Genomic DNA, 44,923 nt, shown 5'->3' with positions numbered 1-44,923 from the left:
CAAGGTGTTCACCGACACCCACCTGAACCGGATGGAGGAGATCATGCGGGACGTGTGCGCCGACTTCGAGACCGAGCTGCGCGAGTTCAACGGCGGGAACAATCACGTCCACCTGCTGGTGAACTTCCCGCCCAAGATCGCCCTGTCCAGACTCGTCAACTCGTTGAAGGGCGTTTCCTCACGAAGGATGCGCCAGGAGTTCCCGAGCTGGCCCGTCACTATTACCGGGCGACCAAGCTGTGGTCGGGCTCGTACTTCGCCGGGTCGGTGGGCGGCGCACCGATCAGCGTCCTGCGCCAGTACATCGAGCAGCAAAACCGTCCCGGTTAAGGCACGTTCAGGCCCCAGAGGGCCTTCCTGCGCGGGCCTTCACCCCCGGCCTGAAGTGAAGGCCGGAGCACTGGCCCGCATTCCGGTAGCCACGGTCGATCTCGTGCTCGTGCCGAGCGCGGGTCCGCTCGGCGCCGTCGGGGGTCGTCCACCACAGGCCGCCGTCGAACCGCAGCCACTCCAGGGCCGGGTCGGCGGCGAACCGCGTGCGGTAGCGGTCGATGCCGAGCAGGCGCAGGAGATGGTACGGGCCGGACCGCGCGCCCGCCGAGTTGAGCCAGGACAACGAGCGGCCCGACGCCCCACTGGCCAGCTCCGCCTCGGTGACCAGGACGACCTCGGCGCCCGCCGTGAGCTCCCCACGAACCTCCTGGCCGAGCGGAAGTGACCGCTACATCGTCGCCTCCGACACCGAGCGGCGGACCGACCCCTTGTCGTCGGAGGTGACGCCCAACCGCATGATCATCTGCGGGTACTCGTCCGAGCAGAGCTCGTGGCGCAGGAACTCGCGCAGCAGATCCATCTCCAGCGCCTGCGTGTGGAAGGCGGCGCTGACACCGTAGGCGGCGGCCTCCAGCAGGACGTGCTGCAGCGCCTGCCCGGCGTCGATCCACTCCTGGCGGCCGTCGCCCCGCGTGGTGAGCAGCGCCACGACTCCGGCACACGTCTCGGTCCGCTGGTCGGCCTGGCTGCCCCAGTCGTGCCCCCAGGAGTAGTCGCGCTGGGGGAAGTCCGGGTCCGTGCGTACCGCCTGGCGGGGGTAGCCCTCGGCGGGCACCCCGTCCTTGCGGCTGCTGCCCGGCGGCCGGGCCCAGCGGACCACCTCCAGGCCGAAGCGGCGGTCCTGCGCCTGGATGCCCTGCGCGGCCTGGGTGAGGGCGGCGATGACCCTGACCGCGTCCGGGGAGCGGACGGGGGTCAGCCTGGCGCCCTCCTCCATGGCGGCGCGGGTCAGCCGTTCGATCAGCCTGTCGGGCACCGGCACGTCGGCGAAGCCGGCGCGGTGGGTGCGGCGCCGTTCGATCTCCTTGCCCAGAGTCTTGAGGGACTCGTCGGGGGCCATTTCGGCGCCCGGCCGGAGCCTGGCGAGCAGCGAGGGGCGGTCCGGGTCCGGCAGCGTACGCACCACGGGCTCCCAGCCTTCGCAGCGCATGGCCGTACGGAGGGTGTAGAGCGCCGCGCCGCAGCTGATCAACAGCTCGCGGCCGGAGGTGTCGCTGACGCGCAGTTTTCTGTCCGGGTCCGCCCGCAGGCTGATCTCCTCCCCCGAGGTCGTGAAGATCCAGGGCTGCGTGTTGTGTATGGACGGCGCCCAGCGCGCGGCCTCCAGCGCGGTGTCGATCGCGTGCTTCGCCGATAGGACAGCCATGGCTTCCACCTCCGTCGGGCCCTCTGTCCAGCCCATCACACCCTCCACTTCCGGGTCAGGGCCGAAGGTCCCCGGCCGCCAGGGCCGTCAGGCCCTCTATCGGCGGTAATGAAGGGACTTTCGCCTCTAACGCGAAGGTGGCACCAAAAGGGAGGTTGAGGGTATGCAGCTCGATTCGTCCGGACTTCAGGTGCTCTCCCGCGAGGAGTGTCTCGGCCTGCTGTCCACGACCCCCATCGGCCGGATCGTGTTCACCGAACATGCCCTGCCGGCCGTGCAGCCGGTCAACTTCCACCTCGACGGCCGCTCCATCGTGATCCGGACCTCGATCGGGTCGAAACTGGCGGCCGCCACGCGGCACGCCGTGGTGGCCTTCGAGGCCGACGAGTTCGATTCCGAGCTGCGTACGGGCTGGTCCGTCACCGCGGTCGGGCAGGCGCGGGCCGTGACGGACCCGGACGAGATCCACCGGCTGGCGGCGCTGCCGTTGACCACCTGGGTGCCGGGGAACCGGGACCACTACATCGTGGTCGACGCCCAGGAGGTGTCCGGCCGGCGCATCACCCCCTGAGGGCGCTTGAGGGCGCTGCTGTTCGCGGCGTTTGACGAATCCAGGAAAAAGCGCGGGATTCATAGCAAGCCATCAGGCAACAGTAATAGCAACATCACTGTCTGTAATCGGGGTGAAGCAATGCGCAAAGTGATCATTCTGACTGTGGCCGTGGCCGCCGCTGCCGCGCTGACGATGGCGGGCCTGGCGGTCCTTCGAGGCGACTCGCGTTCGGCCAAAGCCCGCTAGGCGGACCTGGGGCCAGGACCCCGAAGTCCCGCAGTTCGCGTCGCGGGCTGCGGGAAGGTCGCGAGCTGTGGGAAGGTCGCGGGCTGCGGGAAGGTCGCGGGCTGTGGGAAGGTCGTCACTTCCGCATCCCGCACGGCATGCTCCAGCCCTTGAACCAGTGGGCCAGGTACCGCTGCATCCGGAACATCTCGGCATGCCGGGCGTCGCGCATCCTGACGGCGAAGCGGGCGGTCTCGGCGTGCGTTGCCCGCCCGGACATCAGCAGTTGCTGGGACATCGACACCGCGGCCATGTGATGCGGAATCATGTCGAGCAGGAACGCGTTGTCCAGCGCGTCGCCCGACAGCTCGGACAGATCGCGGATCATCGGCTGGTAGCCGGTCGCCATCCTCGAACGCCCTGGGTACCACTTGTCCAGCCAGGCTCTCATCGTGGCGATGTCGGCGCTCTGCCGGGCGATGATCGAGGCTCCGAGAGCGCGCATCTGCGGCCGGTCCGAGCGCCGTAGTTGCCGGGCCGCCGTCACGGCTTCTTGATCGTGAGCCACCATGCGGGCCAGATAGCCGGCCTCGTCGGTGACGTTCATGCTGCGCGTCGACCCGTACGGTCCGGTCAGGCTCCGCTCCGTCGGCGTGGCGTTGCGCTGCTCGACGATGGCCTGCTGGGCGATGCCGGTGGCCGTTGCGGCAAGGCCGGTAACCGCGACGGCCGCCAGCGCGGAACCGGCCGCGATCCCCGCCACTGCCGAACGTTTCATCTCGGCTCCCCGTGTTCGACTCCCCTTCCTGTCCATGCTCCGGGGTGGCTCACCGCGTCCGACAGGGCCTTACGCCCCATACGATCAGGACCAACGTCCTTCCAGCGGAGCCGATCTCACAGGGGGATCCGCCAGCACAGCCGCGTCCCGCCCGCTTCGGGCGTCGTGAGCTCCGCGCCGCCGCCCAGCCGGGTGGCGCGTTCCTCGATGTTGCGCAGGCCGCTCCGGCGTCCCGTCTCCCCCAGGCCGACGCCGTTGTCCGTGACCACGAGCACGAGCCCGCCGCCCGCGGCCTCGACGAGGACGTCGACGCTCGTCGCGCGGGAGTGGCGGACCACGTTGGACAGGGCCTCGCGCAACACGGCCAGCAGATGATCGGCGACCGGCTCGGGCACCAGCGCGTCGATCTGACCTTCCATGCGCAGGCCCGGCATGAAACCCAGATGGCCCGCGACGCCCTCCACCAGCTCCACGATCCGGCCCCGCAGGCTGGGAACGGGCTGCTCGCCGGAGCCCTGCAGCGCGAAGATGGACGAGCGGATCTGCCGGATCGTCCCGTCCAGCTCGTCGATCGCGTGCTGGACCCGCTTGGCCGCCTCCGGCCGCTCCACCAGCCGGATCGTGCTCATCAACGTCATCGCGGTGGCGAACAACCGCTGGATGACCACATCGTGCAGATCTTTGGCGATGCGATCGCGATCTTCCAGGAGGCCGAGCCGCTCGGCGTCCCTGCGCGCCTCGGCCAGCTCCAGCGCGATCGCCGCCTGACCGGCGAACGCCTGCAGCATCTGCTCGTCCGCCCCGGTGAACGGCAACCGCCCGCTCCGCTTGGCCAGTACCAGCACCCCGCGCACGTTCGGCGCGCTGCCGAACGGCACCATCATCACCGGCCCGTAACCCAGCCGCCGCAGCGGCGAGCCGGGACGCGGGCCGCTCTGCATGTCCGGGTCGGACATCGCCTCGCCCTGGACGAACACGTCCCCGGCGAGCGTCTCCGACACCACGAAGACGGCCCCCAGCAGCTCCTGCGCGCCCTCGCCCTCCGCGACCTCCACGAGCAGCGACTCCCTCGACGGCTCCGGCAGGAGCACCTCGACCAGGTCCGCATCGGTCATCGCGAGGGCGGAGTCGGCCACCAGGCTCAGCACCTGACGCGGGTCGGCGCCGGACAGCAGGCGCGTGGTCACCTCGGCCGACGCCTGCAGCCAGGTCTCCCGCCGCCGGGACACCGCGTACATGCGGGCGTTGTCCACGGCGACGCCGGCCGCGGTGGCCAGCGCCACGACGATGGCCTCGTCCTCCTCGTCGAACTCTTCGCCGCCGCGCTTCTCGGTCAGGTAAAGGTTTCCGAAAACTTCCTCGCGCACCCGGATCGGGACGCCGAGGAAGGTGCCCATCGGCGGATGCCCCTGGGGGAAGCCGTACGACTCCGGGTGGTCGGCGATGCGGCCCAGCCTGAGCGGCCGCGCGTCCTTGATCAGCAGGCCCAGCAGGCCCAGGCCGTGCGGCCAGTGCTCGATCCTGGCGATCTCCTCCTCGGTCAGCCCCACCGGGATGAACTGGATGAGCGTGCTCTCGTGGCCGATCACGCCCAGCGCGCCGTAGCTGGCGTCCACGAGCTTGGTCGCGGTCTCCACGATGCGGCGCAGCACAGTCTCCAGATCGAGCTCGCTGCCCACCGACACCACGGCCTCGAGCAGTACGTGCACCCGATCCCGGGTGGCCAGCACGGTATTGAGCCGTACCTGCAGCTCGGCCAGCAGCTCGTCGAGCCGCACGTGCGGCATCACCGGATGATGCTCGCTCTCCACATCTTCAAGTGTCGCACCAGGCCGGCCGGTGTCTCTCGCGGTGCTCCCGGCATCGGATAGCGTCGTATATGTGATTCGTGTGTTCCTCGTCGACGATCATGAGGTCGTCCGGCGGGGCGTCGCCGCGTTGCTGGGATCCGAGGACGACATCGAGGTCATCGGGGAGGCCGGCACGGCCGAGTCCGCGATCGCCCGCATCGCCGCGCTGAAGCCCGACGTGGCGGTGCTGGACGTACGGCTGCCGGACGGCAGCGGCGTGGACGTGTGCCGCGAGGTGCGCTCGAGGGTGCCGGGGCTGGCGTGCCTGATGTTGACGTCGTTCGCCGATGACGACGCGCTGTTCGAGGCGGTGATGGCCGGGGCGGCCGGCTACGTGCTCAAGCAAATTCACGGCTCCGACCTGGTCGGCGCGGTCCGCACGGTCGCCGCGGGGCAATCGCTGCTCGACCCGCAGACCACCGCCGCCATGCTGCAGCGCCTGCGCGACCAGGCCGCCAGGAAGGATCCCCTTGCCGCGCTGTCGGACCAGGAACGGCACATTCTTGACCTCATCGGTGAAGGGCTGACCAACCGGCAGATCGGCGAGCAGTTGTTCCTGGCCGAGAAGACGGTCAAGAACTACGTGTCCAACCTGCTGGCCAAGCTCAACATGCAGCGCCGCACCCAGGCCGCCGCGCTGGCGGCGCGCCTGCGGGACTCCCGTCCCGAGTAACCCGCCGGCGGCCGGGGGGACAGCGTTCAGGGCGCGTCTCCCACGGTGGAGGCCGGGGGAAGGACGGGTTCGAGGTGGAACATCCCGGTGACCACCTCATGGGACCCTTCGGCCGGGCGGAGACGTCCGGCGACGGCCAGCAGCACGTCATGAGCCGTGACCAGGCCGATCAGCCCGCCCCCGTCGACCACCGGCACGGCGTCGCACCCGGCGTCCAGCATCGCCGCCGCGACCCGGGTCAGCGGGGTGTCCGGGCGGACCACCGGCCTGCGCTCGCACCCGAGCAACATCCGTACCTGACGGCTGGACTGCTCCTCCGGACCGCCCGACCAGGACACCGCCACCTGCTCACGCGTCAGGATGCCGAACACGTGCCGCCCCTCGACGACCGGCAGGTGGTGAACGTCGGCGCGGCGCATCAGCTCCCAGGCCATCAACGGCGACTCGTCCGGCTTGACCGCCACCAGGACCCGGCTCATCACCTGCTCGGCGGCCAGCATTTCGACGGTCATGACCCCTCCTTTCTCCCACTTCCACCTTCGCGACGGCGAGCCCGCCGCGCCCGGGGACGAAGTCCCGAATGGGGGTGACATTGGTCCCCATCTCGCCTGGTTCAGGGGAGTGTCGCGTCGGCGAGCAGCTGGGCGAATCGACGGGGAGTGCCGGCCTGGGACCACATCGTCCGCTGCCGGGCCGCACCCGTCCCCCGGCGGGCCAGCCGGTGGAGCAGCAGGGCGATCGGTTCGGGCTCGGGCAGGCGCGGCAGGAGGAGCTCCAGCAGGTCGCGGTGGGTCAGGGCCCGCGACGTGTACGGATCGAGGGCTGGCGCGTCCAGGCCGAGCCGGGCGGCGGCGGCCAGCTCGGCGACGATCTGCCGGTCACTCAGCGCCTTGATCGGCACATTTCTCGTCATGTCGGCGATGGCCAGGGCGACGAGCGCCCGCGCCATGGCGGCCAGCAGCACGGTGTCCTCGACCGAGAGGCAGGTGTCCATGACCCGCAGCTCCACGGTCGGGTAGCGCGGTGACAGCCGGGCGTGGAAGTACACGCTCCGTTCGTCCAGGGCCCGGCCGCGGCGGATCAGGTGGCACACGGTGGCGTCGTAGTCGGCCGCCGACCGCCACGCCAGGGGAGGCGCCGCCGTCGGCCAGCGGCTCCACTGCCGGTAGCGGCGGCTGGCCCAGCCCGTGTCCCCGCCGCCGGCGATCGGAGAGTTGGCGCTGAGCGCCAGCAGCGTGGCCAGATAGGGCCGGAGCCGGGTCAGGATCTGCACGCCCAGTTCGCGGGAGGAGATGCCGACGTGTACGTGGCAGCCGCAGGTGCCCGAGCCCGCGACCAGGGCTCCATGGCGGGCCGCCAGCGCCCGATAACGGTCGTCGGCCGTGAGAGCGGACAACCCGGGCATGTTTCGCGGGGGAATCCCGCACGCGACGAGATGGCAGCCCAGTTCCCGCGCCGCGCGTGCGGCGAGCGTCCGGTGGCGGGACAGTTCCTCGGCCACCTGCGCCAGGTCCGTGCACACGCCGGTGACCGTTTCGAGCTGGTAGCGCATGGCCTCGGCTTTGACGTGCGGATCGCCGCCGAGCAGCGCCAGGACCGCCGGCGCGGCCAGGGCCGGGCCGCCTTCGGCATGATCCAGCAGCAGGAACTCCTCCTCCACCCCCACCGTCAGCGTCCGAACCACAGGGGTGGCGGTGCCATCCGCTCTCATCGCAGCCTCCCCGGAAGCAACCTGCGTACGGGGCGATCGATCCCTTCCCTACCGCACCACGGCGACGGCGCAGCGGGCGTGGTGGAGCATCGCGTGGCTGACCGAGCCCAGCAGCGCCGAGCGGATGACTCCGCGCCCGTGCGAGCCGACCACCACCAGCGCGGCCTGGGCCGAAGCGGTCACCAGAGCGTCGACCGGGTGGGCGCGCCGCACGTCCTCGACCACCTCCACCCCCGGGTACGCCTCCCGGAATCGGGCGATCCGGGCGGCGACGACCTGGTTGGCGGCCGCGGTGACGTCGTCGGGGTCGTAGTTGACCTGTGGGGCGTACAACTGCACCGGCGGCTGCCAGGCGTGGAGCGCGCGCAGCGGGCTGCCGCGCAGCTCGGCCTGGCGGAAGGCGAACTCGAGCGCGGGCTCGCACTCCGGCGAGTCGTCGACGCCGACCACCACCTCACCGCGTACGGACTCCTGCTCGGGCCGCACCACGACCACCGGGCAGTGCGCCTGACCGGCCACGTGCAAGCTCACCGAGCCGAGCAGGGCCCCCTCGAACCCGCCCAGCCCCCGGCTGCCGATGACGATCTCGGTCGCGTCCTTGGCCTGCTCCCGCAGGGCCACCGCCGCGGGCCCCTCGACGACCTCGGTCGACACCTCGACGTCCAGCTGGCGCTCCCCCGCCAGCTCGGCCGCCTCGGTCACCATCGTCTGCGCCATGCGGTCGAGCACGTCCGGCTCGGGAGCGGCGTGGAACCTCGAAAACCGGTACGAATCGCGGTTCACGGCGTGCACGACGCGCAGCGGCTCGTGCCTGCGCTTCGCGTCATCCACCGCCCAGGCCACCGCCGCGCACGACGCCCGCGATCCGTCGACACCTGCAATGATCATGTTGGTCCCCCCTCTCCCCCCATCGCACCGCACGCGACCTCGCCGCCCCAGGGCCATAAGTCCCTCATGAACAGGGCCAACGACCCGGCGTCCGACGGCCGTGAAAGGGCTCGTCAAGGGGCCTTTCAGGGGCCTGGCGCGCTGCCGGCCGGCTCGCGCGCGAAGAGCCCGCCGAGAGCGGCGGCGAGGACGGGCAGCGCGACGACCACGGCCGCGATCGTCGGCCTCGTACGGACCAGGCCGGCGATCGGAGCGCGCCGATGGGCGGCGTGATCGCTGATCACGCCGCCCATCGCCGGTCAGGTGAGGAAGCTGCCGTAGGGGCCGTTCAGCATGGCGTTCTTCTGTGTCTGGTTGAAGATGCAGTTCGGGTAGGAGTAGAAGGTCGCCGACATGCACGTCCCGTCGGTGGAGGTGGCGTCGGGCAGGCCGAACGCGTGCCCCAGCTCGTGCACCATTCCGCCGTACCACCGGTTCATCGCGCCGTTGATCCCCGCGGCGCCGTCGGCGTCGTGTCCGCTGAGGATCACCCAACCGTTGCCACCGCCGCCACCGGCGCCGTCGCCTTCGGCGCTGATCTCGCCGACGTTGACCCAGCGGTTGTCCGGCGCGCCGAGACCGAGCTTACGGCGCAGCTCGGCCTGCATGTTGCACACCGTCCACCAGTACTTCTCGCCGCAGTTCGGGGTGTTCTCGTACCAGGTCCGCGGCTGGTCGCCGTTGACGACCTCGACGACCGGGTTGTTCAGCGTGAACGTCTTGCCCAGCTGCTGCTTGAAGAAGCGCTGCGCCTCCTGCATGACCTTCGCGATGCCGTCCGGGTAGCGCTGGTCGTAGGCCACGTCCGAAGGCTTGAGCCAGTAGACCCGCACGGTCCGCGACGGCGGCGGGCCCGACGTCGGGGTCACGGTCGGGGTCACTGTGGGAGTCACTGTGGGAGTCACCGTGGGAGTCACGGTGGGGGTGGGGGTCACGGTGCCCGTGCAGGTGACGCCGTTGAGGGTGAAACTGGCCGGCACCGGATTGGTGGAGTTGTTCCACGTGCCGTTGAACCCGAACGAGGCGCTGCCGTTCGTCGGCAGGGAGCCGTTCCAGCCGGCGTTGGCGGCGGTCACCGCGCTGCCGCTCTGCGTCACGACGGCGTTCCAGGCCTGGCTGACCGTCTGCGAGGCGGCGAAGCTCCAGCGCAGGGTCCAGCTCGTGAGTGGATCACCGAGGTTCTTGATCGCGACGTTGGCGCTGAAGCCGCCGGCCCACTGCGAGCCCAGGGTGTAGGTGACCTGGCAGCCGGCCGCGGCCGCGTGCGCCGTGATCGTGCTCGCCACCGCGGCGCCGGCCATGCAGACGGCCAGGGCCCCGGCGATGAGGCCCCTGCGTAATCCTCGTAAGTGCATCCGCTTTCTCCGTGTGAGGGGGGAGCCCGAAAAATGTGAACCTTAACAACGAGTACGGTGATGATCCATACCGAGCCTGTCAATAAACGTCGGCGGAAGGCTGCTACGGACGTGGGGAAATGCTTTTGGGACTCTGAAAGTTTCAGGCCGACAGATGCTCGCGGAGCAGCGCGAAGAACGTGTCGCCGCGGACGATCTCGAACGGATCCCCCAGGAGCCCCGCGAGCTCGGCGATGTCGGCCGGCGTCCAGTTCCAGGCGTTGACCGCGCCGGCGATGAACAGCGGCGCTCCCCCGTCCCATCCCCCGATCCGCCGCACCAGCGTGTCCCGGTACTCCTGCGCCTTGCCCTGCGGCGAGAAGTTCCCGATCACGGGCAGGCCCGCCGGGTGGATCAGCAGGTCGCCGGTCTCCCACGACTGGATGATGCCGCGCACCGGGGTGTCGCGCCGGTAGGCGGCGACGATGCGCTCGTCGAAGGCCACCCAGCCGTCGCCCTCGGGCTTGCGGTGGTTGTAGGCGTAGACGAGATCCATACCGGTACGGCGCAGGAATCGGCCGGTGAGCCGCGTGTACGCGGCCAGCGCCGCCGCCGGTCAGGACCCCGGGTAGGTGTAGCCGGCGCCGGACGGGCCGGCCACGAGCAGGTCGTTGGCGGTGGCCGTGCGCTGGTAGTACGCCAGCAGCGCGGGCCCGATGTCGGCCAGCAGCGGGCTCACCGTCCAGTTGACCGGCACGCCGCCGCGCTTGGGGTCGTCCCAGATCTCGCGCATCCGGCGCTGGCAGTACTGGATGTTGTCGCCCTCGCCGACCGTGAGCGTGAGATAGACGCGAGCGCGTAACCTGGCCGGCGGTCGCGGGCGTACCCGGTCGGAGATTTTGGCGGAGACCCCGGCGTGGACGGTGGCGTTCATGTAGTAGTCGGCGGGGACCACCTCGACGCCGTGCTGCGAGGCCCGGTCGACGCCGCCCCACTCGCCCGCCACGTCGTTGGAGAACCAGCCCGCGTACGGCGTGGCGGGCTCCACCCGGCCGAAGATCTCGTCGAGCAGCTCACCGGTGGCGCCGCTGGGCGGCAGCCAGAAGACCATGGCCCGGGTGGCCACCGCGTAGTCGCGGAAGTAGGGAAACGGCTCGACCCGGGTGGGCGCGGTCGTCGCGGCAGTGACCAGGTACTGGTTCCACAGGTCCACCTCGACGAGCAGTTGCCGGGCCCCGGCCGGGGCGGTGAAGCGGTAGACGAAGTAGTTGCCGCCGTCGGCGAAACGGTTGTCGTCGCCGCCTATGGCGGAGTTGAGGCCGTCGAAGAGGTAGGGGGCCTCGGCCTCCGTGCCGGGGGTGAACGCCGCGATCTGCGTCCCGTCCGCGGTCACCTTCACCGAGCCCACGGACGCGCCCCAGCCGTCGTCGCCGAGCGAGTCCTGGAAGCGCAGGTAGACGCCGTCCTGGGCGGTCGGCACCTCCTGGCTCAGGTCGAACGTGCGCACCGCCCGGTTGGAGGAGTCGCGGACGCGCTCGGTCTCCCGCGCGATCTCGCGCCACCGCACGCCGTCCACCCGCACGGTCCTGGTGGGCGGGAGCCCGGCGAGCAGGGTGTGGGTGCAGCGGGGGAACAGGTGGTCGAGCTGCCAGCGGTACGTGGCCAGGACGTCGGCGGGGTCGAAGCGGCCGCGCAGGTCCACGACGGTACGCAGGCCGTGCGCGGCGGCCTGCTCGGCGGTCGCGGCGACGGCGTCCTCGAGACCGGCCAAGGTGGTGGCGACGTTGACGGAGTCGGGGACGTCCGGGTCGTGCAGGATCGCGCCGCGCACCTCGGCGCGGTAGCGGGCGACCAGGTCGAGGGGGCGGTCGTGACGGATGACCGCCGCGCCGGTGCTGGACAGCCAGCGCTGGTCGTGTCCGGCGGCGTCGTAGTTGAAGTAGAGGCGCGGCCGGCGGCGGTTGACGACACCCTGGAGGGTGGTCAGGAGCAGCTGGTCGTCGCCGTGGAGGGTGGTGAGGTCTGCGAAGTCGAGGTGGGTGGGACGGCCGAAGTTCGGCAGGAAGGTGGGGAGGGTTCGCGCGGCGGCGGGGTCCTGGAAGGTGAGGCCGAGGCCGCCGGCCGCCAGGACCACGCCGTTCGCCCGCAGGAAACTGCGTCGTGACACCATCAACGATCTCCGCTCCTCGTGGGGGGACAAGGATTGACACCGCTGTCAACTGCCCTCGAACGTAACAACGTGACGTGATGTTGTCCATGGTGTAAACCACCTCAGCGCTCCCCGAACACCGCCCGCCCGAGCGGCGGGACGGCTCCGCAGGCGCGGAAGAACCACCGGGTCGCCGACCGCTTCAGCGGGCTGCACGCGAGCGCGGCGTCGGTGTTGCGGACGACCTCGCGCACGGTGTCGAACCCGTGGCGCAGCATGTCCGCCTCGTAGGCGCGCAACGCCTGCGGCAACGGCTGCTCGCCGCGGTCGGCCGCGGCGAGCGCGGCGCAGAGCCGGTGCGCGTCGCGCAGCGCCGCGTTGCCGCCGAGCCCGCCGACCGGGGGCATGTGGTGGACGGCGTCCCCGAGCCCGGTGACGTTGCCCGTCTCCCACGGTCGGAGCGGCTCGGCGGCGCTGAACTCGGTCTGGTAGAGGGTGTCCGGGGTCGAGTTGGCGAGCAGCCGGCGCAGGTCGGGATGCCAGCCGGCGGTCCGCCGGGCCAGCATCTCCCGCACCGCGGCCGGGTCGGCCTGGGCCTCCGGCGTGAAGTCCGCAGGGAGGGAGTCCCGGTGCGCGATGAACGCCCACAGCACGTAGTCGTCGTCGTGCGCGTCCGCCAGCAGCCGCTCCGGCTCCAGCCCGAGCGCGCGTACCCGGTCGCCGAGCCTGGCGGTGGTCGCCGCACGGTCCTCGCGCCTGCGGAAGATCGCGGTGAACAGGAAGTCCCGGCGTGGCCAGAAGACGTTCATGCCGGCGAGCAGCCGCTCCGGCAGCCATCGCCGGTTGTCCTCCGTGAGGAAGAGCTTGCCGGCGACGGCCGTCGCCGGCAGCGTGGTGCGGCCGGCCGCGGGATGGAGCTGCGCCCACACCCGGGAGTTGACGCCGTCGGCCGCGACGAGCACGTCGGCGGTCGCGGTGGTGCCGTCGGCGAACTTCGCCGTGACCGTCCCGTCGTCCGCCCGGGCGAAGCCGGTGAACTCCTTGCCGAAGCGGACGACGTCGTCCAGGCCGGCCAGCAGCAGCTTGCGCAGGGTGATGCGGCTGACCGCGTGCCGGCCGGTCGCGGGGTCCAGTGGGTCGCGGTCCCGGCCGTCCTGGCCGATGCGGACGAGCGTGCGCATCCGTTCGTCGAGGAAGCTGATCCCTGGCCCCGGGTCGCCCGCGGTGGCCACCAGCACCTCCCACAGGGCGGGCGGCAGGCAGGCGTGCAGGGCGACGCTCCCGGCCGGATCGATGTTCAGCCGGAAGCCCTGGAGGCGCGAGTCGGCCGTGCGGTCCCGTTCGTACACGGTGACGTCCACGCCGGCTCGCTTCAGGCCCTGCGCCAGGCAGAGCCCGCCGATCCCGCCGCCGATGACGGCGACGTGCAAACGCCGAGGAGGCATGAGTTTCTCACCTTTCTGGTAGCGGGCGCGTCAGGGCTGCCCGGCGGGGTTCGCGAGCTCCGCGAGCAGGCGGTCGTGCCAGGTCAGCTCCATCTCGAGCTGCATCAGGGTGTAGTCGAAGGCGACGGCCTCCAGCCTGGTCAGGTGCGGGTCGGCCTCGGCGCGCAGGTTGCGCCAGAAGTCGAGCTGCGCGGCGAAGGCGTCGCGCCGTCGCTGGACGGCCGTGCGCAGCTCGTCGGGGCCGATCTCGCCGCTGTGCAGGAGCACCAGCTGGATCGCGTCCGGCCGGAACTTCGTGTCCTCGAGGACGGACCTGATCAGCGAGACCAGCTCGGTCCGGCCCTTGCCGGTGATGCCGTAGACCGTGCGGGCGGGGAGGTTGCCTTCCTGCTCGGTGCGGACCACCTCGACGACGCCTTCGTCCGCCATCCGGCGCAGCGCGCCGTACAACGAGCCGGGCTTGACGTCCGCCCACAGCTCCACCCGGTCCAGCTGAGCGGCGGCCCGGATCTTGTGCCCGTGCATGGGGCCACCGTCGGCCAGGGCGCCGAGAATGAAAAGGCGTGTAGCTCGCATATGAGTACTCAAACACGAGCACCCACCGCGCCGCAAGTCGGTCAGCGATGGTCGAGGAGGCCCGACTCGCAGGCGAGGGTGACGGCGGGCGCGAGCCTGAAGGCGGCGGGCGACCTGATCGCCCGCGCCCCTCTGCGACCGCCACTGACCGGGCGGTCCGTCCTTACAGCCCCTGGACCAGGGCCACGATCACCGAGGTCAGCGCGACCGGTCCCATCACGGCCACCGTCACCACGGTCGCGTTGCGGCCGGGCAGCAGGCGGGCGAGGGTGCGCGCGGCGACCTGCCGCACCACGCCCGCGCCGGGCAGCACGAACAGCCCCAGCGTGAACGCGCCGGCGGCCAGGGACTCCGCGTGGCTGGTGCCCAACCGGCCGGACAGGTGCAGGAGGCTCGCGACGACGGTGCCGAACGCCAGCGACAGGAACAGGTGGCCCACCGCGACGAGCGCGGCCCTGCCGAACGGCGGCCGGGTCTCGGCGAAAAAGTGATCGCCGGCGCGCAACGCCAGCGAGAGGGCCGCCGCCACCAGACCCACGGCGACCGGCATGACGACGGTCGCCGCCACCAGCGTCACGAGCACCAGCACCCCGACGAACCCGCTGCCGGCCAGGAACCGCTTGAGCTCGAAGGGCTCCGCGGGAGGCGGGGCCGGGCGGGGCTCCCGCGGCCGGTCGTCGTGGACGGTCGGAGCCGGGGCGGGCACGTAGGGCGGCGGCCGCTCCTCCTGGCGGCTCGGGGCGTATTCGACCGGCGGGAGCAGGTCGGCGACGATGTCCATGGTCAGCGTGCCGCTCGCGATCCGCTTGGTCCTGTCCGGGCGGCCCGCCGGATCGAGCGCCCTGGCCAGCCGCAGCAGCTCCCCCGCGCCGGGCCGCGCCGCCGGATCGACCTGCATCGCCCGGCTCAGCCAGCCCCGCAGCCACGCCGGCGCCTTGTCGATCTGCGCCCGCCCTTCCATGGTGTTGAAGCAGATCGCCTCGAACGTCCCCGTCCCGAACGGCGGCAGCCCCGTGGCCGCGAAGAACACCGTCGAGGCCAGCGCGTGCACGTCGGCCGCCTGGGTGATCTGCGAGTCACGGATGATCTCCGGCGCGAGGTAGCCCGGCGTGCCGACGAACATCCCGGTCTGCGTCAGCCGGGCCGCGTCCACCAGATGCGCGATGCCGAAGTCGATGACCAGCGGCTCGCCGTCGACCAGCATGACGTTGGACGGCTTGAGGTCGCGATGGATCACGTCGGCCGCGTGGATGTCCACCAGCGCCTGGCACAGCCCATGGGCGAGCTTGACGACCTCGCGCGCCTCCAGCGGGCCGTCGGTGAGCACGGTGTCCTCCAGCGTGCGGCCCGCGGCGAAGCGGGTCACCACGTAGGGCCGGTTGCCCGCCAGCTCGGCGTCGATCACCTCGGCCACGTAGCGGCTGCGCACCCGCCGCATCGTCTCCACCTCGCGGAGCAGCCGGTCACGCGACTTGAGGTCGGCGGCCACGTGCGGGTGCAGCACCTTGATCGCAACCTCGCGGCCCGCGCCGTCCAGACCGAGGTGGGCCACCCCCATGCCGCCCTCGCCGATCTTCCCGATCACCCGGTACGGGCCGAGATGCTCGTGCGTCTGCGTGCTCATTCCCGACGTCATCCTCCGTTTTCCCCCGGTACGCCGCGCTTCCGTGCGCGCTGGCCCGGCCATTCTCCCGCAGCGTTTCCCCCGAGATGCACAGTAAGCGAAGATCGGCCCGAGCGCGGCGCTCCCGGAGGTTTCAGGTGGAGGCGCGGTGAATGACGTGCGGGGACAACGAGGCCGGCGTCAGGCGCGGCTTGCGGCCCGACAGGTTGGCCACGACCGCGTCGGCCAGGGAACGGCCCACCTTCTCCAGGTCGAAGGCGATCGTGCTGAGCGGCGGGTCGGCCGCCTGGGCGAGGGGGATGTCGTCGGTGCCGATGACCGCCAGATCGCCGGGGGCGGTGAGCCCGGCGCGGCGCATACCCATGAGGAGGGCGATCGCGACCTCGTCGTTGTAGGCGCACACGGCGGTCACGGACTCTCGCCGCCAGCGCCTGGCGGCGCGGGCCATGGCGGCGCTGTCGAGCTTGGTGTCGAGCGCCGTCGGCGGGTCGATGCCGGCGTGCGCGCAGGCCTCGGCCACCCCGGCCAGCCGGTCGTCGGCGATCCTGCGGAGCATCGGGTGCTCGGGCATGGCGTAGCCGAGGCGGCGATGGCCCAGGTCGACGAGGTGCTCGGCCTGGAGGCGGCCCATGAGCCGCATGGTGGGGTGGGCCTCGACCTCGGTGGTGAAGACGAGGTCCGCGCCCGCCCGGCGCAGGGCCTGCGCGGTCTCGTCGTCGAGCGGGTCGAGGCTGGCGACCACCGAGGCGTCGATCGCCGCGCAGACGTCGGGCAGCGGCCGCCCCGGCGCTCCGGCCAGGTGGGTGACCAGGGTCAGGCCGGAATCGGCCAGGGAGGCGGCGAACTGCTCGACGAAGCGGTTGATGCCGGGGCCGATCGACAGGTGCGGGATGGACAGCAGGACGACGTCGCTGCGTCCCGCGGCCAGGGAGCGGGCCGAGCCGCGCGGGCGGTAGTCGAGCTGCTTGACCGCGTCCAGGACGCGGCGCCTGGTCTCCTCCGGGATCGACTGCCCCGGGGTGTCGTTGAGCACGTAGCTCACGGTCGCGGCGGAGACGCCGGCTGCTCGGGCGACATCGGCGCTGGTGACCCGCTTCGCTGGGCGTCTCATGTCGGCATCGTAGGAGATTCCGGCCACCTGTGTGACGGGCGCCTCCGTTGCGTACTTGTTACGGGGAGACGTCTTGCGAGCCGTGCGGCGGTCAACGGTAGGTTACTGATGCGCTTAAGTAATGAGCTGCACTTTTCGGCCCTTACTGCTTGGGAACGGTGTTCATGGCCACTCCCCCCTCCCTCGGACCGCTCGAAATCCGGACCCCCGACGATCTGCCGAGGGCGAGTGCGAGCTACATCTTCTGGATGATGGCCGCCAACTTCGGCATCTCCATGGCCTTCGTGGTCCCGCTGTCGTTCTCGCTGGCGGTGCGGATCGACGAGCTCGCCCCCGGGCACGAGGAGGTGCTCGGGTACGTCACGGGCACCGCCCAGACCATCTATCTCGTGCTCAGTCCCCTGCTCGGCGTCTGGAGCGACCGCACCCGCAGCCGCCTCGGCCGCCGCCGCCCCTTCCTGCTCGCCGGCCTGGTCCTGGGCCTGGCGGCGCTGGTCGGCATCGCGGTCGCGCCGAGCCTGCTGCTCGTGGGAGCCGGCTGGATCCTCGCGATGCTGGGCTGGGCGACCGCCTCGCAGGCGATCCTCAACGTGCAGGCCGACCGCATCCCCGAGGCCCAGCGCGGCAAGATCGGCGGCCTCACCGGGCTGACCGGCCAGATCGCCCCCATCGTCGGCATCGGGATCACCACCGCCGTGACGGGCAACACGTTCCTCGTCTTCGTCCTGCCCGGCGTCGTCGGCGCGGTGCTGCTCGGGGTCTTCCTCGTCGTGGGCAAGGAGGACGACACGCGCGGCGCCGTGCACACCACGCCGGTGTCGGTGCGGACGCTGGCGTCCAGCTACGTGTTCGACCCCCGCAAGTACCCGGACTTCGGCTGGAACTGGCTGGGGCGCCTGATGTTCTTCATGGGGTTGTACTGCAACACGACGTTCACCACGTTCTTCTACGCCCAGCGCCTGGACCTGCCGGTGCGGGAGGTCGCCGGGGCCGCGACCGTCATCGGGGTCCTCGGCGTCGCCGCGGCGGCCCTCGGCGCGATCGGCGGCGGCTTCCTGTCGGACAAGCTGCGCCGGCGCAAACTGTTCGCCCTCGTCGGCGCGCTGTTCTTCGTGGCGGGCGCGCTGGTGGAGGCCTTCGCGTACTCCTTCCCGGTGCTGATGATCGGGTCCGTGCTGATGCAGCTCGCGATCGCGTTCTTCAGCGCGGTCGACCAGGCGATCGTGCTCGCGGTGCTGCCGAGCCGGGAGGAGGCCGGGCGGTACATGGCCGTGGTGTCGTTCGCCCACAAGCTCCCGAGCGCGATCGCGCCGCTCATCGCCCCGTTCGTCATCGGCATCGGCGCGAGCGGCGGCGACAAGAACTACACGCTGCTCTACCTCACCGGCGCGGTGCTGGCGCTCATCGGCGGGTCGCTGGTGTTCACGCGGGTGCGGTCGGTGCGATGAGGATGAGCGAGCATGCGCCGTACGACCTGCGGATCGCCAGTGGCGGTGATCGGTTTCCGGTCGCCGAGGAGCGGCCGGCGCTGTCCTGGAAGCCGCCGCTGACGTGGAGCGGGCAGGACGGCTACGACCTTCAGCTCCGCGTCGACGGCGTCGAGCGGAGCGTGGAGAACGTCGTCTCCGCCCGGCACCTGTTCGTCGAGTGGCCGCTGCCGCCGCTGCGCAGCCGGCAGTCCGTGGCCTGGCGGGTCCGAACGCGTCGCGGCGGGCGGTCCTCGGGCTGGTCATCCTGGCACGCGTTCGAGTCGGGCCTGCTGGACCGGGACTGGTCGGCGCGCTGGATCTCGCCGCAGGAGGATGGCGACGGCTCCCGTCCGGCCTACGTCCTGGTCGGCAGCGTGGACCTGCGCGGCGACATCGCCCAAGCCAGGCTCTACGCCACCGCGCTCGGCGTCTACGAGGCGTTCGTCAACGGCACGCGGGTGGGGACGGCGGAGCTGTCGCCTGGCTCCACCTCGTACGGGGACACGCTGTACGCCCAGGCCGCGGACGTCACGGCGCTGCTGCGCGGCGGCGGCAACGACCTGGAGATCCTGCTGTCGGACGGCTGGTACCGGGGCAGCGCCGGCACCTGGCGCAAGCGCGACTCGTGGGGCACGACCACCGCGGCGCGGCTCCAGCTCCACGTCCGCTACGCCGACGGCACCGAGGCGGTCGCCGTCACGGGCGCGGACTGGACCTCGCGCCGCGGCGCCGTCCTCGCGGCCGACCTGATGAACGGCCAGACGACCGACTTCACGGCCCCGCCCGGCGCCGCCCGGCCCGTCCTGGTGGACGCGGTCACCGCGCCGCCGATCAGCTGGTCACCGGCCCCGCCGGTGCGCCGGGTGGAGCGGATCGCCCCGCGTTCGGTGACCCGGCACGGCGACGGCGCGTGGATCGTGGACTTCGGCCAGAACGCCTCCGGCTGGATCGCCCTCGCCGACCTGGGCCCGGCCGGCACCCGTACCGTGATCGACTACGGCGAGCATCTGGACGCGACCGGGGACCTGACGACGACGCATCTGGACAGCCGGCGGCCGGGCGAAGCCGCGATCCCGTTCGTGCAGCGCGACGAGGTCGTCTCCGCAGGACGGCCCGGCGAGGTGTTCGAGCCCCGGCACACCGTGCACGGCTTCCGGTACGCGCGCGTCTCCCGCGTCGTGGACCCGGCGAGCATCGTCATGCGGGTCGTGCACACCGATCTGCGCCCGACGGCGACGTTCACCTGCAGCGACGACGATCTCAACCGGCTGCACGAGGTGGCGCGCTGGAGCTTCCGCGGCAACGCCGTGGACCTCCCGACGGACTGCCCCACGCGCGAGCGCCTGGGCTGGACGGGCGACTACCAGATCTTCGCGCCGACCGCGGCGCGCCTGTACGACGTCGACGGCTTCAGCCGCAAGTGGCTGCGCTCCGTCCGCGACGACCAGCTCGACGACGGCCGCGTGGTGAACTCCTCACCCGACGCCAACGGGCTGAAGGTCCACGACGAGCCCATGGCGAACGGGATCACCGGCTCGGCGGGATGGGGCGACGCGATCGTCCTGGTCCCGTGGGTGCTCTACACGACCTACGGGGACACGGCCGCGCTCGCCGAGAACTGGCCGGCGATGCGCCGGTGGGTCGAATGGGCGCTGGCGACCGCGCGCGACGCCCGGCATCCCTCCCGCGTCGAACGCTCGGCCGAGCCGCTCGCGCACGAGGAGTTCGTCTGGGACGGCTCCTTCCACTGGGGGGAATGGCTGGAGCCGAAGAAACGCGCGGCGGACGGGTCCCTCGTCGATCCCGTGATGAGCGATCCCATGGCGTGGTACCTGGCGGACAAGGGCGAGGTGGGCACCGCGTACCTGTTCCGCTCCGTCCGTACCCTCGCCGACGTGGCGCAGGTGCTCGGGCACGCCGGCGAAGCGGCCCGCTACCGCGAGACGGCGGAGCGGGTACGCCGGGCCTGGCAGACGGAGTTCCTGGACGCCGAGGGCCGGACGAAGGCCGGCACGCAGGCGAGCTACGTGCGTGCCCTGGCCTTCGAGCTCGTGCCCGAGGAACTGCGCGAGCGGGCGGCCCGGCACCTCGTCGGCCTGATCGACGCGGCCGGCGGCCACCTCGGCACGGGCTTCCTCTCGACGGCGGACCTGCTGCCCGTCCTGGCCGACTCCGGCCACCCCGGCGTCGCCTACCGGGTCCTGTACCAGCGCTCGTCCCCCTCGTGGCTGGGCATGCTCGACCGGGGCGCGACGACCATCTGGGAGGACTGGGACGGGGTGTCCGAGGACGGCACGGCCACGGCGTCGCTCAACCACTACAGCAAGGGCGCGGTCATCCGCTTCCTGCACACCCACACCCTCGGACTTCGGCAGGCGCCGGGCTCGGCCGGCTGGGAGTCCTTCGAGGTCGCGCCGGTGCTCGACGAGGCGATCACCTGGGCCACGGGCACCTTCGACGGCCCGCGGGGGCGGATCGCCGTCGACTGGCGCGTCGAGGACGGCCACCTGACCATCGCGGTCGACGTGCCCGGGGGCTCCGAGGCGCGGATCCGCTTCCCGGACGGCAGCACGTTCCACACCGGCCCGGGGAGTTTCTCCCGACGACGTCCCATCAACTGAAGGAGTTCATTCATGTCCATTGCCGATGTGTCGGGCAAGTCCCTGGCCGAGCTCGTCTCCCTGAGAGGGCGGCGCGCGGTCGTGACCGGCGGCGGTCGCGGGCTGGGCAGGGCGATCGCGCTGCGCCTGGCCGAGGCCGGCGCCGACCTGCTGATCGGCGACATCGACGAAGAGCTCGCCGTGACCGCCGCCAAGCAGCTCGCCGAGCGCCACGGGGTACGCGCGGTGGGCGCCGCCATGGACGTCACCGACGCGGCGTCCGTGGCCGCGTCGGCCGACCTCGCGGTCGCCGAGCTCGGCGGCCTGGAGATCTGGGTGAACAATGCCGGGATCTTCCCGAGTGTCCCGCTGCTGGAGATGAGCGAGGAGACCTGGGACCAGGTGTTCGCGGTCAACGCCCGCGGCGTCTTCGTCGGCGCGCGTGAGGCGGCACGGCGGATGGCGGCGGCGGGCACCGGCGGCGCGATCGTGAACATCATCTCGACCGCGGGTTTCCGCGCGAGCGCGCCCGGCCTGGCCGCCTACGTCGGTTCCAAGCACGCCGCTCGCGGTCTCACGCGTGAGCTGGCCCTCGAGCTCGCTCCGCTGGGCATCCGCGTGCTCGGGGTGGCGCCGAGCTACGTCCCCACGGAGGGCAACATGATGGCGGCGGCCATGCCGGCCACCGTGCCGGCCGGCGACCTCCCGCCGACCGACCTCATGCTGAACGGGCCGATCGGCCGGATCGGCGTCCCCGACGACATCGCGCGCGTCGTCCTGTTCTGCGCGTCGGACCTGTCGGCCTTCATGACCGGCAGCACGCTGCTGGCCGACGGCGGCGACACCGCCTGACGCGCGTTCAGCCGCCTTCGACGGGTACCGGGATCCGCGCCTCCACCTTGAACGACGCGCGATCGGCCCGGTACACGTCGCGCGCGAACTCGATGCAGCGCCCCTCGGCCGTGTAGGTGCGGCGGGTCAGGAGGATCCCGCTGGAGGCGCTGCGGACCTGCAGCCGGGCGCAGGAGGCGTCGTCGATGACGATGGACTCGATGACGGCGGAGGCGTCGGCCGGCACGACGCGATAGTGGGCGCGCAGGATGTGCCAGAGCGAGCCGGTGAGGGGCCGCTCCAGCAGGCCGGGCGTGATCGCGCTGGGGAAGTAGGTGGTCTCCAGCGCGATCGGCTCGTCGTCGGCGAACCGCAGCCGGTGCAGGGCGTGCACGGTCTCGTCACCGGCCAGGTCGAGCGCCTCCCGGGCCGAAGGCGTCGGGGGGCGCTCCTCGGCCCAGATGAGCTGCGCCGACGGCCGCCGCCCGGCCAGGATGATCTCGTCGGAGAAGCTGCCGATGTGGAACGGCACCCGCGGTTCGGCCACGAACGTGCCCCGCGGCGGCCGCCGGTAGACGTATCCCTCCTTTTCCAGCAGCGCCAGGGCCTGCCGGGCGGTCATCCGGCTGACGCCGAAGGTCTCGCTGAGCTCCCGTTCCGACGGCATGAGGGTGTGCGGGCCGAGCTTCTCGCCGGTGATCCGGTCGCGCAGCTCCGCGGCGATCGTCACGTAACGGGGTGAACCCATGCTTGACACCCTAGCCCACTTGGACGATACCTTGCGGTCTACACCACATGGTATATACCAAGAGGGAGGTTGCGATGGGAGACCACACAGCGCGTACCGACAGCGACGAGCTGGCCCGGTTCGGCTACGAACAGTCCTTCGAGCGGCGGACCGGCAGGTTCGCCTCGTTCGCCGTGGCCTTCGCGTTCGTCTCGATCGCGACCGGCATCTTCACCACCTACGGGTCGGTGCTGGGCTCCTCCGGGCCGCTCGGCATCTGGACCTGGCCGATCGCGGTGGTCGGCCAGCTCGCGGTGGCGTTCGTCATCGGCTCGCTGGCCTCCCGGATCCCGGTGACCGGGTACGCCTACCAGTGGACCTCCCGCCTGGCCAACCCGGTGCTCGGGTGGATCATCGGCTGGATCTCGTTCATGTTCCTGGCCGTCGTCGTCGTGGCCGTGGACTACACGGTGGCCTCGACGGTCCTGCCCGTGCTGCTGGACTACACGGCGAGCGGCGGCATCACCTGGGCGGTCACCGCGGTGATCCTGCTCGGTCAGGCCGCGCTCGTCGGCGGCTCCACCCGGTGGTCCGAGAAGGTCAACAACACCGCCGTGTCGGCCGAGCTCGCCGGCATGGTGCTGCTGACCGTGCTGCTGCTCGTCGTGGCCGCGGTCCGCAACGACATGGACTTCGGCAACCTGTGGAGCAGGGGCGCCGTGCCCGCCGAGGGATACTGGAGCTTCGGCGACCTGACCTCGGCCGGGCCGTGGGTGCTGGGCTTCCTGCTCGGCGCGTTCACCATCGTCGGGTTCGAGTCGGCGGCCAATCTCGCCGAGGAGACCACCGACCCCGAGCGCGTGGTCCCGCGGGCCATGTGGCAGGCGGTCCTGGCCTCCGGCGTCCTGGGCTTCCTGTTCCTGGTCGCGGTCACGCTCGCGGCCGGTGACCCGGTGGCGCTCGCCGCGTCCGGCACCCCGATCGCCGACGTCATCAAGCAGACCCTCGGGCCGGTCGTCGCCACGCTTCTGCTGCTGCTGGTCGTGCTGGCGATCTTCGCCTGCGGCCTGGTCATCATGATGACCGGCACCCGCCTGACCTGGGCGATGTCCCGCGACGAGCGGTTCCCGGGCTGGCGGCACTGGCAGCGGGTCTCGCCGCGCTTCGGCACCCCGCTGCGGGCGACGGTGTTCTACGTGGTGCTCGCCGAGGTGATCCTGGGCCTGTTCTCGGCCTTCTCGGAGGACGCGCTGTTCACCCTGTTCGGCGCGGCCACGCTGCTGCCCGCCGTCATCTACGCCGCGACCGTCGCGCTCTACCTCGCCAAGCGGCGGCACCTGCCGGCCAACGGCAAGTTCGACCTCGGCGCCTGGGAGAAGCCCGTCCTGGCGGTGTCGGTCGTGTGGCTGGTGTTCGAGCTGTCCCTCTTCCGCGATGCCTCCTTCCGCGACGCTTGGCTCTACGTTCTGGTGATGGTCGTGATCGGCGCCGCCTACCTCGTGACGCTGCTGGCGACCCGTGGCCGCCGGGCGCTGGACATGCCCGACATGCACTCGATCGACGGCGCTTTCGCGCAGAAGGAGCAGATCTGACGATGCACGTCCTCGCGATCGACCAGGGCACGTCAGGGACCAAGGCCATCGTCGTGGACGCCGGTGGCGCCGTCCTGGCGATCGCCGAGGAGGCCCTGCGCCCGCGTTACCTGGAGGGCGGCGGCGTCGAGCAGGACCCGCGTGCCCTGCTCGACTCCGTTCTGACCGCCGGGCGGCGCGCGGCCGCCGCGGCGGGCGTGCCGCTGGACGCGGTCGCCCTGGCCAACCAGGGCGAGACCGTGCTGGCCTGGGATCCCGTCACCGGCGAACCGCTCACGCCCGCCATCGTCTGGCAGGACCGACGTGCCGAGCCGCTGTGCGCCGCGCGGGCCGGGCATGCCGGCCGGGTGGCCGCGCTGACCGGCCTCGTGCTCGACCCGTACTTCTCGGCGCCGAAGATGCGCTGGATCCGCGAGGAGCTGACCACCGAGGGCGTCGTGACGACCACCGACACCTGGCTGGTGCACCGGCTGTGCGGCGCTTTCGTCACCGACGCCTCCACCGCCAGCCGCTCCCTCCTGCTCGGGCTGGAGGACGCGCGGTGGAACGGCGAGCTGCTGGAGCTGTTCGGGCTCGGCTCCGAGCGGCTCCCCGAGATCGTCGCCGGCGACGCCGTCGTCGGCACGACCACCGCTTTCGGCCCGGAGGTCCCGGTGACCGGGCTGATCGTCGATCAGCAGGCCGCGCTGCTGGCCGAGGCGTGCCTGGAAGCGGGCACCGCCAAGTGCACGTACGGCACAGGCGCCTTCCTGCTCGCCCAGCTCGGGACTTCCCTGGCGCGCTCGGCGTCGGGTCTGGCCACGTCGATCGCCTGGCGGCTGCGCGGCGAGACGCGCTACTGCGTGGACGGCCAGGTCTACACCGCGGCCTCGGCCGTGCGCTGGCTCGCCGACCTCGGCCTCGTCACCGGCGCGGACCAGCTCGACGCCGTCGCGGCGCCCTCCGGCGACGGGGTGCTGTGCGTGCCCGCGCTCGCCGGGCTGGCCGCGCCGTGGTGGGACGCCGGCGCCACCGCCTCGTTCACCGGCATGACGCTCAGCACCGGCCGCGGGCACCTCGTACGGGCGCTGCTGGAAGGGATCGCCGCGCAGGTCGCCGAGCTGACCGCGCTGGTGGGGGCGGATCTCGGCGCGCCGCTCTCCCGGCTGCGCGTGGACGGCGGGCTGACCCGCTCGCGCGTCCTCATGCAGGCGCAGGCCGACCTCGCCCAGCTCCCTGTGGAGGTCTACCCGTCGCCGCACGCGACCCCGCTCGGCGCCGCCGCCTGCGCGCTGATGGCCCTCGACCCGGCCCTGGACGCCGCCGCGGCGGTCGGCGGCTGGCGGCCGTCGGCCGTCTACGAGCCCGCCTGGCCCGCGGACCGAGCCGCCGCGTACCTGGAGCGGTGGCAGGCCGCCGCCCGGGCCACTCTGTCGTCGAAGGAGAATTCGTGAACACGTACGACGTGGCCGTGATCGGCGGCGGCATCGTCGGCGCGGCCATCGCGCGCCTGCTGGGCGGCACCGCGCTGTCGGTGGCGCTGGTGGAGGCGCGCGACGACGTGGGCGACGGCACCAGCAAGGCCAACACCGCCATCCTGCACACCGGCTTCGACGCCAAGCCCGGCACCCTGGAGTCCCGCCTGGTCGCCCGCGGCTACGACCTGCTCGGCCGGTACGCCGAGGCCACCGGCATCCCGGTCGAGCGCACCGGGGCGCTGCTCGTGGCCTGGACGCCGGAGCAGCTCGACGCCCTGCCCGAGCTGCGGGCCAAGGCCGAGCGCAACGGCTACACCGCCTGCGAGATCGTCGGCGCCGCCGAGGTCTACCGCAGGGTCCCCGCCCTCGGCGCGGGCGCGATCGGCGGGCTCACAGTGCCCGGCGAGTCCATCATCTGCACCTGGACCACGAACCTCGCCCTGGCCACCGACGCCGTCAACCGCGGTGTGACGCTGCTGCGCGGCCACCGCGTCACCGCGGTCCACCCCGGACCGGACGCCACCCGGCTGATCACCACGGGGGGCGAGCTCTCCGCCCGCTGGGTGGTCAACGCCGCAGGGCTCGGAGCCGACGCACTCGACGCCCTCTTCGGCCACGACCGCTTCACCGTAACGCCGCGCCGCGGCGAGCTGCTGGTCTTCGACAAGCTCGCGCGGCCGCTGGCGCCCTGCATCGTGCTGCCGGTGCCGTCGTCGGCGGGCAAGGGCGTGCTCGTCAGCCCCACCATCTACGGCAACGTCATGGTCGGCCCGACCGCCGAGGACCTGACGGACCGGTCCGCCACCGGCACCTCCGAGGCGGGGCTGGAGTTCCTGCGCGAGAAGGGCGCCGAGCTCATGCCCCGGCTGATGGCGGAGGAGGTCACCGCGACCTACGCGGGCCTGCGCGCCTCGATCGGACGCGACGACTACCTGATCGACCTCGACGCCGGGCAGCGCTACCTCCTGGTCGGCGGCATCCGCTCCACCGGCCTGACCGCCGGCATGGCGATCGCCGAGCACATCGCGGACCTGCTCAAGGGCCACCTCGACCTGGCCGAGCGCACCGAGCTGCCCGCGCCGCCTCACATGCCCAACCTGGGCGAGGCCTTCCCGCGCCCCTACCAGGACGCCGCCGCGATCGCCGCCGACCCCGAGTACGGCCGGGTCGTGTGCTTCTGCGAGCGGGTGACGAAGGGCGAGATCCGCGACGCCCTGGCGTCGGTGATCCCGCCGGCCGGGGTGGAGGGCCTGCGCCGCCGTACCAGAGCCATGAACGGACGCTGCCAGGGCTTCTACTGCGGAGCCCGGGTACGCGAGATCTTCGAAAGGGGAGCGGAATGAAAGAGCGCGTGCGGGTGGCCGTGATCGGCGGAGGTCCGGCCGGGCTCACCGCCGCCGCCACGCTCGCCCCGTCCGTGGACGGCGACGTCCTGGTCCTGGAACGCGAGCCGGAGACCGGCGGCATCCCCCGGCACAGCGACCACCCCGGCTACGGCCTGCGCGACCTGCGCAGATTCATCTCCGGCCCCGCGTACGCGCGCCGGCTGACCCGTCACGCCCGCGACGCCGGAGCCCGGCTGGAGACCGAGGCCATGGTCACCGGCTGGGCCGGACCGCGGACCCTGGAGGTGACCTCGCCGAACGGCCGCCGCCTGGTCCAGGCCGACGCGGTGGTCCTGGCGACCGGCGCCCGGGAGCGGCCCCGCCCGGCCCGGCTCATCCCCGGCGACCGTCCCGACGGCGTCTACACCACCGGCCAGCTGCAGAACCTCGTCCACCTGCACCACCGCGACGTCGGGCGGCGCGCCGTGGTCGTCGGCGCCGAGCTGGTCAGCTGGTCGGCGGTCCTGACCCTGCGCGAGGCGGGCTGCCGCACGGTGCTGATGACCAGCGAGTACGACCGGCCCGAAGCCTACGCGGCCTTCCACCTCCCGGGACGGCTGGCCTTCGGCGTGCTCGTCCGGGCCCGCACCCGGGTCGTCGCCGTCAACGGCAAGGGCCGCGTGACCTCGGTCGACATCGAGGACCTCGGCACCGGGCGACGCCGCCGCGTCCCCTGCGACACGGTGATCACCACCGGCGACTGGATCCCCGACCACGAGCTGGCCCGGACGGGCGGCCTGGAGATGGACGCGGCCACGCTCGGGCCGCGCGTGGACACCTCCCTGGCGACGAGCCTGCCCGGGGTGTTCGCGGCCGGGAACCTCCTGCACCCGGTCGACACGGCCGACGTCGCCGCGCTCGACGGCCGCCACGTGGCCGCCGCCGTCCTGCGGCACCTGGCCGGGGACCCCGCCCCCGCCGGCGGGGTGACGCTGGTGGCCGAGGCGCCTCTGCGCTGGGTCGCGCCGCAGCTCGTCCGCCCCGGCGGACCGCCGCCCTCCCGTGGCAGGCTCCTGCTGTGGGCGGACACCTTCCGGACGCTTCCGCGGGTCACCGCCACCCAGGACGGACGCGTCCTCGGCCGTACCCGGCTCCCTTGGCCGGCCGCTCCCGGCCGGGTCTTCCGCGTCCCCTTCTCTCTGGTGGCGAGCGCCGACCCCGCGGGCGGCCCGGTGCGCCTCGCCCTGGAGTGACCGCTATCCCTGTGGTTTGCGGCTGGCGAGCGACCTCCAGCGGGCCCGCAGCGCGTGGGCGGCGGCCTTGGGCCTGCGGTCGCGGGTGAAGACGCCCTTCTTGTTGCCGTCCACGCGGTGGATGCCGTGGGAGGTCTGGAAGTCGGCGAAGTTCCACACGTGCTCGCCGACGAACGCCTCGATCCGGTCGAACACGCGGTGGTTCATCTCGAGGTAGGCCTGCTGGTACTCCTCGGTCCACGGCGTGTCCCACACCGAGTGCAGGCCGGGCATGGTGTCGGCGCCGTACTCGCTCATCATGATCGGCTTGCCGAACCTGTCGGCCCAGCCGCGCAGGTCGTGCTCCAGGTAGGTCTCGGCCGTGGCGAGGTCGCCGGTGGCGACGTACCAGCCGTAGTAGCGGTTGATGCACAGCACGTCGAAGAGGTCGGCGATGCGGTCGTTGTCGTGCGTGGCGAAGAGCACCGCCGCGTAGCTCACCGGGCGGGTGGGGTCGAGCTCGCGGGTGAGCTCCACCAGCGGCTCGAAGTATTCGCGCGCGCCTTCCTCGTTGGAGGCCGGCTCGTTGGCGATGCACCACATGACGACGCTGGGATGGTTCTTGTCGCGGGCGACCAGTTCGCGGATCGCCTGGGCGTGCGCCTCGCGGGTGGCCTCGCCGAAGGTGTCCGGCGAGAAGGTGGGCCGGGGCGGGGCGCCGGTGAGCCCGGACGCGACGGCGAGGTTGAGGCCCACGGCGGCGGTCTCGTCGATGACGACGATGCCGTGCCGGTCGGCGAACTCCATCACCTCCTCCGCGTACGGGTAGTGCGAGGTGCGGAAGGAGTTGGCGCCGATCCAGTCCATGAGCTGGAAGTCGTGCACGAGATAGGCGTTGTCGTGGCCCTTGCCGCGCACCGGCGTGTCCTCGTGCTTGCCGAAGCCGGTGAAGTAGAACGGCTCGCCGTTGATGAGGAACTCGGTGCCGCGCACCTCCACCGTCCGCACGCCGAACGGCTCGGGGTAGCTGTCGACGACCTGCTCTCCGTCCAGGATCTCGGCGACCAGGTCGTAGAGGTAGGCCGTGCCGGGCCGCCACAGCCGCACGTCCTCGATGCGCAGGATGCCGTTCGCGCCGTCGGCCGTGGCGACCTGGGCGCCGGTGGCGTCCAGCACGCGGACGCGGACCCGGGCGGGCGCGCTGGTCCGGACCGTGTACTCCACCGTCCCGTCCATGGCGGTGACGACGGTGATGTCCTCGACGTGGACGGCGGGACGGCTGCAGAGCCACACCGAGCGGGCCAGGCCCGCGTAGTTGTAGAAGTCGTGCAGGTACGTCTGCCGGCGCCGCCCGTCGGCGGTCACGGTGATCGTGCCGGGCGGGATCGTCGTGTCGGTCAGCTCGTTGTTGACCCCGATGGTGAGGCGGAACTCCTGCCCGGCGCGTACGTGCTCGGTGATGTCGGCCTCGAAGGGCGTGTAACCGCCCACGTGCTCGGCCACCAGGACGTCGTCGACGTAGACCCGGCCCTGGTGGGTGGCGGCGTCGACGCGCAGGACGACGCGCTCGCCGGCCCAGCCGCGCGGCACCCGCACCTGCCGCTGGTACCAGGCCCAGCCCACATGGTCGCGGATCGCGCTGTCGGTGAACAGGTCGTTGTAGCTGGCCGGGACCGCCGCCTCCAGCGTGGTGTCGAGCGGGCCGGGGCCGCCGTCGAGGGCGAACCGCCAGAGCCCGTCGAGACCGACCAGCTCGCGGGTGGGGGTGGAGCGCGGCTTCAGCATCAGATCTCCCCTCGGCGGGCGACCCCGCCCAGCCAGGCCAGGCTCGGCTTGGGGTGGCGCTCGAACGTCGTGCGGTCGACGGCGATGAGCCCGAAGGTCGGCTCCCAGTGGCCCCACTCGAAGTTGTCCAGCGCGGTCCAGTGGAGGTAGCCCCGGACGTCGATGCCGTCTTCCATGGCGGCGAACAGGTGGCCGAGGGCCTCGGAGGTGTAGGCGATCCGCCGCGTGTCGTCCGGGGTGGCGATGCCGTTCTCGGTGACGAGGATCGGCGTGCGGCAGGTCGTCTCCCAGGCGTGCCGGACGGCGATGCCGATGGCGTCGGGCCGGTAGGCGTTGCCGGTCATCGTGTTGTCCGGGTGTTGCGGGTGCGGGACGACGCCGTTCTCGTCGACGGCCTGGCTGGAGTAGGACTGCACGCCGATGAAGTCGTCGCCGCGGGCGGCCTCCAGGTAGAGGTCCTCACGGACGTGACGCACCTCGCGCAGTTTGTCCTCGTTGCCCGGGGTCGAGGTGAGCGCCTGGCAGGCCACCGTCCAGCCGACGGCCGCCCCGGTGTGCTGCTTCAGGATCGCGCGGGCCGCGTGGTGCGCCTCGGCCAGCCGTTCGCCGATCTCCGGGTCGGGGTCGGGGAGCACCGGCCGCGCGGCGCCCTCGACGGTGGGGCTCATCCACTCCTCGGTCGACCGCTGGGTGGCCCGCGCGTCCCGGGCCATCCCGATCATGAGGGCGAGCATGTTGGGCTCGTTCATCGTGCACACCCACTCGACGCCGTCGAGGATGCTCGTGGCCTCCCGCACGTACGTCTGGAAACGCTGGGTGGCGTCCTCGGCGAGCCAGCTGAACCAGCGCGGGTTCGTGAAGTGGTGCAGGGTGATGACAGGGGTGAGACCCAGGTCGAGGGCGGTGTCGATCATCCGGCGGTAGTGGGCGAGCTCGGCTCGGCTGAACTCCCCGGGGACCGGCTCGATGCGGGCCCACTCGATGCCGAAGCGGTAGGCGTTGAGCCCGGCCTCGGCCAGGAGGCGCATGTCCTCGGCGAAGCGGTGGTAGCTGTCGACCGCGTCGCCGCTGCGCTGCATGCCGGGCATCTGCTGCTCGAGGGCCCACCAGTCGCTGTTGACGTTGTTGCCTTCCACCTGGTGCGGCGCGGTCGCCGCACCCCAGAGGAAACCGGAGGGGAGCTGGGGCATGGTGGAGTTCCTTGCTCGAGACCATGGGTGTCGGCGACACGCTAGCATGAAAACCGAATCGCGATACTAATTTGGAGGGGCGTCCATGATGGCATCCGGCAACCGCGGCCCGTACGCGAAGACGGCGGCGGTGCGCCGGCGCGTCCTCGAGGCCTGCGTGGACGCGTTCGGCGAGACCGGCTTCTACGGCGCCACCATGAAGGACATCGCCAAGCGCGCCGGCATCAGCCACACCGGGCTGCTGCACCACTTCCCCCGCAAGGAAGACCTGCTCCTCGGGGTGCTGGAGCTGCGTGACGAGCGCGGCACCGAGTTCCTGGAGGCGGCCAAGGTGCTGGACCCGGCCGCCGACCCCGTCGAGACCCTGAAAGGCATGATCGCCGTCATCGTCGACAACGAGCTCCAGCCGGGACTCATGGAGCTGCACTGCGTCGTGTCCGGCGAGGCGACCTCTCCCGACCATCCCGCGCACGCCTACTACGCCGACCGCTACCGCAATCTGCGCCGCTTCTACGCCGACACCTTCACCGCCCTGGCCGAACGCGACGGGCTGCGCCCGGCGATCGACCCCGAGACGCTGGCCACCATGACCATCTCCCTCATCAACGGCCTGCAGGCGCAGTGGCTCTTCGACCGCGACTCCGTGAAGGTCGAATCCGCCATCCGCGAGTTCTTCCTCTCGGTCATTCCAGGGCTGCCCCGCGCGGCCCTGTCGTGAGCAGACTTATTTAACGGCTGAAACTTTCAGGTGATCCCTCGCCTTCCCCGGGCCGGTCGTCGCAGGCAGGGGCATGGATCGGCGCTTCGCGCGGGGCGGACGTGATCTCCCCTGCTTCTCCGGCCTTCGGCGGCTCTATAGCGTGTGGGGCGCTTCCCGCCCCGGATGGCCGGGGCCCGACCACGAGGTAGGTCATGAGAAGAAGGCTTCTCGCCCTCGGCGCCGCCGTGCTCGCGGCCGTCGCGTCGGTCTTGGTGTACGTCCAGTCCGCGTCCGCGGCCGCGGGCCTGCACGTCAGCGGCACGAAGATCGTCGAGGCCAACGGCCGGGAATTCATCATGCGGGGCGTCAATCACCCCCACGTCTGGTACACCAGCCAGACCGGCTCGTTCGCCAACATCAAGGCGCTCGGCGCCAACACCGTGCGCGTCGTGCTCGGCAGCGGCAAGCGGTGGGGCCCGTCCACCGACGTCGCCAACGTCATCTCCCTGTGCAAGCAGAACAAGCTGATCTGCGTGCTGGAGGTGCACGACACCACCGGGTACGGCGAGGAGGGCGCCGCCGCCTCGCTCGACGAGGCGGCCGACTACTGGATCAGCCAGAAGAGCGCGCTCGTCGGCCAGGAGAACTACGTCGTCATCAACATCGGCAACGAGCCGATCGGCAACACCAGCGCCGCCCAGTGGACCGCCGCCACCGCGAACGCGATCAAGAAGATGCGCAGCAACGGCTTCGAGCACCTGCTCATGGTCGACGCCCCCAACTGGGGCCAGGACTGGCAGTACGTCATGCGCGACAACGCCCAGACGATCCTGAACGCCGACACCCAGCACAACACCGTGCTGTCGATCCACATGTACGCCGTCTTCAACACCGCCGCCGGCATCGTCGACTACCTCAACCGGTTCCAGGCGAACGGGTGGCCGCTGGTCATCGGCGAGTTCGGCTGGCGCTTCAGTTCCAGCGAGGTCGACCACGAGACGATCCTGGCCGAGGCGCAGTCGCGCGGCCTCGGCTACCTCGGCTGGTCCTGGAGTGGCAACACCGACCCGATCCTCGACATGGCGACCGGCTTCAACCCGAGCCAGCTCACCACGTGGGGCCAGCGGATCTTCAACGGCGCCAACGGCATCAAGGCGACCGCCAAGGAGGCCACGATCTACGGCGGCTCGTCCGGCACCCCGTCACCCACCCCCACCCCCACGCCTCCCACCGGCGCCTGCTCGGCCACCTACCAGGTGACCGGCCAGTGGGGCGGCGGCTTCCAGGCCGAGGTCCGGGTCACCGCGGGCAGCTCGGCGATCAGCGGCTGGACGGTGACGTGGGCCTTCGCCAACGGCCAGACCGTCACCAACGCCTGGAACGCGACGGTCAGCAGCAGCGGATCCAACGTGACCGCCCGCAACATGAGCTACAACGGCAGCCTCGGCGCCGGAGCCGGTACGACCTTCGGGTTCCTGGGCTCGTGGAACGGCAGCAACAGCGTCCCCACGCCGTCCTGCGCCGCCCGCTGACGGAATGACGGCCCGGGCCGGACGCACCGGCCCGGGCCCGGCTTTCTTTGGCACCCGAAGTAAGGGAGACCGAGTGGCCGGGAGGCCGAGAACCCGCGGGATCGTGCTCAACCGCATACGGGCGGCGCGCACCATCAGCCGGATCGAGCTCGCCGCCGAGTCCGGGGTCACGCCGGCGACCATCACCCAGGTGGTCCGCGAGCTCATGGACCACGGGCTGGTCGTCGAGGTCGGGCGCGGGGCGTCCACCGGCGGCAAACCCCGGACGCTGCTGCAGCTCAACCCGCGGGCCCGGTACGCGGTGGGCGTCCTGTTCGAACGCAACACCTGCGTCGTCGTCCTCGCCGACCTGACGGGCCGGCCGGTCGCGCGGACCTCGTTCCCCGGCACGGCCCTGCTGCCTCCCGGGCAGGGCCTCACGCTGGTGGCCTCGCGCGTGAACGCCCTGCTCGACACCGCCGGGGTCGATCGCGGGAAGGTGCTCGGGGTGGGGCTGGCGACGTACGGGCCGCAGGACCGGCGGGCGGGCGTACTGCTGACCCACCAGCCGACCGCCGAATGGTTCGGATACCCGGTCGCGCCGCGCCTGTCGGAGATGCTGGGCCTGCCGGTGCTGCTCGACAACGACGCGGCGGCCGCGGCGATCGGGGAGTACTGGCTGGGGGCGGTGGACACACCCGCGTTCGGCTGTGTCTACATGGCCAGCGGCATCGGCGGGGGCGTCGTCGTGGACGGCGAGCTGTACCGGGGCAGCTCCTCCAACGGCGTCGAGATCGGCCACATCACGGTCGACCTGGACGGGGGGCCGTGCGGCTGCGGCAACTACGGCTGCCTCGGCAACTACGCCGATCCCACCGCGGTGATCAGGCAGGCGCTGGAGGCACCGAGCCTTGGCCGGCGGCTGGGGCTCGACCCCGCCGACACCGACGTCATGGCCGCGTTCGGCCGCATCGCGACCGCGGCGCTGGCCGGAGACCCGGAGGCGCGTACGCTCATCGAGCGCTCCGCCCGCCACCTGGGCACCGCCGCCGTCACCATGGCGAGCCTGTTCGACCTCGACACGATCGTGCTCGCCGGGCCCAGCCTCGCCGCGGCGGGCCCGATCTACCAGTCGGTCGTCCAGGAGGAGGTGCGGCGGCGCACCTTCGCCCGGCGCGCGCACCCGGTGCGGGTGGTCTCCTCGGTCAGCGGCTCGGACGCGGCCGCGATCGGCGGGGCCGTGCTCGTCCTGCAGGGCGAGCTGGCCGTCCTCGAGCTGGCTCATCTTCATTAATATGATTACTTTTTGTTGCAGGCGGCCCGGCCATGGCATGATTCCGGCATGGAGGAGATCGGAAGGGCCGGCGCCCACGACCGCGTGGTCGTCAGTCTCGGCACGGCCATCGTCAACGGCGTCATCGCCCCTGACGAGGACCTCGACGTGGTGGCGCTGCAGGAGCGGTTCGGGGTGAGCCGGACGGCGGTGCGGGAGGCGCTGCGCGTGCTCGCCGCCAAGGGTCTGGTGGGCGCGCGGCCCCGGCGCGGCACGTTCGTCGCGCCGCGCGAGCAGTGGTCGCTGCTCGACGCCGACGTGCTGCGCTGGCGCTTCGCCGCCCAGGTCGACGAGGTGTTCCTTGACGAGCTGGGAGAGGTGCGCCTGACGATCGAGCCCGCGGTGGCGCGCATGGCCGCGCTACGGCGTACCGACCGGGACCTGGCCGCGCTCGAGGACGCTCTGACCGCCATGCGCGAGGCCGCCGGCCGGCCTACCGGCGACCAGGTCGAGGCCGACCTGGCCTTCCACCACGCCCTGTTGCGCGCGGCGCACAACGAGCTGATGGCCCGGATGGCGACCGCGATCGAGGCCGGGTTGCGGCTGCGCGACCAGTTCGTGCACGCGAACCTCACCAGCGAGTCCGCCGACAAGCACGCCGAGGTCCTGCTGGCCGTCCGCCGGCAGCGCCCGAAGGCGGCCGAGACCGCGATGCGAGCGCTCATCGAGCGCTCGATCGCGGACGTCGACATCGCCAAGAAGATCCACGCCGAACAGCGCGGTCACCAGCACTAGCCGGCGGGGTTCCAGCCGTCGCCGCCGGCCAGGTACTTCTGGGGGGTGTAGTTCGCCGCCTGCGCGTCGCTGAGCTGCGGGCGGTTGGCGTTGGTGGTCGCGCCGGCACCGTTGTTCCGATATTCGAGGAAGCGGGCGTTCTTCCAGGAGTTCGATGACATGTCCGTCCACGGCTGCGCGGTCGCGATCGTCGCGCTCAGCGTCGACTCCCGGTAGAGCACCTGCGCGTCGGGCCGCCACGGCCGTCCGAGGGTGGTCGTGTTGTTCGTGGCGCCGGTGATGCGCGACTTGTAGAACAGGAAGCCGTACGTCTTGGCCGCCGCCGTGCTGGCCGCGGTGACGGGACCGCCCGTGCTGCGCTTCTCGTAGATGTCGCAGCTGTGGAAGACGATCGTGCCGCCGCCGAAGATGAAGTCGACGGTCCCTTCCACGTAGGAGTTCTTGACGTACGCGCGGGCCGAGTCGTTGACGAGGAAGGTGTCCTGGTCGCCCAGGATGCGGACGTTCGTCAGCGTGGTGCGGTCGCCGTCCAGCCGCAGCGCGACGGCCTGCGCGCCGCTGGGGACGGTGCTCTCGTCGAGGTCGTTGGAGATCGTCAGGTTGGTGGCGGCGGCGTCACGTGCCGAGATCAGCGCGGTGTAGCTGCCGGAGGTGCCGTGGGTGTAGGCCGAGTGGTTGTTCACGATGAGGGTGTCCGACGGGGACGAGCCCAGGCCCTGCAGCGTCACGTACGGCTTGTTGACGACGACGATCTCCCGGTAGGTGCCCGGCTTGATGGTGATCACCACCTGGCTGCTGTTGCCGGCCGGCACCGCGTCGATCGCCGCCTGCACGGTCCGGTAGCGGCCGGTGCCGTCGGACGCCACCGTCGGAGTGGCCGATCCGGAGATGGAGTTGAAGGTCCACTGCATGCGGGCGACGTCGGAGCAGGTCTCCTGGACGATCGGGTTGTTGCCCGCCGTGGAACCGTCCTTGTTGCTCACGCACAGCCCGGTCGCGACGCTCTTCACCAGGTACTTGCCGGAGGCGGCCGTCGAGGGCGTGAGGGTCCACTGCTGGTTGGTCTTGCTGCCGTCGCCGCAGCCCCACTGCTGCAACTGCGTACCGGAGACCGTCGAAGCCCCGGGTACGTCGACGCACCGGCCGCTGCCGCCGTTGACCAGATTGAACGCGCTCCCCCGCGCCACCGCCTTGAACTGCTGATCGAGCGCGGAGGCGGCGCAGGCGGTCTGGACGAGCAGGGCGCCGTTGTCGGCCGAAGCGCCCGTCACATCGACGCACTTGCCGCTCGACCCCGACACCAGCGTGTAGACGCCGCCGTCGGCCGGGGCCGCGGCGGCCGAGCTCACTCCGGTGGAGAGGGTCAGGACGGTGACGGACACCGCCAGGACGACCGCGATCTTCGCGGCGCGTGACGGTGCCTGGATGCCGTGGCGCATGATCGGTCCTTTCCTGAGGTGGGGGTGCCCCGGGCCGGCTCTGGGGCCGGCCCGGGGTGTCGATCACAGGCCGATGTTGGCCTGCGGGCCCGCGTAGGTGCGAAGGAGCGCCGGGACCTGCGCCGCGGGGTCCAGCGTGTAGGAGTAGAAGGAGGACGGCGTGAAGGCGGAGCCGCCGGTCTCCCGCTGGCCCGTCGAGTTGACCACGATGCTGCCGCTCTGGCGGAGCTCGGCGGCGTCGTCCCTGTAGTAGGGGTCCTTGACGTTGTCGTAGTAGCTGTTCTCGAGCACCATCTTGGTGGCGCCGCGCGAGTAGTTGCCGTAGCCGGCGATGTTCTGCAGGTAGTTGTTGTACAGGTGGGCGTAGGCGACGTTGTCGGTGCTGGGGTTGCGCTGGTTGTTGTCGTGGATCCAGTTGTGGTGGATCGTCATCCGCGCCGTGACGTTGTCGGTCCAGCCGATGCCGAACGCCTTGTTGTTCTCCGACAGGACGTTCCAGGACACGGTGAGGTAGCTGGTGTCCTTGCGGCTGTCGATCAGCCCGTCGTTCATCCGGGTGATCGTGTTGTGGTCGATCCAGATGTGGTGGGCGGTGTCCATCTGGATGCCGTCGTAGTCGTACAGCTTGTCGTCGGGGTCGTCGTCGGCCATGCGGGTGTCGCGGATGGTCAGGTTCCGGATGATGACGTTGCTGACGCCGGTGCCGAGGAAGAAGCCGCCGTTGACGATGTGGCCCCTGGTGCCGACGCCGACGATGGTCTTGTTGGAGGCGACCTTGATCTCGGTGCCGTACGGCGTGACGGTGATGGCGCCGTTGACCTTGATGACGTACGGGGCGGCGGCGGTGGCGTACTTCACCAGGTCGGCATAGGTGGTGACGGTCACCGTGGGACCGGCCGCGCCTCCGGTGGTGGTCGACAGGCCGCTGCCGCTGGTGGCGGCGAACCCGTCGGCGTTGTCGGACCAGACCCGGTCGCCGGACGAGGTGGAGTTGACGGACCACTGCATGCGGGCGACGTCGGAGCAGGTCTCCTGGACGATCGGGTTGTTGCCCGCCGTGGAGCCGTCCTTGTTGCTCACGCACAGCCCGGTCGCGACGCTCTTCACCAGGTACTTGCCGGACGCGGCGGAGGAAGGCGTGAAGGTCCACTGCTGGTTGGTCTTGCTGCCGTCGCCGCAACCCCACTGCTGCAACTGCGTACCGGAGACCGTGGACCCGCCCGGCACGTCGACACACCGGGTGCTGCCACTGTTGACCAGATTGAACGCGCTCCCCCGCGCCACCGCCTTGAACTGCTGATCGGCGGCGGTGGGGACGCAGGCGGTCTGGACGAGCAGAGCGCCGTTGTCGGCCGAAGCGCCCGTCACATCGGCGCACTTGCCGCTCGACCCCGACGCCAGGGTGTACACGGCTCCGTCGGCCGGGGCCGCCGCCTGCGCCGGTCCCGCGGACGTCACCAGCGCGGTGGCGGTGACCAGGACGGCGGCCATGGGGACGCCGATCGATCGGGTGCGGCCTTTGATGGTTGTGAGCAGATTCATTGATCGCATCCTCGAAGGTCGAGAGGAATCTCCGCATCGGACGAATCAGCGCGCTTCACTAAATCGCCGCCCTCCGCGTCAGTGCGCTGAGGTTACGACCGCGTTTCTGATTACGTCAATCCATGAAACAAACAGGAGGTAGCTGGTCGAGCCCCCGTTTTCAGAGCCCCTGACGGCCGGTCAGCCCACCCTTGCGGCGTTTTTCGCTGGTCATTGCATGACCCGGGGTGAAAGGCGGCGGGCCGTCATCCGAAAAATTTCGATGATTCGGCGGCGCGCCCATCTGAAACTTTCCTCGGCCACCCGACGGGCCGGTCCGTAACCCGGTGCGCGTACTCTGGCATGTCACCCGTCGTCCATCCAGGGAGCACCGCTTGCGCAGCAATCCGGCCGATTTACGCCTGAGGGCGGCGACCGCGGTCTACCCCGCGGGCGTGCTGGCCCCATCGCCCCGTACCCTCATCGACGTCCTCGACGAGACCGCGCGCCGCCACCCGCACGCGCCGGCGATCGACGACGGCACCGTGGTCCTCGACTACCTGTCGCTGCGCGCCGAGGTGGACCGGCTGGTCGCCGGGCTCGCCGAGGCCGGGGTCGGCCGCGGCTCCCGCGTCGGCGTGCGCCTCGCGTCGGGGACCGCCGAGCTGTACGTGTCCATCCTCGCCGTGCTCGCCGCCGGCGCCGCCTACGTGCCCGTCGACGCCGACGACCCGGCCGAGCGCGCGGAGACCGTCTTCGCCGAGGCCGGCGTGGACGCGATCGTCTCCGGGGAGCTCACGGTGACCGGCACCCCGGGCCGGGCGCCCGCGCCGCCGGAGCCCGGCGACGACGCGTGGATCATCTTCACCTCCGGCTCGACCGGCAAGCCGAAGGGCGTCGCGGTGACGCACCGGTCCGCCGCCGCGTTCGTGGACGCGGAAGCGGGGCTGTTCCTGCAGGAGCGGCCGCTGGGCCCCGGTGATCGGGTGCTGGCCGGGCTCTCGGTGGCCTTCGACGCCTCCTGCGAGGAGATGTGGCTGGCGTGGCGGCACGGCGCCTGCCTCGTGCCCGCGCCCAGAGCCCTGGTGCGCACCGGGATGGACCTGGGCCCTTGGCTGGCCGCCCACCGGATCACGGCCGTCTCGACCGTGCCCACGCTGGCCGCGCTCTGGCCGGCCGAGCACCTCGACGGCATCCGGCTGCTCATCTTCGGCGGCGAGGCCTGCCCGCCCGAGCTGGCCGAGCGGCTGGCCGTGCCGGGGCGCGAGGTGTGGAACACGTACGGGCCCACCGAGGCCACCGTGGTAGCCACGGCGGCGCGGCTCACCGGCGAGGGCCCGGTCCGCATCGGCCTGCCCCTCGACGGGTGGGACCTCGCGGTCGTGGACGGCACGGGCGAGCCGGTGGCCATGGGCGAGACCGGCGAGCTGGTGATCGGCGGCGTCGGCCTGGCCCGCTACCTGGACCCGGCCAAGGACGCCGAGAAGTACGCGCCGCTGCCCTCGCTGGGCTGGCAGCGCGCCTACCGCAGCGGCGACCTCGTACGCGCCGAACCCGACGGGCTCATCTTCGCCGGCCGGGCCGACGACCAGGTGAAGCTGGGCGGCCGCCGGATCGAGCTGGGCGAGGTGGACGCGGCGCTGCAGGCGCTGCCCGGGGTCGCGGGCGCGGCCGCCGCCGTCCGCACCGCCGGCGGCGGCCACCAGGTGCTCGTCGGCTACCTCGTCACCGAGCCCGGCTTCGACCTGGCCCAGGCGCGCGAACGGCTCGCGGACACGCTGCCCGCGGCCCTGGTGCCGCGCCTGGCGCCGGTCGACTCGCTGCCCACGAGGACCTCGGGGAAGATCGACCGGGCCGCGCTGCCGTGGCCGCTGACCGAGCCGGCCGCCGCGGAGGTCGCGCTGAGCCCGGCCGAGGCGCGGCTGTCCGGTCACTGGACCGCCGTCCTCGGCGTGCCGCCGAGCGGCCCCGACGCCGACTTCTTCACCGACGGTGGCACCAGCCTGGCCGCTGCCCGGCTGGTGTCGGTCCTGCGCGCCGACCATCCCGACGTGGCCGTGGGCGACGTGTACGCCCAGCCGACGCTCGGTGGGCTGGCCCGGCTGCTGGGCGGCAGGGGCGAGGCCGAGCCGGATCGGCCGCCGGTGACCCCGATGCCCGGGCGGTCCGCGCTGGCCCAGTCCGCGCTCATGGTCGTGCTGCTGAGCGCCGGCGCGGCGCGCTGGATCGTGCTGCTCGCCGCGCTCGGCAACCTGCTCGCGCCGTCGTGGGCTCCCCTGTTGTCGTGGGGGTGGGTGGCGCTGGGCGCGCTGCTGTTCGTCACCCCCGCCGGGCGGATGGGCCTGTCCGCGGGCGTGGCCCGGCTGGTGCTGCGCGGCGTTCGGCCCGGCGCCTATCCGCGCGGCGGCGGCGTGCACCTGCGGGTGTGGTTCGCCGAGCGGTTCGCGGAGCGGCTCGGCGTGCCCGACCTGGCCGGGGCCCCGTACATGGCGTGGTACGCCCGGCTGCTCGGCGCCCAGGTGGGCGCCGACGCCGACCTGCACTCGCCGCCGCCCGTCACGGGGCTGCTCAAGCTCGGCAGAGGCGCCTCGGTCGAGCAGGAGGTCGATCTCAGCGGCTACTGGTACGACGGAGACCTGCTGCGCGTCGGCGAGATCAGGATCGGCGCGGGCGCGACCGTCGGCTCCCGCTCGACGCTGCTGCCCGGCACCAGGATCGGGAAGAACGCCCAGATCGCTCCCGGATCGGCGGTCGCCGGCACCGTGCCGGCGGGCCAGCACTGGGCCGGCGCGCCGGCGTTCCGGCAGGGCAAGTCCCGCAGGTCGCGCCCGGCGGAGCGGCCCGCCCGCTCCCGGTTCTGGGCCGCCGTGTACGGGGTGAGCGCCATGGTGCTCAGCCTGCTCCCCGCCGTCGCGGCCGCGGCCGGGCTCGCGGTCCTGGCCGCGTTCGCCGGGGACGCGCGCACGATCGGCGCGGCCCTGGCCGCCGCCCTGCCGGGCGTGCCGGTCGCGACCCTCGCGGGCATGGCGGCCTTCGCCCTGGTCACGCTGGTCAGCGTGCGGCTGCTCGGGCTGGGCCTGCACGCGGGCCGTCACCCGGTGCACAGCCGCCAGGCGTGGCAGGCGTGGGCGACGGGACGGCTGATGGCCTCGGCTCGGGTCTGGCTGTTCCCCCTGTACGCCAGCGTCCTGACGCCCGTGTGGCTGCGGGCGCTCGGCATGAAGGTGGGCCGCGGCGTCGAGCTGTCCACGGTTCTCGCGCTGCCCACGATGACCTCCGTCGGCGACGGCGCGTTCCTGGCCGACGACACGATGGTGGCCCCGTACGAGCTGGACGGCGGGTGGATGCGCATCGCCTCCGCGCGGATCGGCAAGCGGGCCTTCCTCGGCAACTCGGGGATGACCGCGCCCGGCCGCAAGGTGCCCAAGGACGGCCTGGTCGGCGTGCTGTCGGCGACGCCGAAGAAGGCCAGGTCCGGCTCCTCGTACGTGGGCATGCCGCCCATGGAGCTGCGCCGCACCGCCGAGGACGCCGACCGCAGCCGCACCTACGACCCGCCCGCCCGGTACAAGGCGGCCAGGGCGCTGGTCGAGGCGTTCCGCGTGGTGCCGGCGATGTGCGCGGTCGCGCTCGCCGTCCTGGTGGCCGCAGCCTTCGAGTGGCTCGCGGCGAGCTACGGCTTCGCGGTGACGCTCGCGCTGGGCGGCGTGGTGCTGCTGGCCGCGGGTGTGGCCGCCGCCCTGGTCGCGACGGCCGCCAAATGGGCGCTGGTCGGCCGGATCCGGGCGGGCAGCCGGCCGCTGTGGAGTTCGTTCGTGTGGCGCAACGAGCTGGCGGACAACTTCGTGGAGGTGCTGGCGGCGCCCTGGTTCGCGCAGCCGTGGCTGGGGACCGCGCCGCTGAACGTGTGGCTGCGTTCACTCGGGGCTCATATCGGGCATGGTGTCACATGTGACACATACTGGCTGCCAGAGGCGGATCTGGTGACATTGGGTGATGGCGCCTGCGTCAACCGGGGCTGCGTCCTGCAGACCCACCTGTTCCACGACCGGGTGATGAACATGGACACGGTGACCCTCGACGCGGGCGCGACGCTGGGTCCGCACGGTGTGGTGCTGCCCGCCGCGCGGGTGGGCGCCGACGCCACGATCGGGCCGGCCTCGCTCGTCATGCGGGGGGAGTCGGTGCCCGGCCGTACGCGCTGGTTCGGCAACCCCATCTCGGCGTGGCGATGACACCGTACTTCCCCGGGCACGGCGACCACCGCTACATGGTGTCGCACTATGACCTGGCGCTGAAGTACCGGTTGGCGAACAACCGGCTCGACGGCACGGCCCAGCTGACGGTGACGGCCGCCGAACCCCTCGGCGTGCTCGACCTGGACCTCGGCCGCTTCCGGGTCGAAGGCGTCACCGTGGACGGCGTTCCCACCCGCCACACGCACGGCCAGGGCAAGCTGCGGGTGACGCTGCCCTGGTCGCTGGCCGCGGGCGCCGTCGCCGGTGTCGAGGTCCGCTACGGGGGCAGGCCGGTGCCGGTGCCGAGCCCGTGGGGCGGGCTGGGCTGGGAGGAGCTGTCCGACGGCGCGCTGGTCGCCGGGCAGCCCATCGGCGCGCCGTCCTGGTTCCCGTGCAACGACCGGCCCGGGGACAAGGCGACGTACCGGATCTCCGTGACGACCGCGTCGCCGTACGTGGTCATCGCGAACGGGGCGCTCACCGGCCAGCGCCGCGCGGGCGGGAACACGACCTGGGTCTACGATCAGCCCGAGCCGATGGCGAGCTACCTGGCCAGCGTGCAGATCGGGCGCTACCGGCTCGCGGAGGTCGCGGGCACCCGGGTGGCCCATCCGACGCGCCTGGCCACCCGCGTCCGGCACGACTTCGGGCGGCAGGGCGAGATGATGGCGGTCTTCACCGACCGTTTCGGGCCCTATCCGTTCGGCGGCTACGTCGTCGTCGTGGTCGACGACGAGCTGGACATCCCGGTCGAGGCGCAGGGCATGTCGATCTTCGGCAGGAACCACGTGGACGGGCGGCGCGGGTTCGAGCGGCTGGTGGCGCACGAGCTGGCGCACCAGTGGTTCGGCAACAGCCTCACGTTGTCCCGCTGGAGCGACATCTGGCTGCAGGAGGGGTTCGCCACCTACGCCGAATGGCTCTGGTCGGAGGCCTCGGGCGGGCAGCCCGCCGCCGCCCACGCCCGGCGCTGGCACCAGCGCCTCACCGCCCTCCCGCAGGACTTCATCCTGACCGACCCCGGGGTGGGCACGCTGTTCGACGACCGCGTGTACAAGCGGGGTGCGCTGACCGTGCACGCGCTGCGCCGGGCGCTGGGCGACGAGGTCTTCTTCCCCATGCTGCGCGACTGGACGGCGGGGCGCCGGCACGCGAACGTCACCACCCAGGACTTCGCCGCGCACGTCCAGCGGCACGCCGCCCAGACGGCGGGGCCGCTGCTGTCGGCCTGGCTCCACGACAAGCCCCTGCCCCCGCTCCCCTGACGGGCTCCGGGGCCTTCGTCGGGGCGCCCTAATACTGGTTCATCCTGGCGTCCATGGCGAGACCCGCGTCGATCACCTTCGCCGGAACTCCCTTGATGCCCATCTGGTCCTTGGCGATCCGTCCGAGCGTCGGCAGGCTCTTGCGGTCCGGCCAGGTCTCGGGCTTCCACAGCGACGAGCGCAGGAACGCCTTCGCGCAGTGCATGTACAGCTCTTCGACGTCGACGAGGACCGCCAGGTGCGGCCGCTTGCCCTGGACCACCAGGTCGTCGAAGAACGGCGCGTCCGACACGAGCGTGGCGCGGCCGTTCACCCGCAGCGTCTCGTTCATCCCCGGCACGATGAACAGCAGCCCGACGTGGGGGTTGTCCAGCACGTTGCGGAAACTGTCGAGCCGGTGGTTGCCGGGGCGGTCGGCGAGGACCAGCCGGTGGTCGTCGAGGACCAGCACCGACCCGGCCGGGTCCCCTCGGGGGGAGACGTCGCAGGTCCCGTCCGAGTTCGACGTCGCCAGCAGGACGAACGGCGAGTGGGCGATGATCGTGCGCGCGTGCTCGTCGATCCGGGCGATGTCCTTGTCCCAGATGGTCTGCGGCGGCTCTTTCACGATCTCCCGGAGCTCGGCCTCGGTCGTCACCGTACGGATCTCAGAAGGATTTCCCATCATCCAAAGATAAGGTAAGGCTAACCTTCGCAACAGGAGATCACGCCATCGAGGTGCGGCAAGACCGATGATCAGGCTGCGCTCTACAGCCTGTAGAGTGAGCGCGATAATCGGACGAAAGGGTAGATTGTGCTGCGCTGGTTTCGACTCGTGGCGGTGGCCGAGGCGTGCTCGTGGGCGGGGCTGCTGGTCGGGATGTTCTTCAAGTACGTGACCGAGACCGGCGAGCTCGGCGTGAAGGTGTTCGGGCCGATCCACGGCGCGCTGTTCGTGCTGTACGCGGCCGGGGTGATGCTCTCGGCGCGGGAGGCGGGCTGGAGCCGGGGCACCGTGGTGCTGGGGCTGGCGTGCGCGGTGCCGCCGTTCACCTCGGTGTGGTTCGAGCGGCGGATGGCGGCGCGTACGGCGGCCGGACAGCTCGCCTGACCCCGACGGCGAGTAGGCCGCGAGCAGCAGGGTGATGCCGTTGGCCTGGGCGGAGATGATCTCGACCCGTTTGAGGCCGTAGGTGAAGCCGTCACGCGGCGGTCGGGGGGGGGGGGGGGGGGGGGGCGGGGGCCGGCCCGCCCCCCCCCCCCCCGGGCCCCGGGGGGCGGGGGGGCCGGGGGGGGGGCGGCGGGCGCCGCGCGACGAAAAAAGAACAAATGAGCACTC

Annotated in this window: 36 protein-coding genes and 2 pseudogenes; 18 read left to right on the top strand and 20 right to left on the bottom strand. The window is 71.8% G+C overall.

The window, feature by feature from the left end; genetic code table 11:
- Nucleotides 1-4: 4 nt before the first annotated feature.
- Nucleotides 5-330, top strand: a pseudogene (tnpA, locus tag ACIHFD_RS62735) (IS200/IS605 family transposase).
- 7 nt (nucleotides 331-337) lie between these two features.
- Here the strand turns inward: tnpA and ACIHFD_RS62730 are convergent.
- Both ACIHFD_RS62730 and ACIHFD_RS62725 read right to left on the bottom strand, forming a co-directional pair.
- The gene (locus ACIHFD_RS62730; protein ID WP_397375082.1) at nucleotides 338-616 is read right to left on the bottom strand and encodes a hypothetical protein; all 279 of its coding nucleotides are present in this window, start codon (nucleotides 614-616) and stop codon (nucleotides 338-340) included.
- 105 nt (nucleotides 617-721) lie between these two features.
- The gene (locus ACIHFD_RS62725; RefSeq protein ID WP_355209894.1) at nucleotides 722-1,699 is read right to left on the bottom strand and encodes an Acg family FMN-binding oxidoreductase; all 978 of its coding nucleotides are present in this window, start codon (nucleotides 1,697-1,699) and stop codon (nucleotides 722-724) included.
- A gap of 163 nt (nucleotides 1,700-1,862) precedes the next feature.
- On the opposite strand from ACIHFD_RS62725, the gene ACIHFD_RS62720 reads away from it, so the two are divergent.
- On the top strand, nucleotides 1,863-2,270 hold the full coding sequence (locus tag ACIHFD_RS62720; RefSeq protein ID WP_350727597.1) for a pyridoxamine 5'-phosphate oxidase family protein: 408 nt from the start codon (nucleotides 1,863-1,865) through the stop codon (nucleotides 2,268-2,270).
- Between the two features lie 6 nt (nucleotides 2,271-2,276).
- Nucleotides 2,277-2,498, top strand: a complete 222-nt coding sequence (locus ACIHFD_RS62715; protein WP_397375081.1) for a hypothetical protein — start codon at nucleotides 2,277-2,279, stop codon at nucleotides 2,496-2,498.
- Between the two features lie 115 nt (nucleotides 2,499-2,613).
- Here ACIHFD_RS62715 and ACIHFD_RS62710 read toward each other — a convergent pair whose 3' ends face one another.
- Together ACIHFD_RS62710 and ACIHFD_RS62705 are read right to left on the bottom strand one after the other, a co-directional pair.
- Entirely contained in the window at nucleotides 2,614-3,255 is a 642-nt protein-coding gene (locus tag ACIHFD_RS62710) for a DUF305 domain-containing protein (RefSeq protein WP_397375080.1), read from the bottom strand.
- A gap of 116 nt (nucleotides 3,256-3,371) precedes the next feature.
- Entirely contained in the window at nucleotides 3,372-5,042 is a 1,671-nt protein-coding gene (locus ACIHFD_RS62705; protein ID WP_397375084.1) for a GAF domain-containing protein, read from the bottom strand.
- A 94-nt stretch (nucleotides 5,043-5,136) separates the two neighbouring features.
- Between ACIHFD_RS62705 and ACIHFD_RS62700 the strand changes: the two genes are divergently transcribed.
- A complete protein-coding gene (locus ACIHFD_RS62700) occupies nucleotides 5,137-5,778 on the top strand; it encodes a response regulator (protein WP_397375079.1) in 642 nt (213 codons plus the stop codon).
- 26 nt (nucleotides 5,779-5,804) lie between these two features.
- Here ACIHFD_RS62700 and ACIHFD_RS62695 read toward each other — a convergent pair whose 3' ends face one another.
- From ACIHFD_RS62695 to ACIHFD_RS62650, 10 genes and pseudogenes are all read right to left on the bottom strand, one after another.
- Nucleotides 5,805-6,290, bottom strand: a complete 486-nt coding sequence (locus ACIHFD_RS62695) for an HPP family protein (RefSeq protein WP_397375078.1) — start codon at nucleotides 6,288-6,290, stop codon at nucleotides 5,805-5,807.
- A gap of 101 nt (nucleotides 6,291-6,391) precedes the next feature.
- The gene (locus ACIHFD_RS62690) at nucleotides 6,392-7,489 is read right to left on the bottom strand and encodes a YbdK family carboxylate-amine ligase (protein ID WP_397375077.1); all 1,098 of its coding nucleotides are present in this window, start codon (nucleotides 7,487-7,489) and stop codon (nucleotides 6,392-6,394) included.
- A 48-nt stretch (nucleotides 7,490-7,537) separates the two neighbouring features.
- The gene (locus ACIHFD_RS62685) at nucleotides 7,538-8,377 is read right to left on the bottom strand and encodes a universal stress protein (protein ID WP_397375076.1); all 840 of its coding nucleotides are present in this window, start codon (nucleotides 8,375-8,377) and stop codon (nucleotides 7,538-7,540) included.
- A 125-nt stretch (nucleotides 8,378-8,502) separates the two neighbouring features.
- Nucleotides 8,503-8,670, bottom strand: coding sequence for a hypothetical protein (locus ACIHFD_RS62680; protein WP_397375075.1), 168 nt, complete (start codon nucleotides 8,668-8,670; stop codon nucleotides 8,503-8,505).
- Between the two features lie 6 nt (nucleotides 8,671-8,676).
- A complete protein-coding gene (locus ACIHFD_RS62675) occupies nucleotides 8,677-9,771 on the bottom strand; it encodes a cellulose-binding domain-containing protein (RefSeq protein ID WP_397375074.1) in 1,095 nt (364 codons plus the stop codon).
- 142 nt (nucleotides 9,772-9,913) lie between these two features.
- A pseudogene (locus ACIHFD_RS62670) lies at nucleotides 9,914-11,920 on the bottom strand (GxGYxYP domain-containing protein).
- Nucleotides 11,921-12,021: 101 nt separating this feature from the next.
- The gene (locus ACIHFD_RS62665) at nucleotides 12,022-13,344 is read right to left on the bottom strand and encodes an FAD-dependent oxidoreductase (protein ID WP_397375073.1); all 1,323 of its coding nucleotides are present in this window, start codon (nucleotides 13,342-13,344) and stop codon (nucleotides 12,022-12,024) included.
- Nucleotides 13,345-13,374: 30 nt separating this feature from the next.
- Complete coding sequence (locus tag ACIHFD_RS62660; RefSeq protein ID WP_397375072.1) at nucleotides 13,375-13,920, bottom strand: PadR family transcriptional regulator; 546 nt, start codon at nucleotides 13,918-13,920, stop codon at nucleotides 13,375-13,377.
- A 163-nt stretch (nucleotides 13,921-14,083) separates the two neighbouring features.
- A complete protein-coding gene (locus tag ACIHFD_RS62655) occupies nucleotides 14,084-15,544 on the bottom strand; it encodes a serine/threonine-protein kinase (RefSeq protein WP_363984713.1) in 1,461 nt (486 codons plus the stop codon).
- A gap of 133 nt (nucleotides 15,545-15,677) precedes the next feature.
- The gene (locus ACIHFD_RS62650) at nucleotides 15,678-16,655 is read right to left on the bottom strand and encodes a LacI family DNA-binding transcriptional regulator (protein WP_397375071.1); all 978 of its coding nucleotides are present in this window, start codon (nucleotides 16,653-16,655) and stop codon (nucleotides 15,678-15,680) included.
- A 164-nt stretch (nucleotides 16,656-16,819) separates the two neighbouring features.
- On the opposite strand from ACIHFD_RS62650, the gene ACIHFD_RS62645 reads away from it, so the two are divergent.
- The 3 genes from ACIHFD_RS62645 to ACIHFD_RS62635 are packed head-to-tail and all read left to right on the top strand — an operon-like array spanning nucleotide 16,820 to nucleotide 21,576.
- Nucleotides 16,820-18,103, top strand: coding sequence for an MFS transporter (locus ACIHFD_RS62645; protein ID WP_397375070.1), 1,284 nt, complete (start codon nucleotides 16,820-16,822; stop codon nucleotides 18,101-18,103).
- Nucleotides 18,104-18,105: 2 nt separating this feature from the next.
- A complete protein-coding gene (locus ACIHFD_RS62640) occupies nucleotides 18,106-20,745 on the top strand; it encodes a family 78 glycoside hydrolase catalytic domain (protein ID WP_397375069.1) in 2,640 nt (879 codons plus the stop codon).
- Between the two features lie 12 nt (nucleotides 20,746-20,757).
- Entirely contained in the window at nucleotides 20,758-21,576 is an 819-nt protein-coding gene (locus ACIHFD_RS62635; protein ID WP_397375068.1) for an SDR family NAD(P)-dependent oxidoreductase, read from the top strand.
- 7 nt (nucleotides 21,577-21,583) lie between these two features.
- Here ACIHFD_RS62635 and ACIHFD_RS62630 read toward each other — a convergent pair whose 3' ends face one another.
- Complete coding sequence (locus tag ACIHFD_RS62630; protein ID WP_350727581.1) at nucleotides 21,584-22,303, bottom strand: GntR family transcriptional regulator; 720 nt, start codon at nucleotides 22,301-22,303, stop codon at nucleotides 21,584-21,586.
- A gap of 74 nt (nucleotides 22,304-22,377) precedes the next feature.
- On the opposite strand from ACIHFD_RS62630, the gene ACIHFD_RS62625 reads away from it, so the two are divergent.
- From ACIHFD_RS62625 to ACIHFD_RS62610, 4 genes are read left to right on the top strand one after another with little or no spacing between them, the layout of a single operon-like run.
- Nucleotides 22,378-23,874, top strand: a complete 1,497-nt coding sequence (locus ACIHFD_RS62625) for an amino acid permease (RefSeq protein WP_397375067.1) — start codon at nucleotides 22,378-22,380, stop codon at nucleotides 23,872-23,874.
- A gap of 2 nt (nucleotides 23,875-23,876) precedes the next feature.
- On the top strand, nucleotides 23,877-25,307 hold the full coding sequence (locus ACIHFD_RS62620) for an FGGY family carbohydrate kinase (protein ID WP_397375066.1): 1,431 nt from the start codon (nucleotides 23,877-23,879) through the stop codon (nucleotides 25,305-25,307).
- Nucleotides 25,304-26,674: an NAD(P)/FAD-dependent oxidoreductase gene (locus tag ACIHFD_RS62615; RefSeq protein WP_397375065.1), complete on the top strand. Its 1,371-nt coding sequence runs from the start codon at nucleotides 25,304-25,306 to the stop codon at nucleotides 26,672-26,674. The genes ACIHFD_RS62620 and ACIHFD_RS62615 overlap by 4 nt, the downstream gene beginning before the upstream one ends.
- Complete coding sequence (locus ACIHFD_RS62610) at nucleotides 26,671-27,909, top strand: NAD(P)/FAD-dependent oxidoreductase (RefSeq protein WP_397375064.1); 1,239 nt, start codon at nucleotides 26,671-26,673, stop codon at nucleotides 27,907-27,909. The genes ACIHFD_RS62615 and ACIHFD_RS62610 overlap by 4 nt, the downstream gene beginning before the upstream one ends.
- Before the next feature lie 3 nt (nucleotides 27,910-27,912).
- On the opposite strand, the gene uidA is transcribed toward ACIHFD_RS62610, so the two are convergent.
- Nucleotides 27,913-29,673, bottom strand: coding sequence for a beta-glucuronidase (gene uidA, locus ACIHFD_RS62605; protein ID WP_397375063.1), 1,761 nt, complete (start codon nucleotides 29,671-29,673; stop codon nucleotides 27,913-27,915).
- Nucleotides 29,673-30,863 carry a family 1 glycosylhydrolase gene (locus tag ACIHFD_RS62600; protein WP_397375062.1) on the bottom strand — a complete coding sequence of 397 codons (1,191 nt, stop codon included), beginning with the start codon at nucleotides 30,861-30,863 and terminating at the stop codon, nucleotides 29,673-29,675. Before ACIHFD_RS62600 ends, uidA begins: the two co-directional genes overlap by 1 nt.
- 85 nt (nucleotides 30,864-30,948) lie before the next feature.
- Here ACIHFD_RS62600 and ACIHFD_RS62595 point away from each other — a divergent pair, with 85 nt between their 5' ends.
- From ACIHFD_RS62595 to ACIHFD_RS62580, 4 genes are all read left to right on the top strand, one after another.
- A complete protein-coding gene (locus ACIHFD_RS62595; RefSeq protein WP_350727575.1) occupies nucleotides 30,949-31,581 on the top strand; it encodes a TetR/AcrR family transcriptional regulator in 633 nt (210 codons plus the stop codon).
- Between the two features lie 194 nt (nucleotides 31,582-31,775).
- Nucleotides 31,776-33,095, top strand: a complete 1,320-nt coding sequence (locus ACIHFD_RS62590; protein WP_397375061.1) for a cellulase family glycosylhydrolase — start codon at nucleotides 31,776-31,778, stop codon at nucleotides 33,093-33,095.
- A 73-nt stretch (nucleotides 33,096-33,168) separates the two neighbouring features.
- Entirely contained in the window at nucleotides 33,169-34,368 is a 1,200-nt protein-coding gene (locus tag ACIHFD_RS62585; protein WP_397375060.1) for an ROK family protein, read from the top strand.
- A gap of 48 nt (nucleotides 34,369-34,416) precedes the next feature.
- A complete protein-coding gene (locus ACIHFD_RS62580; protein WP_397375059.1) occupies nucleotides 34,417-35,142 on the top strand; it encodes a FadR/GntR family transcriptional regulator in 726 nt (241 codons plus the stop codon).
- Here ACIHFD_RS62580 and ACIHFD_RS62575 read toward each other — a convergent pair.
- Together ACIHFD_RS62575 and ACIHFD_RS62570 are read right to left on the bottom strand one after the other, a co-directional pair.
- Nucleotides 35,139-36,581: a pectinesterase family protein gene (locus tag ACIHFD_RS62575; RefSeq protein WP_397375058.1), complete on the bottom strand. Its 1,443-nt coding sequence runs from the start codon at nucleotides 36,579-36,581 to the stop codon at nucleotides 35,139-35,141. The genes ACIHFD_RS62580 and ACIHFD_RS62575 overlap by 4 nt on opposite strands.
- A gap of 63 nt (nucleotides 36,582-36,644) precedes the next feature.
- Nucleotides 36,645-38,123, bottom strand: a complete 1,479-nt coding sequence (locus ACIHFD_RS62570; RefSeq protein ID WP_397375057.1) for an RICIN domain-containing protein — start codon at nucleotides 38,121-38,123, stop codon at nucleotides 36,645-36,647.
- Between the two features lie 374 nt (nucleotides 38,124-38,497).
- On the opposite strand from ACIHFD_RS62570, the gene ACIHFD_RS62565 reads away from it, so the two are divergent.
- Together ACIHFD_RS62565 and ACIHFD_RS62560 are read left to right on the top strand one after the other, a co-directional pair.
- On the top strand, nucleotides 38,498-42,337 hold the full coding sequence (locus ACIHFD_RS62565) for a Pls/PosA family non-ribosomal peptide synthetase (protein ID WP_397375056.1): 3,840 nt from the start codon (nucleotides 38,498-38,500) through the stop codon (nucleotides 42,335-42,337).
- A complete protein-coding gene (locus ACIHFD_RS62560) occupies nucleotides 42,334-43,605 on the top strand; it encodes a M1 family metallopeptidase (RefSeq protein ID WP_397375083.1) in 1,272 nt (423 codons plus the stop codon). Before ACIHFD_RS62565 ends, ACIHFD_RS62560 begins: the two co-directional genes overlap by 4 nt.
- Nucleotides 43,606-43,633: 28 nt before the next feature.
- Here the strand turns inward: ACIHFD_RS62560 and ACIHFD_RS62555 are convergent, their stop codons facing one another.
- Nucleotides 43,634-44,242 carry a pyridoxamine 5'-phosphate oxidase family protein gene (locus ACIHFD_RS62555; RefSeq protein ID WP_350727568.1) on the bottom strand — a complete coding sequence of 203 codons (609 nt, stop codon included), beginning with the start codon at nucleotides 44,240-44,242 and terminating at the stop codon, nucleotides 43,634-43,636.
- A 156-nt stretch (nucleotides 44,243-44,398) separates the two neighbouring features.
- Here ACIHFD_RS62555 and ACIHFD_RS62550 point away from each other — a divergent pair, with 156 nt between their 5' ends.
- Nucleotides 44,399-44,695 carry a DUF3817 domain-containing protein gene (locus ACIHFD_RS62550; RefSeq protein WP_397375055.1) on the top strand — a complete coding sequence of 99 codons (297 nt, stop codon included), beginning with the start codon at nucleotides 44,399-44,401 and terminating at the stop codon, nucleotides 44,693-44,695.
- Nucleotides 44,696-44,923: the final 228 nt, after the last annotated feature.

This window comes from Nonomuraea sp. NPDC051941 (assembly GCF_044593615.1).
This window is presented reverse-complemented; position numbering and strand designations above follow the sequence as displayed.

Bases quoted from the DNA above. Each gene is read 5' to 3' on its own strand.
- ACIHFD_RS62725 (WP_355209894.1), bottom strand. From the start codon at position 1,699: ATGGCTGTCCTATCGGCGAAGCACGCGATCGACACCGCGCTGGAGGCC.
- ACIHFD_RS62720 (WP_350727597.1), top strand. From the start codon at position 1,863: ATGCAGCTCGATTCGTCCGGACTTCAGGTGCTCTCCCGCGAGGAGTGT.
- ACIHFD_RS62710 (WP_397375080.1), bottom strand. From the start codon at position 3,255: ATGAAACGTTCGGCAGTGGCGGGGATCGCGGCCGGTTCCGCGCTGGCG.
- ACIHFD_RS62705 (WP_397375084.1), bottom strand. From the start codon at position 5,042: ATGCCGCACGTGCGGCTCGACGAGCTGCTGGCCGAGCTGCAGGTACGG.
- ACIHFD_RS62695 (WP_397375078.1), bottom strand. From the start codon at position 6,290: ATGACCGTCGAAATGCTGGCCGCCGAGCAGGTGATGAGCCGGGTCCTG.
- ACIHFD_RS62690 (WP_397375077.1), bottom strand. From the start codon at position 7,489: ATGAGAGCGGATGGCACCGCCACCCCTGTGGTTCGGACGCTGACGGTG.
- ACIHFD_RS62685 (WP_397375076.1), bottom strand. From the start codon at position 8,377: ATGATCATTGCAGGTGTCGACGGATCGCGGGCGTCGTGCGCGGCGGTG.
- ACIHFD_RS62680 (WP_397375075.1), bottom strand. From the start codon at position 8,670: ATGGGCGGCGTGATCAGCGATCACGCCGCCCATCGGCGCGCTCCGATC.
- ACIHFD_RS62675 (WP_397375074.1), bottom strand. From the start codon at position 9,771: ATGCACTTACGAGGATTACGCAGGGGCCTCATCGCCGGGGCCCTGGCC.
- ACIHFD_RS62665 (WP_397375073.1), bottom strand. From the start codon at position 13,344: ATGCCTCCTCGGCGTTTGCACGTCGCCGTCATCGGCGGCGGGATCGGC.
- ACIHFD_RS62660 (WP_397375072.1), bottom strand. From the start codon at position 13,920: ATGCGAGCTACACGCCTTTTCATTCTCGGCGCCCTGGCCGACGGTGGC.
- ACIHFD_RS62655 (WP_363984713.1), bottom strand. From the start codon at position 15,544: ATGAGCACGCAGACGCACGAGCATCTCGGCCCGTACCGGGTGATCGGG.
- ACIHFD_RS62650 (WP_397375071.1), bottom strand. From the start codon at position 16,655: ATGAGACGCCCAGCGAAGCGGGTCACCAGCGCCGATGTCGCCCGAGCA.
- ACIHFD_RS62645 (WP_397375070.1), top strand. From the start codon at position 16,820: ATGGCCACTCCCCCCTCCCTCGGACCGCTCGAAATCCGGACCCCCGAC.
- ACIHFD_RS62640 (WP_397375069.1), top strand. From the start codon at position 18,106: ATGAGCGAGCATGCGCCGTACGACCTGCGGATCGCCAGTGGCGGTGAT.
- ACIHFD_RS62635 (WP_397375068.1), top strand. From the start codon at position 20,758: ATGTCCATTGCCGATGTGTCGGGCAAGTCCCTGGCCGAGCTCGTCTCC.
- ACIHFD_RS62630 (WP_350727581.1), bottom strand. From the start codon at position 22,303: ATGGGTTCACCCCGTTACGTGACGATCGCCGCGGAGCTGCGCGACCGG.
- ACIHFD_RS62625 (WP_397375067.1), top strand. From the start codon at position 22,378: ATGGGAGACCACACAGCGCGTACCGACAGCGACGAGCTGGCCCGGTTC.
- ACIHFD_RS62620 (WP_397375066.1), top strand. From the start codon at position 23,877: ATGCACGTCCTCGCGATCGACCAGGGCACGTCAGGGACCAAGGCCATC.
- ACIHFD_RS62610 (WP_397375064.1), top strand. From the start codon at position 26,671: ATGAAAGAGCGCGTGCGGGTGGCCGTGATCGGCGGAGGTCCGGCCGGG.
- uidA (WP_397375063.1), bottom strand. From the start codon at position 29,673: ATGCTGAAGCCGCGCTCCACCCCCACCCGCGAGCTGGTCGGTCTCGAC.
- ACIHFD_RS62600 (WP_397375062.1), bottom strand. From the start codon at position 30,863: ATGCCCCAGCTCCCCTCCGGTTTCCTCTGGGGTGCGGCGACCGCGCCG.
- ACIHFD_RS62595 (WP_350727575.1), top strand. From the start codon at position 30,949: ATGATGGCATCCGGCAACCGCGGCCCGTACGCGAAGACGGCGGCGGTG.
- ACIHFD_RS62590 (WP_397375061.1), top strand. From the start codon at position 31,776: ATGAGAAGAAGGCTTCTCGCCCTCGGCGCCGCCGTGCTCGCGGCCGTC.
- ACIHFD_RS62580 (WP_397375059.1), top strand. From the start codon at position 34,417: ATGGAGGAGATCGGAAGGGCCGGCGCCCACGACCGCGTGGTCGTCAGT.
- ACIHFD_RS62575 (WP_397375058.1), bottom strand. From the start codon at position 36,581: ATGCGCCACGGCATCCAGGCACCGTCACGCGCCGCGAAGATCGCGGTC.
- ACIHFD_RS62570 (WP_397375057.1), bottom strand. From the start codon at position 38,123: ATGAATCTGCTCACAACCATCAAAGGCCGCACCCGATCGATCGGCGTC.
- ACIHFD_RS62560 (WP_397375083.1), top strand. From the start codon at position 42,334: ATGACACCGTACTTCCCCGGGCACGGCGACCACCGCTACATGGTGTCG.